Below are 57198 nucleotides of genomic sequence, written 5' to 3'. Positions count from 1 at the left end.
GCCGCTCCAGGACCGGCTTTGCGGGGAACGAAAATAGCTCGCCTCAATGCCGTGTCGAATTTCTGGCCCCGCTCACGCGCCGCGGGCCGCGGTCCAGGCATGGGGGAGTGGCGTACGCCACACTCCCTGGTCGTGAGGGTGAGAGATGCACCACGCGTCACATGGGTGCACTCGCGTACGCTGACGGCTCACTCGCCGGTCGATGCCGGGCCGCCCAGCGGGACCCCCGGTCCCTCACGGTCCGCCGCGTGCGAGGGACGCATCAGGAGGTTACGCGGATGTCCGGGATCAGCACGGCCGGAGCACGGCCGCGTGCCGCCGACGGCGCTGCCAACCGCTGGGTCGTCCTGGTCGTCCTCTGTACGAGTCTGCTGCTGGTCGCGCTCGACGCGACCGTGCTGCATGTCGCCGTCCCGGCCGTCACCGCGGACCTCCGTCCCAGCGGCGTCGAGCTGCTGTGGATCGTGGACGCGTATCCACTGGTCTGCGCCTCCTTGCTGATCCTCTTCGGCACGCTCGGTGACCGGGTCGGCCGCCGCCGGGTGCTGCTGATCGGGTACGCCCTCTTCGGCGCCGCCTCGGCGCTCGCGGCCTTCGCCGGCTCGCCGATGGTGCTGATCGGCGCGCGCGCCCTGCTCGGCGTCGGCGGCGCGATGATCATGCCCGCGACGCTCTGCATCCTGCGCCATGTCTTTCCGGACCGGCGGGAGCGGGCCGTCGCCATCGGGGCCTGGACGGCGGTCGCCGCCGTCGGGGCCGCCGTCGGCCCGGTCCTCGGCGGCTTTCTCGTCGAGCACTTCTGGTGGGGCTCGGTCTTCCTGATCAATATCCCGCTGCTGGCGGTCATCCTGCCGCTCGGCCGCTTCCTCCTGCCCGAGTCGAAGGGCCCGGGTGACGGCCCCTGGGACGTGCTCGGCGCGCTGATGGCGGCGGTCGGGGTACTGGGCCTGGTCTTCGGTGTGAAGCGGCTCGGCGCCGGCGAGACCCCGCTCGGCCCCGCCACGCTGGTCCCGGTCTGTCTCGGCGCGGCTCTGCTGATCCTCTTCGTCCGCAGACAGCGACGGCGGGCGTACCCGCTGATCGACATGCGGATGTTCGCCAGGCCCACCTTCTCCACCTCCGTCGGCTGCATCGTCATCGCCATGCTGGCGCTGGTCGGCCTGGAGCTGATCGCCGTCCAGTACCTCCAGCTGGTGCTGGGACTGAGCCCGCTGGCGACCGGGCTGCGGCTGCTGCCGCTCACTTTCGCCGCGATCGCCGCCGGTGCCACCGGGTCGGCCACGCTGCGGCGGGTGGGTCCGCGCCGGATGGTGGCCTGGGGCTTCGTTCTCACCGCCGCCGCCGTCCTGCTGCTGACCCTGATGGGCCAGTACGACCGGCCCGGGCTGCTGACCGTGGCGTTCGTCCTGCTCGGCTTCGGGCTCCAGACCACCCTCTTCGGCGCTTACGAATCGATGCTCAACGATGCCCCCGCCGACCAGGCGGGCGGGGCGGCGGCCATAGGCGAGACGTCCTACCAGCTCGGCGCGGGGCTGGGAATCGCCCTGCTCGGCAGTGTGATGAACGCGGCGTACGCGCCCGCGATGGCGTCGGTGAAGGGCGTCCCCGCCTCGGCCGGTTCGGCGGCGGGCGATTCGCTCGGCGAGGCCTACCAGGTGGCGGCCCGGCTCGGCGGGAGCGCGGGCGAGTCCCTGCGGATCGCCGCGCGTCACTCCTTCGTGCAAGGCCTGCATGTGACGTTGCTTGTCAGCGCGGGTCTGCTGCTGCTCGGTGCGCTGGCCGCGCTACGGCTGCCGAAGATCATGGAGTGCTGCCCGGCGCCGGGCGCCGACGAGCGGGAAGAGGCGCAGCCGCGGGGAGAAGTACGGCAGGAGCCGCCGCCGCGGGTACAGGAGGCGCGGCCACCACGGCAGCGCTTCGGTGAACAGCGCTCCGGTGAGCAGCGCTCCGGCGAACAGCGCTCCGGCGAACAGCGGCCGGTCGGTCCGGGCAGTCGGCTGTGCGAGTCGTCCGAGCAGTCCGGCGCGGCCCTCCCGCTGAGCCGTGGCCGCGCCTGACCTGGCGGTTGACCGCGCCGGGGCCCGTACGTCCCGCGTGCCGGGTCTGGACGGGCGGTGCACCGACCCGTAACGTCGGGGCCGATCCGTAACCGGCGTCGCTCGTTTCCGGTCGCCCGATTCCCCGCCCGCGTGAGCCGCCGGAGGCGCCCCCGTGCCCGCACCGTCCGCCCCCAAGCCGCCGCCCTTCGACCCCGGCGACCCGATCGGCATCGACGATCTGCTCGACCCGGAGGACCTGGCGATCCGGGACACCGTGCGCGGCTGGGCCGCCGACCGTGTCCTGCCGTACATCGCCGAGTGGTTCGAGCGCGGCGAGCTGCCCGGGATCCGTGAGCTGGCCCGCGAACTCGGTTCCCTCGGTGCGCTCGGCATGTCCCTCACGGGGTACGGCTGCGCGGGTGCCACCGCCGTGCAGTACGGGCTCGCCTGCCTGGAGCTGGAGGCCGCCGACTCCGGCATCCGCTCCCTCGTCTCCGTACAGGGCTCGCTCGCCATGTACGCGATCCACCGCTTCGGCTCGGAGGAGCAGAAGCGGCAGTGGCTGCCGGGCATGGCGGCCGGCGAGATCATCGGCTGCTTCGGCCTCACCGAACCCGATCACGGCTCCGACCCGTCCGGCATGCGCACGCACGCCAGGCGCGACGGCGGCGACTGGGTGCTCACCGGCCGCAAGATGTGGATCACCAATGGCTCGGTAGCCGGGGTGGCTGTCGTCTGGGCGCAGACCGACGAGGGCATTCGCGGCTTCCTCGTTCCGGCCGGCACCCCCGGTTTCTCGGCACCGGAAATCACCCATAAGTGGTCACTGCGTGCCTCGGTCACCAGTGAACTGGTCCTCGACGACGTACGGCTGCCGGCCGACGCCGTCCTTCCCGAGGCCACCGGGCTGCGCGGGCCGCTCAGCTGTCTGAGTCACGCCCGCTACGGAATCGTCTGGGGCGCGATGGGGGCGGCACGCGCCGCCTTCGAGTCGGCGCTCCAGTACGCCAGGACCCGTGAGCAGTTCGGCCGGCCGATCGGCGGCTTCCAGCTCACCCAGGCCAAGCTGGCCGACATGGCCCTCGAACTGCACAAGGGCATCCTGCTCGCCCACCATCTGGGGCGGCGGACGGACGCCGGCCGGATCCGCGCCGAGCAGATCAGCTTCGGCAAGCTCAACAACGTGCGGGAGGCGATCGAGATCTGCCGCACCTCGCGGACCATTCTCGGCGCCAATGGGATCTCGCTGGAGTATCCGGTGATGCGGCATGCGGCGAACTTGGAGTCGGTGCTCACCTATGAGGGCACCGTGGAGATGCATCAGCTTGTGCTGGGCAAGGCGCTCACCGGCCTTGACGCCTTCCGGTGAAGGTGGACCGATGAGCCGGTCGAACCGGTGAGCGCCCCGCTCAGCTCTGGTTGAAGAAGCCGTCCTGGCGGCCGGTGCCGGTGCCGCCGGTGACGACCTCGGTGTCGGCCGGGCTCAGCAGGAAGACCCGGGTGGCGATCCGTTCGATCGAGCCGCGCAGCCCGAAGATCAGTCCGGCGGCGAAGTCGACGACGCGCTTGGCGTCGGCGGGCTCCATGGCGGTGAGATTGATGATCACCGGAATGCCGGAGCGGAAGAGCTCGCCGATGCCCCGGGCGTCCCGGAAACTGTCCGGGGAGACGGTGGCGATCCTGCGGTCCTGCTCGTGGGTGGCCTCGGAGGCGACCCGTACGCGCGGGTCGGTCTTCCAGGTGTCGCCACTCTCCGCACCCTCGGCGTACTCGTCGTCGTAGTAACGCTCGTCGTTGTCCTCGACGAGACCCAGCCAGGCGCTCGCCTTGCGCACCGATCCCATGGACGCCTCCTTTCACCGCGATCACATGTCGTTCCCTATCCCTATCGTCGTCCATGATGCGGATTGCGCGCCAAGGGGATAGTCGGCGCGCAGGCGATTCGTGACGGTACTGGTGCAGAAAGATGTGGCGGTTCGTCAAGGTTATTCCGGGGTACGGGGCCTTATTCGGCGCAAAATATGAACTTCCGGCCAGATGGGTGAGGATGGGGACATCCGGGTGAGGGTTTCACTCGATACGATGCGTCTCTGTACAGGTGAACGACTCTCGGGGGACCGTCGTGTTCGGAATCGTCAGCCCCTGTGCCCACCGGCTCACGGACAGCCTCCGAACCGAGTGGACGGCCCACCTCTGCGGGCTCTGCCCGGCACTTCGTGCAGACCACGGCCAGTCCTCACGGGTCGTCACCCATGACGACGGGCTGATCGTCCCGGTCCTGACGGAGGCTCAGGCCGAACGCGCCCCCGGGCAGCGCCGCACCCCCGCACCCCCGCACCACCGGTCCGTGTCCGCCGCGCGGCATGCGGACCGCCCCGGTCGCCCGGGGTGAGGGCGTACGCCTCGCGGCCGCCGCCGACCCCCCGGGCAGGAGTCACTGGGGCCGGGCAGGCGCGGCTTCCTGGCCGGCTGCGCCGCCTTCGTCGGGCTGCGCCGCACCTGCCGACTGTGCCGCGCGGACCATTACGTGGACCGTTACGAGGGTCCGTGGCCGGGCAGGAAGGGGCAGGGCTGCCTCCGCCACACCGACTGCTGCGATTGCTGTGACGGCGATTGTTCCGACGGTGGTGACTGCTGCGACTGCGGGTGTGATTGCGGCTGACCGGTCAGGACCGCCGGAGGCCGGGAACGGGCTGGGTGCGAGGGGAGGAAAGCGTGACGCGCTGCGTGTGAAGGCTCGGGGGAACGGCGCGCGGGCGCCGGGTGGGACGGAGGCGAGTGCAGGGCGTCAGCTCAACAGGAAGAGGACCACACGCGACCGAAGTCGATGTGGGAGCGCGTGACCAGCCACTGCTGCGCATACATGAGCCCAGTGGAACAGGCATCCGTTTCCGCGTCAACCAGCCCGGGGCGGCCCGCTCACAGTGTGGACAAGCTTGACAGTCCGCCGTGCACGCGCCGTAGCCTCTGTGCAGCGGATCGTGCTGAGGGGCTCGGTCCGCCCGCGTTTCGTTCTCCGTGAAGGCACTTCCCGTGTTCGATCACCGCATCCACGGAGCCCTCGCATGTCTGTGTCCCCGGAGTCCTCGGACCCTGCCCCTCAGCCGCTTGTCACCCCGTCTCTCGTCATCATCGGGGCAGGTCCGCGCGGTACGGGTTTCCTGGAGCGACTCGCCGCCAACGTGCCCTCCCTCTTCGACGGCCGCCCGCTCGACATCCACCTGGTGGACCCGCATCCGCCCGGCGGCGGCCGGATCTGGCGCCGGGACCAGTCACCGCTGCTCTGGATGAACTCCATGGCGCAGGACGTCACCATGTTCACCGACGACTCGGTGTCCCTGGCCGGGCCGGTACGCGAGGGACCCGCGCTGCACGAATGGGCACGCGACATCCGAGAGGGCCGGGCACAGCTCTCCGCCGAGTCCGAACGCGCCGAGTCCGAACGCGCCGCGTTCACAGGCCCCGCGACCGGGACCGCGAGCCCGAGCCCGAGCGCCGTTCCCGGGCTCCGCGCCGAGATCGCCGCTCTGACCGGTCAGGCCTTCCCCAGCCGGCGGGTGCAGAGCGCCTATCTCAGCTGGGTCCACGAGCGGGCGGCGGCCGCTCTGCCGCCCCACATCACCATCCACCGGCACCCCACCCGCGCCCTGCGCGTCAGCGGTCCGCGCGACGGACGGCAGCACGTCCGGCTGGAGGGCCGTGCCGAACCGCTGCCCGCCGACGCCGTCGTCCTGACCCTCGGACACCTCGACGGCGAACCGGACGCGGAACAACGGGAGCTGGCCGCCTTCGCGCGGCGGCACCGGCTGGTGCATCTGCCGCCCGACTTCACCGCCGACAGCGATCTGTCCGCCCTGCCGGCCGGCGAACCCGTCCTCGTGCGCGGCCTCGGACTCGCCTTCGTCGACCTGATGGTGCTGCTCACCGAAGGGCGCGGCGGCCACTACACCGGGCGCCCCGAGGACGGCGGGGAACTGGTCTACCACCCCTCGGGACGCGAACCGGTCCTGTTCGTCGGCTCACGGCGCGGTGTCCCGTACCACTCCAAGATCGGTTACGGGCTCGACGGCGAGCGGCCCCCGCTGCCCCGGTTCCTCGGCCCCGCCCAGATCGACGAGCTGCTGGGCCGGCCGGACCCGCTCGACTTCCGGCGGGACCTCTGGCCCCTGGTCGTCAAGGAGCTGGGCTTCGCCCACTACCACCGGCTCTTCACCGCGCACCCCGGGCGCACGCGCGTCGACCGGCTCGCCTTCGAGGAGAAGTACGCGGCCGCCGACCCCGGCAGCCCCGAACTGGAGACCCTGGTCGAGGAAGCCGTCCCGGACCCCGCCGACCGGCTCGACCTCGGCGCGCTCGACCGCCCGCTGGACGGGCTGGGCTTCCCCTCGTACGACGCACTCCAGGACGGCCTGCGCGACTACATCGGCGCCGACCTCGCCCGCCGGCACGACGCGTCCCACAGCGCGGACCTCGGCGTCTTCTTCGGACTGCTCTCGGTCTACGGCCAGCTGATCCGCCTCGGTGACATCGGCGACCCGCGCGGGCACTGGCACGGCTTCTTCAGCCATCTCGCCTCCGGGCCGCCGGGCCCCCGGCTGCGCCAGCTGCTCGCGCTCTCGCGGGCCGGGGTCGTACGGTTCCTGGGTGCGGGGATGACGGTCGAGGCCGACGAGCGGCGCGGCGTCTTCCGGGCCCGGGGCGGCGGAGTGCCGGGGGACGACGTCGAGGCGCGCGCCCTCGTCGAGGCGCGGCTCCCCGACCCCGCGCCGGAGCGCACCCGCAGTCCGCTGCTGCGCGCGCTGTACGAGGAGGGCGCCGCCACGGCCTCGGCGGGCCTGGTCCGGGTGGACCCGGACGACGCGCGGCTGCTGGAGAGCGACGGCCGGCCGCACCCCCGCCGCTTCGCGCTCGGTCCGTACACCACCGCCCGCTCCAGCGGGGCGTTCACCCGGCCTCGTACGGGCGGTCCGGCGTTCGGGCAGAACGACGCGGCGGCGCGCGCCGCGCTCACCCTGCTCGCCGCTCTCCCGCAGCCTTCGAACCGCAGCTGAAAGGCACGCCATGCCCGCCACCCGCCCCCTGTACCTGGCCGCCGAGATCGGCGGTCCGCCGCGTTTCGACGCCACGGGGTACGTCGAACTCGCCCGGCTCGCCGAGCGCGGTGCCCTCGACTTCGTCACCCTCCAGGACTCCTTCGGCCGCCCCGGGCCCGACGCGCTCGCCGTCATGTCCCGGGTCGCTCCCGCCACCGAGCGCATCGGTCTGGTCCCGGCGGTCACCACCACCCACACGGAGCCCTTCCATGTCTCCTCGGCGGTGGCCACCCTGGACTGGGTCAGCCGGGGCCGGGCCGGCTGGCTCGTCGACGTGTCGGACACCCCGGCGCAGGCCCGGCTCTTCGGCCGCCGTCCGGCCGCACCCGCCGCTGCCCTGTGGCAGGAGGCGGGGGAGGTGGCGGACGTCTCGGCGCGGCTGTGGGACAGCTGGGAGGACGACGCGGAGATCCGCGATACGGCGACCGGGCGCTTCATCGACCGCGACAAGCTGCACTACGTCGACTTCGCGGGCACCGGCTTCACGGTCCGCGGCCCGGCCATCGTGCCCCGGCCGCCCCAGGGCCACCCCGTCACCGTGATCGAGGCGAAGGACGACCACAGCGGCGAGACGGCCGCGCGATACGCGGATGTCGTCCTGGTCAGGGCCGGCTGGCCCGAGGAGGCCGGCGCGGTCCGGGAGAGGCTCCGTTCCCGGGCCGCCGGACATGGCCGTGATCCGGACTCGCTGCGGGTGCTGGCCGCGCTCACCGTCGATCTCGGCGGCGGCGAACGCTCCACGCGGCCGGGCCTGGAGAACGCGTCGCGCACCACCGAAGCCGGCGCCGGTGGCCCGCGTTACAGCGGGGGCCCGGTGGATCTCGCCGAACTGATCATCAGCTGGCACGGGACGGGCGCCGTGGACGGCTTCCATCTCACGCCCGCCGAGCCGGTACGCGATCTCGAACGGCTGGTCAACGGCACGGTGGCGCTGCTCCAGCACCGCAGCCGGTTCCGCACCTTCCATCCGGGTGGCACGCTCCGTGAACATCTGGGCCTCGCCCGCCCGGTCAACCAGTACACGCCCGCCGGGGGAGCCTCATGAGCACCGACCTGCCGACCGATCCGCCGACCCACGCGCCCGCCGGCCCGCCCGCCGGCCCGGCTGCCGGCCCGGCTGCCGAGGCGCCCGCCGACGTGCCCACCGACCTGCCGACCGGCCGCAAGCGGATGCATCTCGCCGCCCACTTCCCCGGCGTCAACAGCACCACCGTCTGGACCGACCCCCGCTCCAGGTCCCAGATCGACTTCTCCTCCTTCGAGCACCTGGCCCGGACCGCCGAGCGCGGAAAATTCGACTTCTTCTTCCTCGCCGAGGGCCTGCGGCTGCGCGAGCACAACGGCCGCATCCATGACCTGGACGTGGTCGGCCGCCCCGAGTCGATCACGGTGCTGAACGCGCTGGCCGCCGTCACCCACCGGCTCGGCCTCGCCGCCACGGTGAACGCCACCTTCAACGAGCCGTACGAGCTGGCCCGCAGGCTCGCCACCCTCGACCACCTCAGCGACGGCCGCGCCGCCTGGAACGTCGTCACCTCCTCCGACGCCTTCACCGGCGAGAACTTCCGGCGCGGCGGCTACCTCGACCGCGCCGACCGCTACACGCGGGCCGCCGAATTCGTCGCGACCGCCCGTGAGCTGTGGGACTCGTGGACCCCGGCGGGGCCCGGCGCCCCGCACGGCGCTCCGCGCCCCGTCGCCCACGCGGGGCGGCACTTCTCGGTCGAAGGGGAGTTCACCGTCCCCCGCTCCCCGCAGGGCCACCCCGTCGTCATCCAGGCGGGCGACTCCGAGGAGGGCAGGGAGTTCGCCGCCTCCGCCGCCGATGTGGTCTTCACCCGCCACGGCACGCTGGAGGCGGGCCGGGCCTTCTACGCGGACACCAAGGCCCGGCTCGCGAAGTACGGCAGGGAACCCGCCGACCTCAAGATCATGCCGGGGGTCACCTTCGTCCTCGGCGACACCGGGGCGGAGGCCCGGGAGCGGGCCGCCGTGATCCGTGAGCAGCAGGTCTCCCCGCAGAACGCGATCCTGGCCGCCGAGCAGATCTGGGGGCGCGACCTCTCGGCGTACGACCCGGACGGTCCGCTGCCCGAGATCGACCCGGACCCGGACTCCGGGCTGGTCCAGGGCCGGGTGCGGGTCGGCGATCCGCTCGCGGTCGCGGCCAGGTGGCGCGCGCTCTCCGAGGCCAAGGGCCTGTCGATCCGTCAGACGGTCATCGAGACCACCGCGCGGCAGTCCTTCATCGGTACCCCGGAGAGCGTCGCGGAGGAGCTCGACGCCTTCGTCCAGGCGGACGCGGCCGACGGTTTCATCCTCGTCCCGCATCTCACCCCGGGCGGACTCGACGACTTCGTCGACCGGGTCGTCCCCCTCCTCCAGGAGCGCGGGGCCTTCCGTACGGAATACACCGGGTCCACGCTGCGCTCCCATCTGGGGCTGGCCGAGCCCGTAAGGAAAGGTTGACCGACATGACCACCGAAGCATCCGACGCCACGGATCCCGCCGAGGACTGGAGGAGCTGGCACGAACACCGCGTCCTGACGGTCTCGGCACCGTACGGGCCGCTCTCGCTGACCGGCACCCACTGGCTCGCCGATCATCCGGAGGGGCGTCTTCCGGCAGTGCCGGGGGTGTGGCGCGAGGACGGTGACGAGGTGGTGCTGACGGCGGTGGACGGGGACCGGCTGACGGCCGACGGAGAGCCGCTGACCGGCGAGATCCGGCTGACCGCCGACGTCGGCCCGTTCGACGCGTCGCGCATCGCGACCGGTGAGCGCAGGCTGGTCGTCCTGCGCCGGGAAGGGCTCTGGGCGGTCCGCGACATCGATCCGAAGTCCGACGCGCGGCGCGCGTTCCAGGGCATCGAGGCCACCCCGTACGACCGTGACTGGGCGCTGCCCGGCCGCTTCCGGCCGTACGAGGAGAGCCGTACCGTCCAGGTCGAGAACGCCGACGGGCGCGAACGGGGGCTCGGCCTCGGCGGGGAGGTCTCCTTCACCGTCGGCGGTACGGTCCACACCCTCCAGGTCGCCGTGGAGCCCGACGGCTCGCTCTGGGCGGTCTTCGCCGACACCACCAGCGGCAAGGACAGCTACCGCTTCCGCTTCCTGCGGCCCTCGGCCCCGGCCCCGGACGGGACGGTGACCGTGGACTTCAACCGGTCGCTGCTGCCGCCGTGCGCCTTCGCGGACCACTTCATCTGCCCCTTCCCGCCGCCCGGCAACACCCTCCCGATCGCGGTCCCGGCGGGTGAGCTCACTCTCCACGCCGGCTGACGCCCCCTCGGCCGACGCCCGTTCCTCGTCGAGCGGCCACCTGGGTGCCCGGATCTCCTCACCCAGGACGGCCGTACGCGAAGGAGCGCCCGGCCGCGCCGTGATCCCGCTCCTGTGGGGGCGAATTCAGGACAGGTCTGGTCCTCACCCCCCGATGGCACCGCGTCGCACGGGGTGTTCGCATATGGAACCGACCCTGGCCGACCTAGGGTGGCGACAGCCCTGAAGTACGGCAGCAAGGTCGTACGCGCGTCCGGAAGTCGACCTTGTGTGTTACTGGCCGGTCTCGGAATAGTGGGCGTCTCCACCTCCGTGACAGCGCACCCCACATGCTCTGTCACGGCCCCCACAGGAGGTTCGTGTTGCAGCATCGGCGTATTTCGAAGAAGCGGGCGACGATGGCAGGCAGTGCCGTCGTCGCCCTTGTCGTAGCGGGCGTCACCTTCCAGACTGCGAACGCCAGTGAGGTGTCGCCCTCGCCCACGGTGAAGTCGCTGACCGCGACGGCGGCCGGAAACCTCGCATCCACCCTCGGCAAGAGCCTGGGCGCGGACGCGGCGGGCTCGTACTACGACGCCACCTCCAAGGCGCTTGTGGTGAACGTCGTCAGTGAACGGGCGGCCGAGACCGTCCGTCAGGCGGGCGGCGAGGCCAGACTGGTCGCGAACTCCCTCGGCGAGCTCACGAGTGCCCGGCGGACCCTCACCGACAAGGCGACCATCCCGGGCACCTCCTGGGCCGTCGACCCGGTGACCGACAAGGTGGTCGTCACGGCCGACCGTACGGTCAAGGGCGAGGCGCTGAGCAAACTCGACAGCGTGGTGAAGGGGCTCGGCGCCAAGGCCGAACTGAAGAGGACGGCAGGGGAGTTCAAGCTCCTCATCGCCGGCGGTGACGCGATCTGGGGCTCCGGTGCGCGCTGCTCGCTCGGCTTCAACGTGGTCAAGGGCGGCGAGCCGTACTTCCTGACCGCCGGTCACTGCACGGAGGCCGTCCGGAGCTGGTCCGACTCGCAGACCGGCGCGGAGATCGGGGCGAACGCGGCGTCCGCCTTCCCGGGCACCGACTACGGCCTCGTCAAGTACACCTCGTCGGTGGCCCACCCGAGCGAGGTCGACCTCTACAACGGCGGCACGCAGCCGATCACCGGGGCGGGCGAGGCGACCGTCGGGCAGACGGTGTCCCGCAGCGGCTCCACCACCCAGGTGCACAGCGGCCAGGTCACCGGGCTCGACGCCACCGTGAACTACGGCAGCGGCGAGATCGTCAACGGGCTCATCCGGACCACGGTCTGCGCCGAGCCGGGCGACAGCGGCGGCGCGCTCTTCGCGGGCAGCACCGCGCTCGGGCTGACCTCGGGCGGCAGCGGTGACTGCTCCTCGGGCGGTGAGACGTTCTTCCAGCCGGTGCCCGACGCGCTCGCCGCGGTGGGTGCCCAGATCGGCTGACCCTCAGGCCTGTCCGAAGGACGGAGGAGCCCGGCCCGCCAGTGATGGCGGGCCGGGCTCCTCGGCGTACAGGTCCGGCCACGGACCGTATCGACGCAGGTGGGAGGGGGTGAAATGGCCGACTCGCTCGCTATCGTACGAATGTTCGATACTTGGTTTATGGTGGAAAGCGGGGGAGGTGAGAACGGCTAGGTCCAGGAGGCGCGGATGTCCGGGTTCACACATCTGCGCACCGTCTCCGGATTCTCCCTGCGCTACGGAGCGTCCCACCCGGAGCGGCTGGCCGAGCGCGCGGCCGAGCGGGGCATGGACGCCCTCGCCCTGACCGACCGCGACACCCTCGCGGGCGCGGTCCGCTTCGCCAAGGCCTGCGCCGGAGAGGGCGTGCGGCCGATCTTCGGGGTGGACCTCGCGGTCGGCGAACGGGCACGCGAAGAGGGCCCCACCGAGCGCCGGCGCACCCCCGTACGCGGCGGCGCCTTCATCGACGAGTCCGCGCCCCGCGCGGTCTTCCTCGCCCGGGACGGCGCGGCGGGCTGGGCGGAGCTGTGCCGGCTCGTCTCCACCGCGCACGCCGCCGGGGACGGCGCCCCGCTGCTGCCCTGGCAGGACAACCACGGCGCGGGACTGACCGTGCTCCTCGGACCCGACTCCGAGATCGGCCGGGCCCTCGCGGCCGGCCGCCCCGACCGGGCTGCCCGACTGCTCGCGCCCTGGCGCGAGATCTACGGCGACGCGCTGCGTCTGGAGATCGTGTACCACGGAGGCACGGGCCCCGGGCCCGGACAGCACGGGCGTACGGGCACGGGCCCCGGCTCGCTGCGACAGGCCGCCCGTACCCTCGGCTTCGCCACCGAACAGGGCGTACGGGCCGTACTCAGCAACGCCGTGCGCTACGCCGATCCCGGACAGGGCCCGGTCGCCGACGTCCTCGACGCGGCCCGCCTGCTGGTCCCCATCGACCCGCGCCGGGGCCTGGACAGCGGAGAACGCTGGCTCAAGGACCCGGCCGGGATGGCCCGTACCGCCGAGCTGATCGCCGAGGCCGCCGGATTCCGCCGCGAGACCGCGCACCGGCTGCTGGCCCTGACCGAGGAGACCGCCGCCGGCGCTCTCGTCGATCCCGAGGACGATCTGGGGATGGGCACCATCCACTTTCCCGAGTCCCGGCTGGTCGGCGCGGACCGCCGTACCGCCGCCCGCGTGCTGCGCTCGCGCTGCGCCGCCGGGATGGTGCTGCGCGGCTACGACCGGGACCGGGAGTACTGGGCGCGGATGGACGCCGAGCTGAGCACGATCGACCGGCTCGGCTTCGCCTCCTACTTCCTCACCGTCGCCCAGGTCGTCGAAGACGTGAAGGACATGGGTATCCGGGTCGCGGCGCGCGGCTCCGGCGCGGGCTCCCTGGTCAATCACCTGCTGGGGATCGCACACGCCGATCCGGTCGCGCACGGGCTGCTGATGGAACGCTTCCTCTCCACCCGCCGGCCCGGACTGCCGGACATCGACATCGACGTCGAGTCCGCGCGGCGGCTGGAGGTCTACCGCACGATCCTCGACCGCTTCGGCCCCGAGCGGGTCGCGGCCGTCGCCATGACCGAGACCTACCGGGTGCGCCATGCCGTACGGGATGTGGGGGCGGCCCTCTCCATGGACCCGGCCGAGATCGACCGGATCGCCAAGTCCTTCCCGCACATCCGGGCCAGGGACGCCCGCGCCGCGATGGAGGAACTGCCCGAACTGCGCGCGCTGGCGGGGGAGCACCGGCGGGACGGGGCGAGGTACGGCCGGCTGTGGGAACTGGTGGAGGCCCTGGACGCGCTGCCGCGCGGGGTCGCCATGCACCCGTGCGGCGTGCTGCTCTCGGACGCCTCGCTGCTGCGCCGTACCCCGGTGGTGCCGACCAGCGGCGAGAACTTCCCCATGTCCCAGTTCGACAAGGAGGACGTCGAGGACCTGGGGCTGCTCAAGCTCGATGTGCTGGGTGTACGGATGCAGTCGGCGATGGCGTACGCGGTCACGGAGATCGAGCGCGCCACCGGACAGGTGGTGGACATCGACGACCCGGAGCAGGTGCCCGAGGGCGACCCCGAGACCTACCGGCTGATCCGCTCCGCCGAGACCCTGGGCTGCTTCCAGATCGAATCACCGGGCCAGCGCGATCTGGTCGGCAGGCTCCAGCCCGCCACCTTCCACGACCTGGTGGTCGACATCTCGCTCTTCCGGCCGGGACCGGTGGCGGCCGACATGGTGCGGCCGTTCATCGAGGCCAGACACGGCCGGGCACCCGTCCGCTACCCCCACCCCGACCTGGAGGAACCGCTGCGCGGCACCTATGGCGTGGTCGTCTTCCACGAACAGATCATCCAGATGCTCGACATCATGACCGGCTGCGGCCGGGAGGAGGCGGACAAGGTGCGGCGGGGCCTCTCCGACCGCGAGTCCCAGGGCCGGATCCGCGCCTGGTTCGAACAGCGGACACGGCGGAAGGGGTACGCGCCCGAGGTCGTCGCGCGCGCCTGGGAGATCGTCGAGGCGTTCGGCTCGTACGGCTTCTGCAAGGCGCACGCCGTCGCCTTCGCCGTACCGACCTATCAGTCGGCCTGGCTGAAGGCCCACCATCCGGCCGCTTTCTACGCCGGGCTGCTCACCCATGACCCGGGGATGTACCCGAAGCGGCTGCTGTTGGCGGACGCGCGGCGGCGGGGGGTGCCGGTGCTGCCGCTGGATGTGAACCGGTCGGCGGCCACTCATAAAATCGAACTGGTGTCTGATAATGGCCCTGGAGTGTCCCGCGCGGCGTCCGGTGCGCCGTCCGGTGCGCCGTCCGGTGCGGCATCCGGGGCGGCGGTGTCCGGCTCCGGCCCGGCCGGGGTGTGGGGGCTCAGACTGGCGCTCTCCGATGTCCACGGCATCAGCGGGACGGAGACGGCCCGGATCGTGGCGGGACAGCCGTACTCCTCGCTGCTGGACTTCTGGCAGCGCGGCCGCCCGGGCCGCCCGGTCGCCGAACGGCTTGCGCAGGTGGGCGCGTTGGACATGTTCGGCGCCAACCGGCGCGATCTGCTGCTGCACCTGTCCGAACTGCACGGCGCGCGGCGACGGGACTCCGCCGGGGCCCAGGGGGACCAGCTCCCGCTCGGCGGTGGGCGGCGGACCGCCCCCGCCGGGCTGCCGGACCTGAGCGACGCCGAACGGCTCAGCGCCGAGCTGGGCGTGCTCGGTATGGACGCCTCCCGCCACCTGATGGCGGATCACTACGCGTTCCTGGAAGAGCTGGGAGCCATGTCGGCCAAGCGGCTGCGCGAGATGCCGCACGGCCGGACCGTCCTGGTCGCGGGCGCCAAGGCGGCGACCCAGACCCCGCCGATCCGCTCCGGCAAGCGGGTCATCTTCACGACGCTGGACGACGGTACGGGCCTGGTCGACCTCGCTTTCTTCGACGACAGCCACGAGGCGTGCGCGCACACCGTCTTCCACTCCTGGCTGCTGCTGGTGCGCGGGGTGGTGCAGCGGCGCGGTCCGCGGAGCCTGAGTGTGGTGGGGGCGGCGGCCTGGAATCTGGCGGAGCTGGTGGAACTGCGGAAGCGAGGGGGACTGGACGCGGTCGCGGCGGCGCTGGACGCTCCGCCGGCGCCCTCCGCCGCCTCCCCGTCCCCTGACCGGGGCCGGCGGATCCACCTGTCCACGGGCTACGAGATGAACCCCTGGTCGGACCTCCGGCCGCCCGGCGAAGGCATGCCCACCGGACGGAAGCTGTGGCACTCCAGTCCCGGAAGCGCGGGATGAGGCCGATGCGTGTCCTCTACGTCCACTCCGCGGACCGTGCCGGGGAGACCTGGGAAACGCTCCTGCGGCTGCTGGGCGATGTCACCCCGGTGGTTGAGGCGTTGCCCCCGGACGCGGTACTGGCGGACGTGGGGAGGAGTACCCGGTACTTCCGTCGGGACGCGGTCGAGATCGCGAAACTGATACGTGTACGCGCCTTGGCCCTGCACGGCCTCGAATGCACCATCGGTGTGGCGGCCAACCCCCTGCTCGCCAGGATGGCGGCAGCCGACGGAACCCCGGGGGCTGTCCGGTTCGTCGCGGACGATCCGAGAGAGGTCGCGTCCTTCCTGGAGTCCAAGCGGGTGGCGGCGCTTCCCGGAGTGGGGCCGAGGACGGCCCGCACGTTGAGCGGGTACGGGCTGGACTCCGTCGGGAAGGTGGCGGACGCTCCGGCGGCCGTTCTGCAGCGGATACTGGGTGCGAAGAAAGGGCGCCTCATCCATGAACGCGCCCGTGGAATCGACCGGGAGTCCGTGGTGCCGAACTCTCCGGCACGTTCGGCCGGCGCCGACCACCGGTTCAGCCGGTACGAACTCGACGGGACCGAACGCCGCCGAGTCCTGCTCGGGCTCTCGGCCGACATCGGGTGGCGCCTGCGGGACGAGGAGCAGGTGGCTCGTGCTCTCACCCTCACCGTGCGCTACGCGGACGGTTCGACCACCACGCGTACGCGCGCGCTTCCGGAACCGACCGCCCACACACCGGTGCTGGCCGCTCTCGCGTACGCCCTGCACGACGCCCTGGGGCTCCAGCGGGCGCGTGTATCGGCGCTCGCCCTCAGGGCCGAGGACCTGACGGCCGCGGAATCCATCGGCTACCAACTGACTTTCGACCCTCAGGCGGACAAGGCACGTCTTCTGGAGCCCGTTGTCGACCGTATCGCCGCCCGGTGGCCCGGAGTCGTGGGCCCCGCGGCCGTCGTCGGCCTGACGGCCCCGGCTTCCGCGGACAGGGCCGCCCGCCCCCGGCCGGCCGGTCCGGCGCACCGGAGAGCACAGGACGGCAGAGACGTGGCGTGAGCACCCGGCCGAGGCCGGTCCGCCGGTGTTGATGCCGGGATCGCCGGGCGGGTGAGCCTAAGGTGACGACGCGTCGGATTTTTTACCGACGCGTAACTTCCCTTCGCCTTTCTACTCATGCGTAACTTGGCATGAGCACAGTCATAACTTGTGGTCCGGGCCGCAGGGTTGACCGTCATCGCCATTCCCTTGAGCCGCAAGGAGATCGCCTGATGCTGCCCTGGAAACGCGCCCTCGGCCCCCTGGCCGCGCTGCTACTGGCCGCCACCGTCACCGTCACCCCCGCCGTAGCCGCGACGGCCTCCCCTTCCGTTTCCCCCTCCGCCTCCCTCTCTGTCTCCGCGTCAGCGCCGAGCAGCGGCTGGAACGACTACTCCTGCAAGCCCTCCGCCGCGCATCCCCGCCCCGTCGTCCTGGTCCACGGAACCCTGGGCAACGCCGTCGACAACTGGCTCACGCTCGCTCCGTACCTGGTGAACCGCGGCTACTGCGTCTTCTCCCTGGACTACGGACAGCTCCCCGGCGTGCCGGTCTTCTACGGACTCGGCCCCGTCGACGCCTCCGCCGCACAGCTCGCCACGTATGTCGACAGAGTGCTCGCCGCGACCGGCGCCGCGAAGGCCGACATCGTCGGCCACTCCCAGGGCGGCATGATGCCGCGCTACTACCTGAAGTTCCTCGGCGGGGCGGCGAAGGTGAACGCCCTGGTCGGTATCGCGCCCAGCAACCACGGCACCACCCTGCTCGGGCTGACCCAGCTCCTGCCGTACTTCCCCGGGGCGAAGGACCTGCTGAACGCCAAGACCCCCGCGCTCACCGACCAGGTGGCCGGCTCCGCCGTCCTCACCAAGCTCAACGCGGGCGGCGACACGGTGCCCGGCGTGCACTACACCGTCATCGCCACGCGGTACGACGAGGTGGTCACGCCGTACCGCACGCAGTACCTCACCGGTCCCGACGTGCGCAACGTGCTGCTCCAGGACCTGTGTCCGGTCGATCTCTCCGAGCACGTGGCGATCGGCACGATCGACCTCGTGGCCGCGCACGAGGTGGCCAACGCCCTCGACCCGGCGCACACCACCCCGACCACGTGCTTCTCGTGACCGGCTGACGAGCGACCGCCGTCCTCGCGCGCCCGGATCCGGCGGGCGGGGCGGCGGGTCGGACGGCGGGTCGGACGGCTGGTCGGGCGGTGCGCAAGCCCCGCTGTCAGTGGTGGCTGCCATCCTCGGCACATGACGACGACCGACGACTGGGACTCCCTCGCCGACTCCTTCGACCAGGAGCCCGACCACGGGCTGCTGGACCCCGCCGTCCGGGCGGCTTGGGCTGCCCGGATGACCGACTGGCTGCCGGGGGAGCCGTCCCGGGTGCTCGACCTCGGCTGCGGTACGGGCAGCCTCGCCCTGCTCGCGGCCGAGCAGGGCCACCAGGTGACGGCCGTCGATCTCTCCCCGCGCATGGCCGCGCTGGCGAGGACCAAGCTGGCGGACATCGGCGCCGAGGTCCTGATCGGCGACGCGGGCCGGCCGCCGGTGGGGGAACGGACCTTCGACGTGGTCCTGGCCCGCCATCTGCTCTGGACCATGCCGGACCCCGAGGCGGTACTGCGGCACTGGTCGTCGCTGCTGACACCGGGCGGCCGGCTGGTGCTCATCGAGGGCGTCTGGTCGGGCACGGGTCTGCCCGCGACCCGGCTCATCACGGCCCTGGCCCCGCTCACCGAGCGTGTCCACCACGAGCGTCTCTCCGCCGACCCCGCCCTGTGGGGCCGCCCGGTCGACGACGAGCGGTACGCGCTGATCGCCCGGTCGGCGCCCGTCGGGCGCCATACCGAGGTGGTCGACGTCCACCTCATCCTGCGCCGGGGTGATGACGTCCTGCTCGCCCGCCGCTCGGGGACGGGGTACGGCGACGGCCTGCTGAACGGCCCCTCGGGCCACGTGGAGTCCGGCGAGGATGTCCGGACGGCCATGATCCGCGAGGCGTACGAGGAGGTCGGGGTGCGGCTGACCCCCGACGACCTGCGTGTCGCCCTGGTCATGCAGCACCGGGGCCCGGGTGGTGAGCCCCGGATCGGCTGGTTCTTCGAGGCGGCGTACGGAGCGGGCGGCGAGCCGTACAACCGCGAGCCGCACAAGTGCTCCGGGCTCTCCTGGCACCCTCTCGCCGCGCTGCCGGACGAGCTGGTCGCCTACTGCCGCGCGGGACTTGACGCTTACCGCGCCGGCGACCGCTTCGTCATCCACTGGCACGAGGACAGCGACCCGATCGCTCACGACCCGCACGCACCGGGGCGGGCCGTACGGCTTCCCGTGACCACCACCGAGAGTCCCTAGCCGTATTGCACTGAGGTTGGGTCCTGTCCGCCGGCCCGGCGCGCGGACATGGTGTATCCCGCTGCCGTCGCGCGCCGTCGACCGTGCCCGGGTGTGAGGGAGAATCGCCCCGTGACTCTGAAGATCGTGATCGACCCGGCCGCCGTGACCGCTCCGTACGAGCAACTGCGTACCCAGATCTCGGCGAAGGCCCGCTCGGGCGCGCTGCCGGTGGGGTACAGACTCCCGACCGTACGGGGACTCGCCGAGGAACTGGGGCTGGCCGCCAACACCGTCGCCAAGGCCTACCGGGCGCTGGAGAGCGACGGGGTGATCGAGACCCGGGGCCGGAACGGCACGTTCGTCGCCGCCGCCGGTGACGCCGCCGAGCGGGAGGCCGTGACCGCGGCGCAGGCGTACGCGGAGCGCGTGCGGCGTCTCGGGCTCGGAAAGGCCGCCGCGCTGGCGGCTGTCGAGGAGGCGGTGCGGGCCACGTACGCGAAGTGACCCCGGCCGGGGGCCGGATGCTGCCCCGGTCAGAGGCGACAGAGGCGACAGAGGCGCCAGAGGCGAGAGAGGCGACAGAGGCGCCAGAGGCGTCAGAGGTAGAGGCCCGCGTCCGCACCTGATTGCTGCGCCGGGACCGACGCCGGGCCGCTGCCGCGCCGCAGCGCGTACAGCTCCGCCAGCGTCGCGCCCTCGCGGCCGACCGCGCTCTCCCAGTCGCCGTTCTCCCCGCTCAGCCAGGACAGCGCCTCCGCGCGGGTCAGTGAACCCACCTCGATCCTGGCCAGGCAGCGGCCGGGGCGGACCACGGCGGGGTGCAGCCGTTCCAGGTCCTCGTTGGTCGTCACCCCCACCAGGACGTTCCTGCCCTGGCCGAGCAGTCCGTCCGTGAGGTTGAGCAGCCGCGACAGCGCCTGGCCCGCCGTGTGTTTGGCCTCGCCGCGGATCAGCTCGTCGCAGTCCTCCAGGAGCAGCAGCCGCCACCGGCCCTTGGCCGAGCCGTCGTCCTCACCGATCGCGATGTCCATCAGATAGCCGACGTCGTTGAAGAGCCGCTCGGGGTCGAGTACGCAGTCGACCTGGCACCACTCGCGCCAGGAACGGGCCAGGGTCCGCAGCGCCGAGGTCTTGCCGGTGCCCGGCGGGCCGTGCAGCAGGAGCAGCCGGCCCGCGATGTCGTCCGGGGTCACCTTCATCAGCCGGTCCATCGCGCCGGCCACCGGCGCGGAGTAGTTGGTTCTGACCTCGTCCCACGTACCGGCGGCGATCTGCCGGGTGGTGCGGTGCGGGCCGCGTCTCGGCGAGACGTACCAGAAGCCCATCGTCACGTTTTCGGGCTGCGGCTCCGGCTCGTCCTGCGCGCCGTCGGTCACCTGCTGGTGGATCGTCTCGGCGAGTTCGGAACTGACGGCCGTCACCGTCACATCGGCGCCCCGGTTCCAGCGGGAGACCAGGAGCGTCCAGCCCTCGCCCTCCGCGAGGGTGGCGCTGCGGTCGTCGTCACGGGCAGCGCGGAGCACGGTGGCGCCGGGCGGCAGCAGCGTCACTCCCGACTTGACCCGGTCGATCGTGGAGCTGTGGGAGTACGGCTGCTCGCCCGTCGCGAAGCGGCCGAGGAACAGCGCGTCGACCACGTCCGACGGCGAATCGCTGTCATCGACGGTGAGCCGGATCGGCAGTGCGTCCTGAGGCTTGGCAGACATGCCGCCCATGATCCGTCACCGGGCCACCCGATGCACGGTGTTTCGTCCTGTGGCGGCGGTCCGTGACAGCGCGGCGCCGTCGTCCCCGGCGGGGCGCGCACCCGGAACCTCCTTGACGGGATGTGCTCCGTCCGTGGCGAATCACGTCGTCATGACCGCAATCGTGACTGGTCATCAACAAGTTGTCGCCCAACGTTCTTGGCATGCCCACTTCCAGTGAAGTGGACTGACTGGTAACTAAGTTGAGACGGAAATCCTGCTAAGGAGAGGTTCCATGAAACTGTCCCGAATTACGGCGTTCTCATCCGCGCTGCTCCTCGGCGCCGTGCTCGCGCTCACCGGCGCCGCCTCGGCCCAGGCCGCGGGATCCGCTGCCGCGGTCGACTACGTGGCCCTGGGCGACTCGTACTCCTCCGGTGTCGGCTCAGGCAGTTACGACAGCGCCAGTGGCGACTGCCTGCGCAGCTCCAAGGCGTACCCGGCCCTCTGGAAGGCCGCGCACGCGCCCGCGACGTTCGCGTTCACCGCTTGCTCGGGTGCTCGTACGGGTGATGTGACCGCCGGTCAGCTGGGCCCGCTCAACGCGGCGACCGACCTCGTGAGCATCAGCATCGGAGGCAATGACGCCGGGTTCGCGGATGTCATGACCACCTGCGTCCTCCAGTCGGAGGCGACCTGCCTCAGCCGGGTCGCCCAGGCCCGCGGCTTCGTCGACTCCACGCTCCCCGGGAACCTCGACAGCGTCTACAACGCGATCAGAGCCAAGGCTCCGTCGGCCCACGTCGTCGTCCTCGGCTACCCCCGCTTCTACCAGCTCAACGGCACCTGCATCGTGGGGCTCAGCGAGAAGGAGCGCTCCGCGATCAACAGCGCCTCCGACTATCTCAACGCGGCGACCGCCAAGCGCGCGGCCGACCACGGCTTCACCTTCGCCGGTGTCGCCGACGCCTTCTCCGGTCACGAGATCTGCTCGGGGTCGGCCTGGCTGCACAGTGTGAACCTGTTCGACCTCACCGAGTCCTACCACCCCACCGCCGCCGGTCAGTCGGGCGGCTATCTGCCCGCCTTCACCTCGGTCGCGTAAGCGCCGGTAAGACGGCCGGAAACATACGAGGCCGGCGCCGTCCAGTTCGGACGGTGTCGGCCTCAGGTGCGTTTGCCGGGTCCAACACCGGTTTTACGGGGGAGCTTTGGGTAGGGGTTGTTCTCGAACCCCTCGAACAGCATCGGGGTGATCTGTCCAACTCGCCCTGAAATAAGATGGATCGAGAAGTAGCTGTCCATCCCCGTACGGGTGTGGTTGATCCCGCAGACGGGATACACGGGTGTCGTAGGGGAACGATAGGGTTAACCTGCCCGGGTCGGGTGCCCTCGTACGGGTGGGGAGTGACATGGAACAGATAACGGTGCACAGCAGGCCGCGCGCACGCGTCCCTGCCATCACATGCGGAAGCAGTGCGACGAGTTCGCGCCTCGACCGCCATCTCTCGGTGCTCGGCGGTCCCGCCGTGCCTCAGCGCGAGACGGCCGAGGCGACCCTGCTGATGCGCGAGCTGACCTCACGCGACACGTCGCACACGCGCGGCGGCAAGAGCGCGCGGGTCTCGCTGTTCGCACCCCTGCGGCGGCTGCGCCGCTCGCTGTTCGGCAGCCGCGGCTGACTCCTACGGCGTTCCGCGCCGCCCTCGGCAGAGCATGTCCGGCCGGTGGACCTCTCCCCGCCACCGGCCCGGCCGCTCATGCCGTCATCGCCCGACCTCGTCAACGCCGCGCCCTGTTCTCCCCGTATGACGTCCCGTACGACCTGTCGCCCCGTACTTCCGGCACGGACGAACCGCCGCACCGCTGACGGTACGAACAGTATGATCAACATCGAGCACCACCGTATGGATCCGGCCATCCGACCCACCGCTCATCTCCGTTCAGATCGGCGCGAACCGGCCCTCCGGACCCTCCTCGTGATGATTCGGATCCGGCGCCCGGTCGACGGGGTGCGAGGGGTACGAGAGCGGTGAGGGGTGCGGTGCCGCTGCCGCCGGCGCGCCCGGCGGGGTTGCCTGGCGAGCTGTCAGGGAGGGGCGATCCCGCCCGCGAGGTCCGCCTCCACCGTCACCGAGAAGGAGAAGCGGTCCCCCCGGTAGTGGATCCGCGCCACATCGACGACCCGGCCGTCCTCGTCGTACGTCACCCCCGTGTAGTGCAGGATCGGGCTGAGCAGCGGCACCCGCAACAGCTCGGCCGTGGCCGGGTCGGCGAGCCGCGCCTCGACCGTGTCGGTGATGCGGCTGATGCGTACGCCCACCGTGTCCCGCAGCACCTTGGTCATCGGCCAGCGCTCCAGATCGGCGACGTCGAGGCCCGCCGCGAACTCCGGACGCACCGCGTTCTCCGCCCAGTTGACCGGCTCGCCGCTCTCGCCGTCGTAGCGCAGCCGCCGGTACGTGACCACCTCGTCCAGGTCCGGGAAGTACTCCGCGAGCGCACCGGGCACCGGGGCCGGGCCGTGGCCGAGGACCGTGGTCCGCTCGCCGGACTGCTGGGCCACGACGGCGTCGATGGAGCCGAGCAGCCGGCGCGGGGCGCCGCGCCGGGCGCCCGGCTCGATGAAGGTGCCGCGCCGCCGGTGCCGGCTGATCAGGCCCTCCTCCTCCAGCTCCTTGAGGGCCTGGCGCATCGTCAGCACGCTGACCCCGTAGTGCGCCGCGAGCCGCTCCTCGGTGGGCAGCCGCAGCGGATCCTCCGGGCGGCGGCCGAGTATCGAGGCACGCAGCGACTGCGAGACCTGATACCAGAGCGGCAGCTTGCGGTTCAGGACCAGCGAGTCCGGGGCGAAGGCGGTCACCGGTAACTCCCCATGCTCCGAGGGATGTGCGTCATGGCCGGAAGTGGCGCTCCAGACCCTGCCACACCTGGTCGTACCCCTGCTGCAGGTGGGCCGCTCCGGCCGCCCGCGCGGTCGCCGTCACCGGCCAGCGGGTCTCGAACATGAAGGCCAGCCCGTCGTCGATCTTCTGCGGTTTCAGCTCGGCGGCGCTCGCCCGCTCGAAGGTCTCCCGGTCGGGCCCGTGCGCCGACATCATGTTGTGCAGGGAGCCGCCGCCCGGGACGAAGCCTCCCTTGCCGGCCGTCTTCGCGTCGTACGCGCCCTCGATCAGGCCCATGTACTCGCTCATCACATTGCGGTGGAAGTACGGCGGCCGGAAGGTGTCCTCGCCGACCAGCCAGCGCGGCGCGAAGACCACGAAGTCGACACCGGCCAGGCCCGGGGTGTCGGAGGGGGAGGTCAGCACGGTGAAGATCGACGGATCCGGGTGGTCGTAGCTGATGGACCCGATGACATTGAAGCGGCGCAGGTCGTACACGTACGGCACGTGGTTGCCGTGCCAGGCGACGACATCGAGCGGCGAGTGGTCGTAGGTGGCGGCCCAGAGATTGCCGCAGAACTTGTTGACGACCCGCGTCGGCCGCTCGACGTCCTCGTACGCGGCGACGGGCGCGAGGAAGTCCCGGGCGTTGGCGAGGCCGTTGGCACCGATCGGGCCGAGATCGGGGAGGACGAACGGCCGGCCGTAGTTCTCGCACACGTATCCGCGTGCCGTCTCGTCCAGCAGCTCGACCCGGAAGCGCACCCCGCGCGGGATCAGCGCGACCTGGCCGGGGCGGGCGGCGAGCAGGCCCAGTTCGGTACGGATCAGCAGACCCCCGAGCTCCGGGACGATCAGCAGCTCGCCATCGGCGTCACTGAACACCACATCGACCATGGGGGCGTTCGCGTGGTAGAGGTGAATCGCCATGCCGGTGCGCTGCGCCGCGTCCCCGTTGCCGCCCAGCGTCCAGAGACCGGCCAGGAAGTCGGTGCCGGGGGCGGGCTCCGGGAGGGGGTTCCAGCGCAGCCGGTTGGGGTCCGCGACCGCCTCGGTGAACGGGGCGCCGCGCACCGCCCCGTTGTCGGTCCGGGCGAAGGGCGGATGCGCGGCGGACGGGCGGATGCGGTAGAGCCAGGAGCGCCGGTTGTGCGCGCGGGGCTCGGTGAAGGCGCTGCCGCTCAGCTGCTCCGCGTAGAGGCCGAGCGGCGCGCGCTGCGGTGCGTTACGGCCGTGCGGCAGCGCGCCCGGCACCGCCTCCGAGCTGTGCTCGTTGCCGAAACCGGGGGAGTGCTCCAGGCCCTCGGCCGTCTTCCGCGCCTGTTCGATGCCGCTCATCGTCCGCTCCCCTGTTCAAGGCATGCCGTGGGTCGTGAATCCTATGATCAACCGTAGGATTGCGCGTGCGGCTCGTCAACGGCGCCACGCCGTCGCATTCCTGACCAGGTGTTTTGCGCTTATTGCTCACGTGTCAACATCTTGTTAACGCCGGAAGGCGCCCCCTAACGTCATCCGGACCGCCGCCCCCGGCGTGAGTTCACGGGTGAACATGAGGTGCTTCCATGCTGACCATCCTCGGCTTCGCCATGATCGCCACCTTCCTGGTGCTGATCATGATGAAGAAGATGTCGCCGATCGCGGCGCTGGTGCTGATCCCAGCACTCTTCTGCGTGTTCGTCGGGCAGGGCGGAAAGCTGGGTGAGTACGTCCTCGACGGCGTCGGCGACCTCGCTCCCACGGCGGCGATGCTGATGTTCGCCATCGTCTACTTCGGTGTGATGATCGACGTCGGGCTCTTCGATCCGATCGTCCGGGGCATCCTGCGCTTCTGCAAGGCCGACCCGCTGCGGATCGTCGTCGGTACGGCCCTGCTCGCCGCGATCGTCTCGCTGGACGGCGACGGCTCCACCACGTTCATGATCACCGTCTCCGCCATGTATCCGCTCTACAAGCGGCTCGGGATGAGCATGGTCGTGATGACCGGCGTCGCCGCGACCGCGAACGGCGTGATGAACACACTGCCCTGGGGCGGCCCGACCGCCCGCGCGGCCACCGCGCTCAAGGTGGACGCCGGAGATGTCTTCGTCCCGATGATCCCGGCGCTCGCCGTCGGACTGGTCTGCGTCCTGATCCTCGCCTACGTGCTCGGCCGCCGGGAGCGCACGCGTCTGGGCACGCTCACCCTCGACAAGGCGCTGGAGAGCGGGAGCGGCAGCGGCGGCACGGGCGAGAGCACGGGCGAGAGTACGGGCGGGGCCACGGGCGGAACGGTGACCGAGCGGGTGCTCGTGGCCGCCGGCGGTTCCACCGCCGCCGCGGCCCCCGTGAAGAACCCCACGGGGGCGGGCGGCGGCAGCGGTACGGCCACCGGGGAGGAGCCAGCCCAGGAAGACGACGGCTTCCGGGGCCTCGCCCCGGACCGGCCCACCCTGCGCCCCCGCCTCTACTGGTTCAACGTCGGCCTCACCGTGGCCCTGCTCGCCTCGATGATCCTGGAACTGCTGCCGATCCCGGTCCTCTTCCTGATCGGCGCGGCCCTCGCCCTCACCGTCAACTACCCGAACATGGCCGACCAGAAGGCCCGCGTCGCGGCCCACGCCGACAACGTCCTCAACGTCTCCGGGATGGTCTTCGCCGCCGCCGTCTTCACCGGCGTGCTCACCGGCACCGGCATGGTCGAGCACATGGCCGACTGGCTCGTCGGCGCCGTCCCCGAGGGGATGGGCCCGCACATGGGCCTGGTCACCGGGGTGCTCAGCCTGCCCCTCACGTACTTCATGTCCAACGACGGCTTCTACTTCGGAGTGCTGCCGGTGCTGGCCGAGGCCGGCGCCGCCCACGGCGTCACCCCCCTGGAGATCGCCCGCGCCTCGCTCGCCGGCCAGCCGCTGCACATGTCGAGCCCGCTCGTCCCCGCCGTCTACGTCCTGGTCGGCATGGCGAAGGTCGAGTTCGGCGATCACACCAGGTTCACCGTCACCTGGGCCGCCCTCACCGCGCTGGTGGTGCTGGCCGCCGGAATCCTCTTCGGCACCATCTGATGGTTCCGAGCGGAACGGGCCGAACGCCCGGCGGGCGGGGCTGGCTCCTCCGTCTCGTCATCGCCTTCTGCTTCGCGCAGGGGGCGGTGTCGATGGCGCGGCCCGCCGTCTCCTACCGGGCGCTCTCCCTGGGCGCCGACGAGCGCGCGATCGGGATCATCACCGCGGTGTACGCGCTGCTGCCGCTCTTCGTCGCCGTTCCGCTGGGACGCAGGACCGACCACGGGCGGTGCGTCCCCCTGCTGGCCGCCGGAGTCGTCCTCATCTCCGGCGGCTGCGCCCTCAGCGGTACGGCGGGCTCCCTCACCGCCCTGGCCGCCTGGAGCGGAGTGATGGGCCTCGGGCATCTCTGCTTCGTCATCGGTGCCCAGTCGATCGTGGCCCGCCGCAGCGCCCCGGCCGAACAGGACCGCGACTTCGGCCACTTCACCATCGGGGCCTCCCTCGGGCAGCTCGCGGGACCTGTCGCGGCCGGCCTGCTGGTCTCGGGACAGGCCGGCCAGGCGGGACAGGGCGGCGAGATGGCCCGTACGAGCGCCCTCGCCCTGCTCGTCGCGGCGGGCGCGGCGGCCGTCTCCTTCACCTCCCTCCGGCGGATCGAGCCGCGTACGGCCCCGGCCCCGGCCCCGAAACGATCCGCCAGGGTCCCCGTCCGCACCATCCTGCGCACCCGGGGCGTGCCCGCGGGCATCTTCGTCAGCCTGGCCGTCCTCTCCGCGACGGACGTCCTCACCGCCTACCTCCCGGTGATCGGCGAGCAGCGCGGGATCGCCCCCGCCACGATCGGCCTGCTGCTCAGCCTGCGCGCCGCCGCCACCATCGCCTGCCGGCTGGTGATGACCCCGATGATCCGGCTGCTCGGCCGTACGGTCCTGCTCACCGTCACCTGCCTGCTCGGCGGGTTCCTGTGCGCGGGCATCGCCCTGCCCGTGCCGGTGGCGGTACTCGCCGGGATGCTCGCCGCGCTCGGCTTCTGTCTGGGCGTCGGCCAGCCGCTGTCGATGACGACAGTCGTACGCGCCGCTCCCGACGGGGCCCGCTCCACCGCCCTCGCGCTGCGGCTCACCGGCAACCGGCTCGGGCAGGTCGCCGCGCCGGCCTCCGCGGGTCTGGTCGCGGGGGTCGCCGGCGCGGCCGCGCCGTTCCTGATGCTCGGCGCGCTGCTGGTGGCCGCGGCCGGCCTCGGCCTGCGGAAGGCGGGCGGCGCGTCGGCGGGGGCACCGGTGGGGGCACCGGCCCCGGCCGCCTCACGGACCTCTCGCGACACCCCGGCCCGCGAACGCTCCTGAGTCCGGCTCCCCGGACGCCGCTGCCCGGACGCCTCTGCCCGGACACCGATTCCTGACGCGACCCCCGACTCGGCCCTGATTCCGCCCTGATCGACTACGACTCCCGGCCGGATCGCGTCCACCACATCCGCCGTAGAGGGCCCGGGCGGTGTCTCCGCCGGTGCCGGGGCCGCCGCACCGTCCCGGTAAGGATCACCGGCCACGCCACCACCCGCCACGGACGCCCCGGCTGACACCGCCCGGCCCAACCCTTGCGCGAGTCATTCCCTGACCGCCCGTATTCGGCTAGTTTCAGGCGTCGCAGCCGCTCCACCTCTTCTCCCGGGCGGAACAACACCATGACTCGCGCCATCTCCCTGCACAGCGTCAGCAAGACGTACGGACGTGCCACCCGCGCCGTCGACCGCTTCTCCCTCGACATCTCGCCCGGTGAGTTCGTGGTGCTCCTCGGCCCCTCCGGCTGCGGCAAATCGACCGTGCTCCGGATGATCGCCGGCCTGGAGGACATCAGCGACGGCGAACTGCTGCTCGACGGCGAGTACGCCAACCTCGTGCCGCCACGGGAACGCGGCATGGCGATGGTCTTCCAGAACTTCGCGCTCTATCCGAGCATGACCAACCGGGACAACATCGGTTTCCCGCTCCGTCTGGAGAACCCGCGCGAGGACAGCACCCGGCGCGTCGAGGCCACCGCCCGGATGCTCGGCATCGAGAACGTGCTGGACCGCTATCCCAGCCAGCTCTCCGGCGGCGAACGCCAGCGGGTCGCCATGGGCCGGGCCATCTCCCGGCGGCCCTCGGCCTTCCTGATGGACGAGCCGCTCTCCAACCTCGACGCCAAGCTGCGTAACCATCTGCGCGCCGAGATAGCCCAGCTCACCGCCGAACTGGGCGTCACCACGGTCTATGTGACGCACGATCAGTCGGAGGCGATGTCCCTGGGCGACCGGGTCGCGGTGATGCGCGGCGGGGTGCTCCAGCAGGTCAGCGCGCCGCGTGACGTGTACGCCCTGCCGGAGAACGTGTTCGTCGCCGCCTTCATCGGCACGCCGCGCATCAATCTGCTCCAGGCCGTGGTGTACGCGCCGCTGGAGGGGCGGATGTCGATCGACCTCGGCCGGCAGCGCCTGCCGCTGCCCGAACCCCTCAGCACCGACCACCAGTTGCTCCGGATCCAGCAGGGCCGGCAGATCATCGTCGGGCTGCGCTCGGAGGCGGCCCGGATCGCGCCACCGAGCCAGGCGCGGACCGGCGAGGTCGCCCTGAGCGGCATCGTCGAGCATGTGGAGTATCAGGGGCATGAGGCGCTGGTACACCTCAACACCGGCTCCCGGCCCGCCGCGGTGACCGATCTCGAATCGCCCCGGCCCCGGCCGGCGCCGCGCCGCAGGCGCAGCGGACCCGGCGTGCTGGAGCGGCTGCGGGAGCGTGCGGCCGGGCATGTCTCGGGGCCGGTCGTGGTGCTCGACGAACCGCAGGAGGAGGGCCCGGCCACGTACGCCCCGGACCGCCCGGCCATCGCGGCGAGCGATCTGGTCGTCCGTACGGGCCCGGACATGAAGCTGCGGACGGGCGCGCAGGTGCCGCTCCTCGTCGATCTCGCGCATCTGTACGTCTTCGACCACTACGGCCGCCGGATCTGCCCCGCCCCCCGGGACCTGCCGGGTCTGGACGGCTGACCTCGGGGCGGTCGCCCGGGCGCCCCGGCGGGTGAGCGGGAAGCCTGAGTGCGGGACCTGAGCACCGGACCTGAGTACGGCGGCGGATGTGCCCCGGACCCCGCCCGCCGATGCCGGCCCGTACGACTGACCATTCCGTCAACAATCCCGTCGGACACCGGAACACGGCGGCGTTCTCCCGGCGACCTCGGCCTTCACCCTGGCCAAGGTCGTCAGGAACCGGCAGGAGGCCGGGCAGACCGCCGGCCGGGTCGATCAGGCCCGGCCGGAGAAGATCCTCGCGGACCACGACCCCTTCCGGGAAATCTGATCCCTAAGCGCTTGCTCAGCTTCGGGGTATGGTGTTCGTCCTGGTGAAGGGGACCGATGGGCGCGCGGAAGGGGCGAGCGATGCGTACGACGGAGCGGATGGCGGACGGCGAGAACGCGCCGTGGAGCGAGGTCACCCCGGAGGCGGCCCGGAGGCTGCTGGTCGCCGCCGTCGAGGCGTTCGCCGAACGCGGATACCACGCCACCACCACCCGCGACATCGCCGGACGCGCGGGGATGAGCCCGGCGGCGCTCTACATCCACTACAAGACCAAGGAAGAGCTGCTCCACCGGATCAGCAGACTCGGCCACGACCGGGCCCTGGAGCTCCTGACCGCCGCCGCCGACGGCCCGGGCACGGCGGCGGAGCGGCTCGCCGACGCCGTACGCTCCTTCGTCCGCTGGCACGCCGAGCGCCACACCACGGCACGCGTTGTCCAGTACGAGCTGGACGCGCTCGCCGAGGAGCACCGGGCGGAGATCGTCGGGCTGCGGCGGCGCAGCGGCGCGGTGGTGCGGGGAATCCTGAGCGACGGCGTACGGGACGGGGAGTTCGACGTCCCCGACGTGCCCGGCACCACGCTCGCGGTGCTGTCGCTCTGCATCGATGTGGCGCGCTGGTTCAACGCGGCGGGGAGCCGGACACCCGATGAGGTCGGCGCGCTCTACGCCGACCTCGTCCTGCGGATGGTCGCGGCGCCACCGGAGTAGCCCGCCCCGGGCCGGCTCGGCGCGGGTGGCCGGGCCGGATCCGCTCGGAAGCAGGAGTCAGAAGTAGTAGCGGGACACGGACTCGGCCACGCAGACCGGCTTGTCGCCGCCTTCGCGTTCCACCGTGACGAGCACGGTGACCTGGACGCCTCCGCCCGCCTCCGTGACCTCCTTCAGCACGGCCGACGCGCGCAGCCGGGAGCCGACGGGGACCGGGGCGGGAAAACGGACCTTGTTGGTCCCGTAGTTGACGCCCATCTTCAGATTCTCGACCTGGATGACCTGCGGTACGAACACCGGCAGCAGCGACAGCGTCAGATAGCCGTGCGCGATCGTCGTGCCGAACGGCCCCTCCGCTGCCCGCTCCGGATCCACATGGATCCACTGGTGGTCGCCGGTGGCCTCGGCGAAGAGGTCGATCCGCTTCTGGTCGATCTCCAGCCAGTCGCTGTGACCGAGCGGCTCGCCGACCCCGGCGCGCAGTTCATCGGCGGAGGTGAAGATCCTCGGCTCAGCCATGTCCCTGTTCCCTGCCTCTCAAGCCCGTCGAGCACGTCGAGCACGTCACGCCCGTCACGTACGGAGAGCGCTGTCCAAGCGCTTGCTCAGAATGGTGGGCGGCTCCGCGCCTGTCAACGCGCCACTACTCTTCGAGGAGTGCCGCAGATCCCCGAGAAGATTCATGAACTCACCGTCGGCCAGCTGTCGGCGCGCAGCGGCGTCGCCGTGTCCGCCCTGCGCTTCTACGAGTCCAGGGGGCTCATCAGCAGCCGCCGGACGAGTGGCAATCAGCGCCGCTTCGGGCGGGACGCACTGCGCCGCGTGGCCTTCGTCCGCGCCGCCCAGCGGGTGGGTATCCCGCTCGCCACGATCAGGGTCGCCCTGGCGGAACTCCCCGAGGGACGGACACCGAACCGCGACGACTGGGCCCGGCTCTCGCGGACCTGGCGCTCGGAACTCGACGAGCGCATCAAGCAGCTGGGCCGGCTCCGGGACCACCTGACGGACTGCATCGGCTGCGGCTGCCTCTCCCTGGAGAACTGCGTGCTCTCCAACCCGGACGACGTCTTCGGTGACCGTATGACAGGTTCCAGCCTTCTCCCTGAGCACCACGCCCGTACGGCGCCGGAGGACTCCTGACCCCGGCCGACGCACCGCGCGTCACCGACACCGGCATTCGGCACCACAGGGTCACGGGCATCACCGACACCGCGGGGGCGCACCGTCTCCGGAGGCCGCCCCCGCAGGTCTCACGCCACCGACGCCAGCTCCCGCAGCCGCGCCCGCTTCGCCCGGTCCAGCGCCTCCGACGTCAGTACGGGCTGCGGTACGACGATGCCGCAGCCCCGGCAGACCGGGCCCGACCACGGCTCGTTGGACAGATCGGGCCGCCAGACGATGCCGCGCTCCGCACACACCGGGCAGGCCGCTCCGGGGCCCGTCTCCAGACCGGCGATCAGCCGGCGCAGCACCTCGGCGAGCGATTCCGACGGGTGGACCGCCGGGTCGTCGCACCGTACGACGCCGTTCCCGCCCCAGGTCCGCCGGTGCCAGTCGTCGAAGCTCCCGGGCCGCCTCAGCCCGTCGTGCTTCTCCCGCTTGCGCCGCTGCGCGAATTCCACCTCGTACGCGAGCCATACGGCCCGCGCCTCTTCCAACTCGTCCAGCGCGGCTGTCAGCCGCGCCGGGTCGGGCGCCCTGTCCTCGGGTTCGATGCTGTGCCTCGCGCACAGATGATCCCAGGTCGCCCTGTGCCCGTAGGGGGCGAACCGCTCAAGGCACTTGCGCAGTGAATACCGTCGCAAGGCCAGATCGCAGCGTGGATCGCGCACCTGTCTCGCAAGACTCCGGAATCCGGCCACCGCCTGCCACCTCCGTCGCTCGTACTTCGGCGTTGTGGAATGGACGTACGCCTGCCCCATTCGGCTCCATCAAAAAACAGATGCCGGCGATGAGCCGGACATCTCGGGTGATAGCGACCAGGATTCGAGGTTGATTCACAGAAACCTCGCACAGTGATGCGGAAAACATGACGTGTGTTCACCCTCCTCGCGGAGTTCGCTCCCCTCGCGGAGCCCTGCCACCGGTAACGTCCGGCGCGCCGGGCCCCGGTCGGCGGCGGTGGCCGTCAGCGGTAGTACAGGTAGGTCCGCCGCACGGCGTCGAACGCGGCGAGTTCGTCCTGCCAGGCGCCGGTCACCTCGTCCGTCCCGGCCCCCGCGTCGATCATCGTGCGGACCGTGGCCGACCCGGTCAGTGAGTCGATCCAGTGGTCCGCGCGCCAGGCGAAACCGCTCCACGACCGCTTCGCCGTCACCAGCAGCGCGATCCCGGTGCGTACCGGATCGAACGACGTCCGGTCGTGGACGTGCAGCTGCACCCCGCCGACCGTCTTCCCCGCGAACGTGGAGAAGGCGGGCGTGAAGTACGCCTCACGCAGGCGCACCCCGGAAAGCCCCGCCGCGTTGGCGGCCTCTGCCCAGGACCGGTCGACGCCGTCGGCGCCGAGCAGTTCGAACGGCCGGGTCGTACCGCGCCCCTCCGACAGATTCGTCCCCTCGAAGAGACAGGTCCCCGCGTACGCCAGCGCCGTGTCGGGCGTCGGCATGTTGGGGCTCGGCGGCACCCAGGGCAGTCCGGTCGCGTCGAAGAAGTCCGCGCGCCGCCACCCCGACATCCGTACGATCTCCAGCTCCACCGGCTTCGTCAGGAACACGCCGTTGAAGAGCAGCGCCAGCTCGGTGACCGTCATGCCGTGCGCCTGGGAGATCGACCGGCGCCCCACGAACGTCGCGAATTCCGGATGGAGCACGGGCCCGAGGGCGGCCCGCCCGGTGACCGGATTGGGCCGGTCCAGCACGACGAACCGTCTGCCCGCGAGGGCCGCCGCCTCCATGCAGTCGTACAGCGTCCAGATGTAGGTGTAGAAGCGGGCGCCGGCGTCCTGGATGTCGTACACGACGGTGTCGACGCCGGACGCGGTGAAGATGTCGGCGAGCGGCCGCCCGCTGCGCAGATACGTGTCGTACACGGGCAGCCCGGTGGCCGGATCGACATGACGTCCCTCGGAACCGCCCGCCTGGGCCGTGCCGCGGAAGCCGTGCTCGGGCCCGAAGACGGCGACCAGATCGACCCGTTCGTCCCCGTGCATCACATCGATGACATGGCGCAGGTCCCGCGTGACCCCGGTCGGATTGGTGACCACCCCGACCCGCTGCCCCTCCAGCGCCCGGTAGCCGTCGGCGGCGAGCCGGTCGAACCCCGTGAGAACGCCCCCGGTGGCGTGTGCGGCCGCCGGTGAGGATCTCCAGGCCGGCGCCGTCACGGCCCCCACCGCCGAGCCGCCGGCCAGCAGCTGTCGTCGGGACAGGCTCATTCCGCACCTCCGTGATCGAGTCCTCCGGCGCGGCCCGTACGCTGGGTCCCCAGCCTGCCGAATTCCTCCGGTGGTACGCCGGTCCGACGTGCGCCGCCACTCTTCCCTCACACATACCGACTGGTTAGTCTGCTGGAGTCGGCGCCGCCGGCGGGGCGGCGGTGTCCGCCGACGAGGTACCGGACGGTCGGAGAGGCGGATCCCATGAGTACGCTGCGGGGCGCGGGAGTTGTGGTCACAGGAGCCGGCGGTGGCATCGGCGCCGCGCTCGCCCGGAGATTCGCCGCCGAGGGCGCCCGCGTGGTCGTCAACGACCTCGACGCCGACAAGGCCGAGGCCGTCGCGGCGGAGATCGACGCCATCGCGCTGCCCGGCGACGCATCCCTGATCGTGGACGCCGCCCGCCGGGCGCTCGACGGCACCGTGGACGTCTACTGCGCCAACGCCGGTCTCGGCGCCCCCGGTGACGCGCTCTCGGACGACGACGTCTGGTCGGCCGCCTGGGACGTCAACGTCATGGCGCACGTCCGGGCGAGCCGGGCGCTGCTGCCCGGCTGGCTGGAGCGCGGCAGCGGCCGCTTCGTCTCCACCGTCTCCGCCGCCGGGCTGCTCACCATGATCGGCGCCGCGCCGTACAGCGTCACCAAGCACGGCGCGCTGGCCTATGCCGAGTGGCTCTCACTGACCTACCGTCACCGTGGCCTCAAGGTGCACGCGATCTGCCCGCAGGGGGTGCGTACGGACATGCTCACCGCCTCGGGCAGCGCCGGCGAGCTGGTGCTCGCCCCTACCGCCATCGAGCCGGAGGCCGTCGCCGACGCCCTCTTCGCGGCCATGGACGAGGACCGCTTCCTGGTGCTGCCGCATCCCGAGGTGGCGGGCTTCCACCAGGCCCGCGCGGGAGACCCGGACCGCTGGCTGGCCACGATGAACCGCGTGCAGCAGAAGTGGGAGAACCCCACGGAATGAACGGAACGAACGGAACGAACGGTATGAGCGCGATGAGCGGACCGGCCGAACCGACCGGACCGCCCGAGTCGGTCTACGCGGCCCGGCCCTGGCTCGCCCAGCTCAGCGACGCCCAGCGGGCCGTCATCGATCCGCCCGCCTCCGTGGTGCACGCCTTCCGCGCCGCCGTGGCCCGCGCCCCCGAGCGCCCGGCGCTCGCCTACTTCGACGGCCGGCTCACCTACCGCGAGACCGACGAGCTGTCCGACTCCCTGGCCGGCCATCTCGCCGCCCGGGGGCTGGAGCGCGGCGACCGGGTCGCGATCATGCTCCAGAACAGCCCGCATTTCGTGCTCGCGCTGCTCGGCGCCTGGAAGGCCGGCGCGACCGTCGTCCCGCTCAACCCCATGTACAAGTCCGCCGAGGTCGCCCACATCCTGGCCGACGCCGAGGTCACCGCGCTGATCTGCGCGGACCGTGGCTGGGAGGCGTATCTGCGGGACACAGCCGCGGGCTCGTCCGTACGGATCGTCCTCACCTGCGGCGAACAGGAGCTGCAGACCCGCGACGACCCGCGCGTCCTCGGCTTCGAGCGCCTCCCGAAGCCCGCCGACACCGACGACCTGCTGACCGTCGCCCGAGGCAACCTGCCCGCGCCCGCCGAACGCGACCCGGCGACCACCGATGTGGCACTGATCAGCTACACCTCCGGTACGAGCGGCACACCCAAGGGCGCCATGAACGCCCACGCCAACATCATGGTCAACGCCGAACGGCAGCGCACCGGCCACCCCATAGCCGAGGGCGCCGTCTACTTCGCGCTCGCGCCCCTCTTCCACATCACCGGCATGGTCTGCGAACTCGCCGCCTGCGTCGCCAACGCGGGCACCCTCGCCCTCGCCTACCGCTTCGAACCCGGCGTGGTCCTCGACGCCTTCGCGGAGCACCGCCCCGCGTACACCGTCGGCCCCTCCACCGCCTTCATGGCGCTCGCCGCCCACCCGGGCGTCACCCGCGAGCACTTCAGCTCCTTCCGGATCATCTCCTCGGGCGGCGCGCCGCTGCCGCCCGCGCTCGTCGAGAAGTTCCGCGAGGGCCTCGGCCCGTACATCCGCAACGGTTACGGGCTCACCGAATGCACCGCCCCCTGCGCCGCCGTGCCGCCCGAGAAGGAGGCCCCGGTCGACCCGGTCTCCGGCACGCTCTCCGTCGGGGTACCGGGGCCCGACACCGTCGTCCGGATCATCGACGAGAGCGGCGCGGACGTGCCCTTCGGTGAGCAGGGCGAGATCGCCGTCCGCGGCCCCCAGGTCGTCTCCGGCTACTGGCGGCTGCCCACGGCGACCGAGGACACCTTCCCCGGCGGCGAACTGCGCACCGGGGACATCGGTTTCATGGACCGCGCCGGCTGGCTCTACGTCGTCGACCGCAAGAAGGACATGATCAACGCGTCCGGCTTCAAGGTCTGGCCGCGCGAGGTCGAGGACGTCCTTTACACGCACCCCGCCGTCCGCGAGGCGGCCGTCGTCGGCATCCCCGACCCGTACCGGGGGGAGAGCGTGAAGGCGTACGTCAGTCTGCGTCCGGGCGCCACGGTGGAGGACGGCGAGCTGGGGGCGTACTGCAAGGAGCGGCTCGCCGTGTACAAGTACCCGCGCGAGGTCGAGATCCTGCCTGAGCTGCCCAAAACCACGAGTGGGAAGATCCTCAGACGGGAACTGCGTTCCCAGCCCTAGGCACTGTTCGCCGGAAGGCGTCAGGACAGCGTCAGGACGGCGCGAGGACAGCGCGTGCGCGGGCACGGCCCCGCGCGCGGACGGTACGGAACGTAAGGCGGGTGACGGCACATGGCCAGAACGACGGACGGCAGCGGTATCCCCGTTCCCCAGCGGCTGCTGGCCGCCGCCACCCGTCTCTTCGCGGAACGCGGCTACGACCGCACCTCCGTCCAGGAGATCGTCGAGGCGGCGGGCGTCACCAAGGGCGCGCTCTACCACTACTTCGGCTCCAAGGAGGACCTCCTCCAGGAGGTCTACGCCCGGGTCCTGCGCCTCCAGCAGGAGCGCCTCGACGCCTTCGCCGGCGCCGACGAACCGGTCGAGCGGCGGCTGCGGGACGCGGCGGCCGATGTCGTCGTGACGACGATCGAGAACCTCGACGACGCCTCGATCTTCTTCCGTTCGATGCACCACCTGAGCCCGGAGAAGAACAAGCAGGTACGCGTGGAACGCCGCCGCTACCACGAGCGGTTCCGCGCGCTGGTCGAGGAGGGGCAGCGGAGCGGGGTCTTCTCCACCGCCACCCCCGCCGACCTGGTCGTCGACTACCACTTCGGCTCGGTCCACCACCTCTCCACGTGGTACCGGCCGGACGGCCCGCTCACCCCCCAGCAGGTGGCGGACCATCTCGCGGACCTGCTGCTGCGGGCTCTGCGCCCGTAGCCGGAGCGCGGCCGCTCAGAGGTACTTCTTCAGCTCGCGTCGCGCCAGTGACCGCTGGTGCACCTCGTCGGGCCCGTCCGCCAGCCGCAGCGTCCGCGCCGACGCCCACAGCTCGGCCAGCGGGAAGTCCTGGCCGACCCCGCCCGCGCCGTGCAGCTGGACGGCCCGGTCGATGATGTCGACGACCGCGCGCGGTGTGGCGATCTTGATGGACTGGATCTCCGTGTGCGCGCCCCGGTTGCCGGCGGTGTCCATCAGCCAGGCAGTCTTGAGCACGAGCAGCCGCAGCTGTTCGACGCTCACCCGGGCGTCCGCGATCCAGTTCCGGACGACCCCCTGATCGGCGATCGGCCGCCCGAAGGCCGTACGGGACACGGCCCGCCGGCACATCAGCTCGATGGCCCGTTCCGCCATGCCGATCAGCCGCATGCAGTGGTGGATCCGGCCGGGGCCGAGCCGGGCCTGGGCGATCGCGAAGCCGCCGCCCTCCTCGCCGACGAGGTTCGCGGCGGGTACCCGGACGTCGTCGAACACGACCTCGGCATGACCGCCGTGGGAGTGGTCCTCGTAGCCGTACACCTGCAGGGCGCGGCGGACTTCGAGGCCCGGGGTGTCGCGCGGGACCAGGATCATCGACTGCTGGCGGCGGAGGTCCTCGCCGTCCGGGTCGGTCTTGCCCATCACGATGAAGACCGCGCAGTCCGGGTTCATCGCCCCGGAGATGTACCACTTGCGGCCGTTGATGACGTAGTCGTCGCCGTCCCGCGTGATCCGGGTCCGGATGTTCGTCGCGTCCGAGGACGCCACCTCCGGCTCGGTCATCGCGAACGCCGACCGGATCTCGCCCGCGAGCAGGGGCTCCAGCCACTGCTTCTTCTGCTCCTCGGAGCCGAACTGGGCCAGCACCTCCATGTTCCCGGTGTCGGGCGCCGCGCAGTTCAGCGCGGTCGGCGCCAACTGCGGGGAGTGGCCGGTGATCTCGGCGAGCGGGGCGTACTGGAGATTGGTCAGCCCGGCGCCGTACTCCGCGTCCGGCAGGAAGAGATTCCACAGGCCCTGCCGGCGTGCCTCGGCCTTCAGCTCTCCCACCACCGCCGGGGTGTCCCAGGGGTCGGCCAGCCGCGCCCGCTGCTCCCGCGCGACGGCCTCGGCCGGACGCACCCGCTCGTCCATGAAGGTGAGCAGCTTGGCGCGCAGCTCTTCGGTGCGGGTGTCGAATGCGAAGTCCATGGGGGTACTCAGCCTTCCTGGAGGGTGGTGAGGCCGTGCTGGATGAAGACGGGGACGAGGGCGCCGATCCGGTCGAAGCCGGGGCCCACCGTCCGGCCGAGGGTGTAGCGGTGGTGGATGCCCTCCAGGATCACGGCGAGTTTGAACCAGGCGAACGCCGTGTACCAGGAGATGGCCGTGGTGTTTCGGCCCGAGCCCGCCGCGTACCGCTCGATCAGTTCGCCGGGCGCGGGGTGTCCCGGGGCGCCCGCCGTCGTACTGACCGGGGAGCCGGTCAGCTCCAGCCGCGCGCTGTACATCACCAGCAGCCCCAGATCGGTGAGCGGATCACCGAGGGTGGACATCTCCCAGTCCAGGACGGCGTTGATCCGGTCGTCCTCGCCGATCAGGACGTTGTCGAGCCGGTAGTCGCCGTGGATCACCGTGGCGGCGGGGGAGACGGGCAGTGCGCGTCCGAGGGCCGCGCGCAGTTCGTCGATCCCGGCCAGCTCGCGGTTGCGGGAGCCCTCCAGCTGCTTGCCCCAGCGGCGCAGCTGCCGGTCGAGAAAGCCGTCCGGCCGCCCGAAGTCCCCGAGCCCGACCGCCTCGGGGTCGACGGCGTGCAGCTCGACGAGCGTGTCGACGAGCGCGAGCACGGCGGCGCGGGTGCGCTCGGGGCCGAGCGGCGCGAGCTGTTCGGCCGTACGGTACGGGGTCCCCGCGACCTGCTCCATGACGTAGAAGGGCGCCCCGAGCACGGAGTCGTCCGCGCAGAGCAGCAGCGCTTCCGGCACCGGCACGGCCGTCGGGTGCAGGGCCTCGATCACCCGGTACTCGCGCCTCATGTCATGGGCGGTGGCCTGGACATGGCCGAGCGGAGGCCGGCGGACCACCCAGCGCCCGGCGCCGTCCGTGACGGTGTACGTCAGGTTCGACCGGCCGCCCTCGATCAGCCGCGCGTCGAGCGGTCCGCCCACCAGGCCGGGGCGCTCGCGGTCGAGATGGGCGCGCAGCCGGTCGGGATCGAGTCCTGGCGGGGGGACGGGGCTCATCGGGCCTTACCTCCATCAGCGGGCATCGGGTCGCTCTCATGATGCCGACCGGTCGGTATGCAGTCCAGTGCCCGGCCCGCTTCGCCTGCGCGTTTCCGCCGCGCGGCACTGGCCTCGGGTCGCATCGCTGAATAGGGTTCATGTATGGATACAGCGCTGCTCATTGACGAGGTCCGGCTCACCCCGATCCTGATAGCCGATCCGCCGCTGCTCAATACCCAGGGCGTCCACCAGCCGTACACGCCCCGCCTCGTGGTGGAGGTCGTCACGCGCGGCGGGGTCACGGGGGTCGGTGAGACGTACGGGGACGGGAAGTATCTGCGGCTCGCCCGCCCGCTCGCCGAAGCGCTCCCGGGCCGGTCGGTCAGCGATGTGAACGGGCTGTTCGCCCTCGCCGACGAGGTGTGCGGCGACGCGCGCGACGCGGACGAGCGGGCCGCGCGCGTGGACGCGGGCGGACTGCGCGGGGTGCAGACCACCGACAAGCTCCGGCTCTCCGTCGTCTCCGGCTTCGAGGTCGCCTGCCTGGACGCGCTCGGCAGGACACTCGGCCTGCCGGTGCATGCCCTGCTCGGCGGCAAGGTCCGCGACCGGGTGGAGTACAGCGCGTACCTTTTCTACCGCTGGGCGGGCCACCCGGACGGCGCCGAGAAGGACGACTGGGGCGCGGCCCTGGACCCGGCCGGGATCGTCGCCCAGGCCCGGCGCTTCGCCCGCGACCACGGCTTCTCCTCCTTCAAGCTCAAGGGCGGGGTCTTCGAACCCGACCAGGAGATCGCCGCGATCCGCGCGCTGGCCGAGGCGTTCCCCGGGCAGCCGCTCCGGCTCGACCCCAACGGGGCCTGGTCCGTGCCGACCTCGCTGTACGTGGCCGGGCAGCTGGCGGACGTCCTCGAATACCTGGAGGACCCGGCGAGCGGCACGGACCTGATGGCCGAGGTGTCGGCGGGCACGTCCGTGCCGCTGGCCACCAACATGTGCGTGACCACCGTCCCCGAGATCGCGGACGCCTTCGCGCGGGACGCCGTGCAGGTCGTGCTCTCCGACCACCACTACTGGGGCGGCCTGCACCGCACCCGGGAACTGGCCGCGGTCTGCCGCGCCTTCGGGGTCGGCCTGTCCATGCACTCCAACACCCATCTCGGCATCAGCCTGGCAGCGATGACCCACGTCGCCGCGACCGTACCGAACCTCGACTACGCCTGCGACAGCCACTACCCCTGGCAGACCGAGGACGTCATCACCGTCCGGCACACCTTCCGGGACGGCCGGCTCGACGTCTCCGACGCCCCGGGGCTCGGTGTCGAACTCGACCGCGAGCGGCTCGCCGTACTGCACCGGCGTTGGCTCGCCGACGACGGCACGATGCGCGAGCGCGACGACGCGGCGGCGATGCGGAAGGCGGACCCGGGGTGGACGACACCCCCGGTCCCCCGCTGGTAGCCGGGAGGGCGGCGCGTCAGGCGTGACAGGCCACGGGCACGCCGCCGTTCATCACCGCCATCTCCATGAAGACGGCGGCGGCGTCCAGCGGTGCGCCCTCCGGCTCCCCGTTCAGTTCGGCGTAGCCCCGGTGCAGATTGGCCACCAGCCGCTCGCTCTCCCGCAGCCCGGCGAACTCCCCGAGATCGGCCTGCTGAGCGGTCTCCAGCGGGGTCAGCCCCTTGGCGTGGCCCTCCCGGGCCACCTCGGTGACCCACCGCAGATAGCTCTCCGTCGCGTCGTACGCCGACGGGTCCGTGATCGGGCCGTGGCCGGGGACGACGGTGTCCGCGTCCAGCGAGCGCAGCAGCTCCAGCGCCCGCAGCGAGCCGCTCAGCGACCCCATCGGCACGAACGGTGTACCGCCCTGGAAGATCAGGTCGCCGGTGAACACGATGCCCTGCTCCGGCAGATGCACGACCGTGTCGCCGAGCGTGTGTGCCACTCCCGGGTGGATCAGCCGCACCTCGATCCCGCCCACATGGACGGTGAGACGGTCGTTGTACGTCACGGTCGGCGCGGTGATCCGGATGTCGCCGAAGTCGGTCCCCGGCCACATCAGATGCAGCTGGTGGCCGGCCGCGAACTGCTCACTGCGGCACGCGTCATGGCCGATCACGGTGGCCTCCGGCACGAACACGGCGTTGCCGTAGGTGTGATCGCCGTGATGGTGCGTATTGACGAGGGTGCGGGGGAGCGGCACGCCGGTCTCCAGTACCGCCTCGCGCAGCAGCTGGGTCCGCCGCTCGGTGGCGGTCGTATCGACGAGAAGCGTCGATTCGCCGTCACTGATGAAACCGGCGTTGTTCAGACACCAGCCGCCGTCCGGCTGGACATGGACGTGCACCTCGGGGGTGAGGCGGACGGTGTACGGATCCGTGGCAGGCATCGGAGATCTCCCAGGTCAGGGCCGAATGATGGCTCCGAGACTGCCAGTTGGAACGGCCCCGGGCAAAGCCGCCCCGACGTCCGGACGTTCACCCCAGCACGGTCACCGCGCACAGGGCCAGCAGGACGCAGCAGGCCGACACGGCGATCGCCGCGCGCGGGGCGAGCCGGGGTGGCCTCGCCACGGCCAGGGCCGACAGGCGGCGGTGGGCCACGGCCAGGAAACCCAGCCAGACGAGCGCGCTCAGGGCCCCCGCCGTCAGTCCGGCGGCGCCGCCGCCGTCGCGGACCGCCTGCCGGACCGCCAGCAGCGCCACGACCGCGCACGAGAGGGTCGTACGCCGCCAGGCCAGCCGGGTCCGCTCGGGCTGCAGCCCCGGGTCCCGCCGCTCGGAATCTCCCGGCCCCGGGTCCGTCCGTGCGGGGTCCGGCCGCGCGGGGTTCGGCGGCTCCTGGTCAGGCGGCTCCGGCTCAGGCCGCTCCGGGTCAGGCCGCCCTGGGCGGACCGCCATCAACCGGCCCGGTCCAGCACCACGATGACCAGCATCGCCACCGCCACCAGCCCCACCAGCAGACTCAGCAGCGTCGGGAAACCGGACAGCGGCAGATCCTCACCCCGCCGCATCGCCCGCTCGCACCGCACCCAGTGACTGACCGCCCGCAGCGCGCACAGCGCCCCGGCCGCGAGCAGCGCCACCGCGAGGCCGACCCGTACCCCCCAGCGCAGGTCCGGCAGGAACTGGTCGACCGCGAAACCGCCGCCGACCAGGGCGAGCGCGGTACGGATCCACGCCAGGAAGGTGCGCTCGTTGGCCAGCGAGAAGCGGTAGTCGGGGGTCTCGCCCTCCTCGCCGAGGTGCTGGGGCGCGAACCACAGCCGCAGGGCCCGGCCCCAGCGGGTCACCGGGCTTTCAGCCGCTCGTACGCCGCGAGACCGTCCGGTACCCACTCCCACGTGGCCAGCCGCCGCTCCACCTCCTCCCGCGGCAGGAAGGCGTGCCAGGCGACCTCCTCCACCTGCGGGTTCACCGGCAGCGTGCAGCGGACCTCGTACACGTACGACCACCAGCGCTGCGCGCCGTCCGCCGACTCGTACAGGAACGGGAACAGAGGCGCGGGCCGGTCCAGCCCCGACACCCCCAGCTCCTCCTCGGCCTCCCGCAGCGCCGCGTCGTCGTAGCTCTCGCCCGCGCCGACCACCCCGCCCACGAACATGTCGTACAGCGACGGGAAGACCAGCTTGACCGGCGTCCTGCGATGCACGAAGATCCGGTCCTCCGCGTCCCGCGCGAGGACGAAGACACAGCGGTGGAGCAGCCCCTTCGCGTAGATCTCGCCACGCGGTGCCTGCCCGATGACGTGGTCGTTCTCGTCGACGACGTCGAGGATCTCGTCTGCTGCGCTCATACCGGCCATCCAACCAGGAGGTCCGGCCGGCGGCACCGTTGACTCGTTGTCCGCCCGTACGGAAGATCGGACCATCCTCTTCCGCGCAAAGGACGGCAGCGATGGCGTACGACGCTGATGTGATCGTGATCGGGGCGGGCCTCGCGGGCCTGGTCGCCACCGCAGAACTCGTCGACGCGGGCCGCTCCGTCATCCTCCTCGACCAGGAGCCCGAGCAGTCCCTCGGCGGCCAGGCGCACTGGTCCTTCGGCGGGCTCTTCCTCGTGGACTCGCCCGAGCAGCGCCGGCTGCGGATCAAGGACAGCCGGGAACTGGCCCTCCAGGACTGGCTCGGCACGGCCGGCTTCGACCGCGGCGAGGACCACTGGCCGCGCCGGTGGGCCGAGGCGTACGTCGACTTCGCGGCGGGCGAGAAGCGCTCCTGGCTGCGCCGGCGGGGCATCCGGTTCTTCCCGGTGGTGGGCTGGGCGGAGCGCGGCGGATACGGCGCCACCGGGCCCGGCAACTCCGTACCGCGCTTCCACATCACCTGGGGCACCGGGCCCGGGATCCTCGCGCCGTTCGAACGGCGGGTGCGCGAAGGCGTCGCCCGGGGACGGGTGACGCTCATGTTCCGGCACCGGGTCACCGGTCTCGGCCGGACCGCAGGCGCCGTGGACACCGTGTCCGGCGAGATCCTGGCGCCGAGCGGTGCCGCGCGCGGCGCCGCGAGCGGCCGCGCCGTCACCGGCGCCTTCGAGCTCCGCGCCCCGGCCGTGATCGTCACCTCCGGCGGCATCGGCGGCAACCACGAACTGGTCCGCGCCCACTGGCCCGAACGCCTCGGCACCCCGCCCCGCACGATGCTCACCGGCGTGCCCGCGCACGTCGACGGTCTGATGCTCGGCGTCACCGAGGCGGCCGGCGCCCACCACATCAACCGCGACCGGATGTGGCACTACACCGAGGGCATCCAGAACTGGGACCCCGTCTGGGCCGGGCACGGCATCCGCATCCTGCCGGGGCCGTCCTCCCTCTGGCTGGACGCGCGCGGCCGCCGGCTGCCGGTGCCGCTCTTCCCCGGCTTCGACACGCTCGGCACGCTGGAGCACATCACGCGCTCCGGCCACGATCACACCTGGTTCGTCCTGGACCGGCGCATCATCGGCAAGGAGTTCGCCCTCTCCGGATCCGAGCAGAACCCGGACCTCACGGGGAAGTCCGTCCGCCAGGTGATCGGCCGGGCCCGCGCCGACGTGCCCGGCCCGGTGCGGGCCTTCATGGACCGTGGCGCCGACTTCGTCGTGGAGAAGGACCTGGGCGCGCTCGTCCGGGGCATGAACGCGCTCACCGGGGAAGCGCTGATCGACGAGGCCGCGCTGCGCCGCGACATCACCGCGCGCGACCGGGCGACCGTCAACCCCTTCAGCAAGGACCTCCAGATCACGGCGGTCCGGGGCGCCCGGAAGTATCTGGGCGACAAGCTGATCCGTACGGCGGCCCCGCACCGCATCCTCGACCCCCAGGCCGGCCCGCTGATCGCCGTGCGGCTGCGCGTCCTCACCCGCAAGTCGCTCGGCGGCCTGGAGACCGACCTCTCCTCCCGGGTGCTCACCGAGGCGGGCGATCCGCTGCCCGGCGTCTACGCGGCAGGGGAGGCGGCCGGATTCGGCGGCGGCGGCATGCACGGCTACCGCTCCCTGGAGGGCACCTTCCTCGGCGGCTGCCTCTTCTCGGGCCGGGCGGCGGGTCGGGCGGCGGCCGAGGCGACCGGCTGAAGCGACCGGCCTGAGCGACCGGCCGATGCGACGGCTGACCGTCCGGAGGCGGCCGGTTGAAGTGACCGGCTGAAGTGACCGGCTGAAGTGACCGGCCGACCGGTCCGGAGGCGACCCGCCCGCCGGACCCGGGCCGCCCGGACCCGGGCCGCCCGGCCGGGCCGGCGGGTCAGCCTCGCTCGACCACCCGGAACCTCTCCGCCACGACCGGCGTCCCGTCGTGGACCGTGAACTCCGGTTCGCCGAGCGCCTCGCGCATCTCCTCGCTGTGCCAGAACCGTTCGTGCGCCGCGCGCCAGGCCGCCACCGAGGTGTGGCCCTCGCCTTCGTCGAGGGCGTGCTGGAGATCGACCTCGCCGAGCGGCAGCACCCGTACCTCCGTCAGTTCGACCACCGCGATCTCGCTGCCCGCCGAGTCGATCAGCGCCGACCGCTGTCCGACCGGGGGCAGTTCCTCCCTCTCCGCCTCGTACTCGGCGAGCAGACCGGTCGTCGAGACCTTCTCGCCGCGCAGCACGGCGGCGACGAGTGCGTCGCGCAGGGGGCCGGGGAAGGCGAGCAGGAACGGCGGGAGCGGTTCGCGGTTCTCCATGACGCCAGCATACGAGCCACGGTGGCCGGAACCGCGTCCAACTGGGGTGAACCAGACGCGAATCGGGCGCCATGAGCCCCCCGGTCGGAGCAACCACACGGGCTCAGGCGACACTTGACCTTCCTGTGCGTCCACTCAGCCCTTGACGTGGAGCCTTTCTACCGATTTGCTGTGCGCGATCATCGCTCATTCACGTGCCCTGGAGGAATCCCGCGGATGTCCCCGCCTCCGCCACCCCTGGGTCGCTCCCGAAGACGGGGCTCGCGCTCCGACCAGTTCTTCGACCCGGCCCTCGATGACGCCGAACTCGGCACCGTAAGAGACCAACTGGCCCAGGGCCGTTGGTCCGAGGCCCGCACCCTGCTCGCCGCCACCGGCGACGACTGGGACCGGCGCGGCCATCGTGTCGTCGTGCTCGCCCAGGCGACCGGCGCCGTCGCCTGGACCCGCGACTGGCTCCTCTTCGAGCCGGAGAGCCCCGACGCGGCCGCCCTGCTCGCCTGCGCCACCGTCATCGGCGCCCTGCGCGGCAAGGAACCGGAACAGCGGGCCCGGGACGCCTGCCGCGACGCGATACGGCGGGCCCCGGCCGACCCCACCCCCTGGCTCGGACTGCTGCTCCTGGCCCGCACGCTCGGCACCGAGGAAGAGACCTCCCAGCTCTTCGACGAGGTCAGGACCCGCCACCCGAATCATCACCACGCCCATCACCTGATGGCCGCGCGGCTCGCGGAGCGGCACGCCGCGGCCGGCCAGGACCCCCTCCACGAGGTCTACGACTTCGCTGCCTGGGCGGCCGAGCACGCCCCCGCCGACTCCCCGCTCGCCGTCCTTCCCGTGGTCGCCCACGCGGAGCGTTACCGCGTCCTCGCCGCCGCCGGTCAGGAGCCCGCCGACCCGGCAGCCTCCGCCCACTGGACCGGACGCCGCGCCCGGCAGGTGCTGAAGGTGGCCTTCGACTGGTGGCTGGAGTGGGAGAGCGCTGAGCACCCGCGCAGCCGCGTCGACCTCAACTTCCTCGCTCACGCCCAGTTCCACGACGGGCGGATCGCCGAGGCAGCCGCGCTGTTCCACCGTATCGGCCCGCACAACACCCCGGCTCCCTGGTCGTATCCCGACCGGGACCCCCAGAAGACCTTCCTGGCCGCGCGGAACACCGCACTCGGCTCCGCCTGAGCGAAGCCCCCGCTGCGCATCATTCGCACGCACCACCGATTCCCGAAAGGAACCCCCTGTCATGTCGACGGGCAGAGCGAGTACGAGCGAGATCAATACCTACAAGGGGCAGGAACGGGCCCTGCGGGCCAACCGGCTCGGCACGGTGGGCCTGCTGCTCTCCGTGCTCGCCGCGAGCGCGCCGATGCTGGTCGTCGCCGGCGTCATGCCGACCGTCTTCGGGGTCATGGGCATCGTCGGCCAGCCCCTGCTCTTCGTCATCCTCGGTGTCGTGCTGACGCTCTTCAGCATCGGTTACGCGGAGATGAGCCGGCACGTCCACAACGCCGGGGCGTTCTACGCGTACATAGCCCGGGGCCTCGGCCCCACCGCCGGCGCCGGTGCCTCGGTGGTCGCCCTCGTCGCGTACAGCGCGATGCAGGTCGGCATCTACGGCATCCTCGGCTTCGAGGTCTCCGGCCTCTTCGCCACCTACCTCGACCTCACCGTCGCCTGGTGGGTCTTCGCCCTCGCCGCCGCCGCCATCGTCGGTCTGCTCGGCTGGCTGAAGATCGACCTCAACGCCAAGGTCCTCGGCGTCCTGCTGCTCGTCGAGTGCGTCCTGGTCGTGATCTTCGACATCGCCGCGATCGCGGACCCGGGCAAGGAGGGCCTGTCGATGGCGGCCTTCAACCCCGACATGCTGACCGGCGCCGGTCTCGGTACCGCCCTCTGCTTCTGCATCGCCGCCTTCGTCGGTTTCGAGCAGGCCCCGGTCTACGCCGAGGAGACCAGCCGCCCGAACATCGTCGTCTCCCGCGTGATGTTCCTCGCCGTCGGCTACGCCGCCCTCTTCCTGGCCTTCAGCGCCTGGGCCGTCACCGTCGCCGCCGGACCCGGTTCGATCGTCGCCGACGCCGGTGAGCAGGGCCCCGGACTGCTCTTCGGACTCACCGAGGCCCGTCTCGGCGCCACCTTCACGGACGTCCTGCACGTCCTGTTCGTGACCGGCATGTTCGCCGCGCTGCTCAGCTTCCACAACGTGGTCGCGCGCTACGCCTTCGCGATGGGCCGTGAGGGCCTGCTGCCCGCGGCTTTCGGCCGTACGAACAAGACCAGCGGGGCGCCCGCCTCCGGCTCCGTCCTCCAGTCCGCGGTCTCCATCGTCGTGATCATCGCCTTCGCCGTGACCGACGACAAGCCGGCCGACGACCCCACGGTGCCGGTGCTGCGGCTCTTCACCTGGATGGGCAACGTCGGCGCGCTCGGCGTGATCGTGCTGATGGCCGCCGCCGCGTTCGCCGTCATCGCCTTCTTCGTCCGGCGTGGGGCGGGGCGCGCGCAGGCGCCGCGCCTGGTCGCCTCCGGCCTGGCCGGTGTCGCACTCCTCGCGATCGCGGTCTACACCGTCAAGGACTTCGACGTCCTGGTCGGCGCCGGCCCCGGCTCCGCGCTGAGCTGGGTCCTGCCCGGGATCATCGTCCTCGCGCTGGTCGGCGGGCTGGTGTACGGAGCGGTCCTGCGCTCGGCCAGGCCTGACGTGCACGCCCGCATCGGGCTCGGCAACGAGGCGTTCCAGCTGGAGAGGGCCGCCGAGTCCGAACCGGCCAGGGTCTGACCGAAGGCCGGTACCGGCGCCGCACCGGCGCGTTGTCCGTATGACGAAAGTCTGACGATCACCCGCGGCCTCCGGTTTCCGGGGGCCGCGGGTGTCGCGTACGCGGATCCGGGGGCGCGGCGCGGGACGCGTACCGCCCCGGTGGAACGCGCGACGGGCGGGGCGGGAGCACTCCGAGTGGACGGAGCGCCGACCCGCCCCGCCCGTCGCGCGGTGGGGCCGGGGGACGCGCGATGACGTCCCGGTGCCTACAGCACCAGGGAGAGCAGCAGGACGAAGCCGAGACCGCAGACGGAGATGATGGTCTCCATCACCGACCACGTCTTGATCGTCTGCCCGACGTTCATGCCGAAGTACTCCTTCACCAGCCAGAATCCGGCGTCGTTCACATGGCTGAAGAAGAGCGAACCCGCACCGATCGCCAGCACCAGCAGCGCGGCGTGCGTGGTGGACATGTCCGCCGCGAGCGGTGCTGCCAGACCGGCCGCCGAGATGGTCGCCACGGTCGCGGAGCCGGTGGCGAGCCGGATCGCGACAGCGATCAGCCAGGCCAGCAGCAGGGCCGGGATCGACCAGTCCTTCGAGATGTCCAGGATCATCTGGCCCACGCCCGAATCGATCAGCGTCTGCTTGAAGCCACCGCCGGCGGCGACGATCAGCAGCACGCCGGCGATCGGGGCGAGGGACTTCTCGACGGTCGTGGAGATCCGGCCCTTGGTGAAGCCGGCCGCGCGGCCCAGCGTGAACATGGCCACGAGCACGGCGGCGAGCAGCGCGATCAGCGGCGAGCCGATGACGTCCGTGACTCGCTGAACGGCGTTCTCCGGGTCGTCGACGACGATGTCCACGAGCGCTTTGGCCAGCATCAGGACGACGGGGAGCAGCACCGTGGAGACGGTGGCGCGGAAGCTCGGCCGGGTCTCCAGGTCCTCGGACGCGCGCTGCGGGATCATCCGGTCGGGGGCCGGGATGTCCACCCAGCGGGCCGCGTACTTGGAGAAGAGCGGACCGGCGATGATCACGGTCGGGATGGCGACGACCACACCGAGCGCCAGCGTGAGGCCGAGGTTGGCGCCGACGGCGTCGATCGCGACCAGCGGGCCGGGGTGCGGCGGGATCAGACCGTGCATCACGGAGAGACCGGCCAGCGCCGGGATGCCGATCCGCATCAGCGAGTAGTTGCCGCGCTTGGCGACCAGCAGCACCACCGGGATCAGCAGCACGATGCCGACCTCGAAGAAGAGGGGCAGACCGATCACCGAGGCGATCAGCACCATCGCCCAGGGCATGGCCCGCCCGGACGCCTTCGCGAGGATGGTGTCGACGATCTGATCGGCGCCGCCGGAGTCGGCGAGCAGTTTGCCCAGGATCGCGCCGAGCGCGATGAGGACACCGACGCTCGCCACGGTGGAGCCGAGACCGGCGGAGAAGCTGGTGATGACCTTGTCCAGCGGGGCACCCGCGAAGGCTCCGAGTGCCAGCGTGCCGATGGTCAGCGACAGAAAGGCGTGGAGCTTGAAGACGGTGATGAGGAGGACGATGACAGCTATGCCGCCCAGGACGGCTATGCCCAGTTGCGCGTTGCCCGCCGAGGTGATCGGTTCGGTGGCGTTCGCGGCCAGCGTCTCGACGCTGAGACTGCTCACGGGTACTTCCTTCAGCTTTCGAGCCGGCGCAGCGCGGCGACGGCCCGTTCGGTGATTTCTTCGGGTGTTCCGGATACGTCGACGGCGACGCCCGCTTCGTCGTCACCCAGCGGCCGCAAGGTGGCGAACTGCGAGTCCAGCAGCGCGGTGGGCATGAAGTGCCCCTTGCGCTCGGCCATCCGCCGCTCGATGAGCGGGCGGTCGCCGGTGAGGTGGAGGAAGACGGCGTCCGGCGCGGCGGCCCGCAGCCGGTCACGGTAGGCGCGCTTGAGCGCGGAACTGCTCACCACCCCGCCGAGCCCGGATCTGCCGTGCGCCCATTCCCCGATCGCGTCGAGCCAGGGCCACCGGTCCGCGTCGTCCAGCGGGGTGCCGGCGGACATCTTGTCGATGTTCTCCCGCGGGTGGAAGTCATCGCCCTCGGCGTACGGAACGCCGAGGGCGGCTGCGACGAGCGGCCCGATCGTGGTCTTGCCGGTGCCTGCTACGCCCATCACCACAACGACGTGGGGGGTGCTCATGGGTGCCTCGCTGTCTCCGTCGACATGGAACGTCGCGTTACTGAAACTCATTAGGTATGACTTATTCAAGCCCTTGTGACATAAACGTCATACTTTTTATTCCCTGAGCCGCCCCGTAGGCTTGGCCCATGACCACAGATGGCCGGGGCCCGCATAGCCGTGTGCTCGACACCCTTGGCCTCGCCATCACCGCGGGCGACTACCCGGCGGGCAGCGTCGTACGCACCGACGAGGTGGCCGAGCGCTTCGACGTCTCCCGCACCGTCGTCCGCGAAGTGGTCCGCGTCCTCGAATCGATGCAGCTGATCGAGTCCCGGCGCCGGGTGGGCGTGACCGTACGCCCCACCGAGGAGTGGAACGTCTACGATCCGCAGGTCATCCGCTGGCGCCTGGCCGGCACCGACCGGCCCCGCCAGCTCCGCTCCCTGACCGTGCTGCGCTCCGCCGTCGAACCGGTCGCCGCGGGTCTCGCCGCCCGCCACGCCACGCCCGACCAGTGCGCCGCCCTCACCGAGCGGGCGCTCGGCATGGTCGCCACCTCACGCGGTCACCGGCTGGAGGAGTACCTCGTCCACGACGTCGCCTTCCACCGGGTGGTGCTGAACGCGTCGGGCAACGAGATGTTCGCCCGCCTCGGCGACGTGGTCGCCGAGATCCTCAGCGGCCGTACGCACCACCAGGTGATGTTCGAGGACCCGGACCCGGCCGCCGTGACCCTGCACGTACGGGTCGCCGAGGCGATCCGGGAGGGCGACGCCGTCCAGGCCGAGGCACTGACCGGACAGATCGTCGCCGGCGCCCTCCGGGAACTGGACGTCCTGGCCCCCTGACGCCCGCGCGAGCCTCCCACGGCCTCTCCGCGACGCTCCCGCCCCTCTGACGAGCCCCGATGTACGTCGTGCGACCGCTCCGGCACGGGATAGTGGGGGAGAACGAACCGTTCAGGTGTGAGGAAAGGCAGGTCCTGGCATGGCGCAGCAGGTGCAAGGGGTCATCGCCCCCGGCAGAGACGAGCCGGTGCGGGTGGAGACCATCGTCGTACCCGACCCCGGCCCCGGCGAGGCCGTGGTGAAGGTGCAGGCGTGCGGCGTCTGCCACACCGATCTGCACTACAAGCAGGGCGGCATCAACGACGACTTCCCCTTCCTCCTCGGCCACGAGGCCGCGGGCGTGGTGGAGTCGGTCGGCGAAGGTGTCACCGAGGTGGCCCCCGGCGACTTCGTCATTCTCAACTGGCGTGCGGTGTGCGGCAGTTGTCGTGCCTGTCGGCGCGGCCGCCCCCAGTACTGCTTCAACACCCACAACGCCCGGCAGAAGATGACCCTGACCGACGGCACGGAGCTCTCCCCGGCCCTCGGCATCGGCGCCTTCGCCGAGAAGACCCTGGTCGCCGCCGGCCAGTGCACCAAGGTCGACCCGAGCGTCTCCCCGGCCGTCGCCGGTCTGCTCGGCTGCGGAGTGATGGCCGGCATCGGTGCCGCGATCAACACCGGACAGGTGGGCCGCGGCGACTCCGTCGCGGTCATCGGCTGCGGCGGCGTCGGTGACGCGGCCGTCGTCGGCGCCCGCCTCGCGGGCGCGGCCCGGATCATCGCCGTCGACATCGACGACCGCAAGCTGGAGACGGCGAAGGCGATGGGGGCCACCCACACCGTCAACTCCCGCTCCACCGACCCCGTCGAGGCGATCCGCGAACTGACCGGCGGCTTCGGCGCGGACGTCGTCATCGAGGCGGTCGGCCGCCCGGAGACGTACCGGCAGGCGTTCTACGCCCGTGACCTGGCCGGGACCGTCGTCCTGGTCGGCGTCCCCACCCCCGAGATGAAGCTCGAACTGCCTCTGCTCGACGTCTTCGGCCGCGGCGGCTCCCTCAAGTCCTCCTGGTACGGCGACTGCCTGCCGTCCCGCGACTTCCCGATGCTGATCGACCTCCACCAGCAGGGCCGGATCGACCTGGCCGCGTTCGTCACCGAGACCATCGGCCTCGGCGACATCGAGAAGGCGTTCACCCGGATGCACGAAGGCGACGTCCTCCGCTCGGTGGTGGTGTTCTGATGACCGCTCGCATCGACCATCTCGTCACCTCCGGCACCTTCTCGCTCGACGGCGGCACCTGGGACGTCGACAACAACGTCTGGATCGTCGGGGACGACTCCGAGGCCATCGTCATCGACGCCGCCCATGACGCCGCCGCGATCGAGGCCGTCCTGAACGGCCGTACGCTGCGCGCCATCGTCTGCACGCACGCGCACAACGACCACATCGACGCCGCCCCGGACCTCGCCGCCGATACCGACGCCCCGGTCTTCCTGCACCCCGACGACCTGCAGCTGTGGAAGCAGACCCACCCCGGCACGGTCCCGGACGAAGAACTGGCCGACGGGGTCGTCCTCACCGTCGCCGGTGTCACACTCCACGTCATCCACACCCCCGGGCACGCGCCCGGGGCGGTCTGCCTGTACTGCCCCGAGCTGTCGACGGTCTTCACCGGCGACACGCTCTTCCAGGGCGGCCCCGGCGCCACCGGCCGGTCGTTCTCGGACTTCCCGACGATCGTCGACTCGATCCGCGACCGGCTGCTCAGCCTCCCGCCGGAGACGGTGGTCCGTACCGGACACGGCGACACGACCACGATCGGCGCCGAGGCGCCGCATCTGGAGGAATGGATTCAGCGCGGCCACTGAGCGAGCCGCAGCCGGCTCTCGAAGCGGTACGGCACGCCCGTCACCGGGTCCGTGAACTCCAGCACCTTCGCGAGGAGCTGAAGGGGCCGGGAGTAATCGCTCCCGCCGTCGCCGGGCTCCTGGACGACCGGATAGAGCGGGTCGTCCAGGAGCGGCAGCCCCAGGCCGCTCATATGGACCCGCAGCTGATGGGTACGGCCGGTGGCCGGCAGCAGCCGGTACCGGCCGAGCCCGCCCCGGTGCTCCAGCAGCTCGATCCGGCTCTCGCTGTTCGGCTCGCCCTCCACCTCCCGGGCGGCCGGCACCCCGCGCTCCTTCTCGATCCGGCTGCGCACCGTGACCGGCAGCGCCACCCCGGGGTCGTACGGCGCCACCGCCTCGTACTCCTTGCGCACCCGCCGGTCCCGGAACAACGTCTGGTACGCCCCCCGGTCCCCGGCCCGTACGACGAAGAGCACGAGCCCCGCCGTCAACCGGTCCAGCCGGTGCGCCGGCTGCAGCGCGGCGAGCCCGAGATCACGGCGCAGCCGGGCCAGCGCGGTCTCGGTGACATGCGACCCGCGCGGTGTGGTGGCCAGGAAATGCGGCTTGTCCGCCACGACGATCCGCTCGTCCTGGTGGACGATCCCGATCTCGAACGGCACCCGCGCCTCGGCGGCGAAGTCCCGGTGGAACCACACGTACCGCCCGGCCTCGTACGACTCCCCGGCACCGACGGGACCGTCCACCCCGACGAAAAGCCCCTCCCGGAACATCGCGTCGACCCGCCCGGCCCCGATGGCGTCGCCGTACCGCGCCACCAGGTGATCGCGCACCGTCGGCCAGGTCCCGTCCGGATCCGGCGGCAACCGCAGCCGCACCGGATCGATCCCGTCCCGCTGGGGGAGAGGTGAGGGCGGCGGGGTGCCGCGTCTGCGTGCCACGGGTCCTGGTGATCCCTCCGGACGTGCCGGCTCCGGCCGGCGCCGCGAACCGCGAGTCTAAGGGCTCGTCGCCCCGCCCGGGTACCTCATTCGGCCCCTGACCGGCAGCGCAGGGCCGTATGAGACCGCTTCCGGTGACAGGCGCCCGCATGATGGCACGGTGATCAGTGTCCTGTTCGCCGTCCTGACCGCGATCAGCAACGGCTCCGCCTCGGTGCTCCAGCGCCGGGCCGCGTCCACCGTTCCCGACACCCAGGCCATGCACCTCTCACTGATCGGACACCTGCTGCGGCAGAAGGTGTGGCTGGCCGGCATCGGCCTGGTGATCGTGGCCGCCGTCTGCCAGGCGGTGGCGCTGGCCACCGGACCGATCGCCGTGGTCCAGCCGATCTTCGTCATCGAGCTGCCCGCGACCCTGCTGATCGCCGGATACGCCTTCCACACCCGGCTGCCCGCCACCGCCTGGTACGGCGTGGCCGCCGTGACCATCGGGCTGGCCATCGGGATGGCCAGCGCCGCGCCGGGCGGCGGCACCGAGACCGTGCACGGGCTGTCCTGGATCCCGGCACTGATCCTCACCGGCATCTTCGAGGCCGTGGTGATCACCTGGGCGGTGCGGCTGCGTGGCAACCTCCGGGCCGCGCTCCTCGGGCTCGCGGCCGCCTGCGGCTACGCCCTGACCGCCGCACTGATGAAGGACGCCGTGGCGCACCTCGACAAGGGGGGTGGCGGGTTCGTCGCGCTGGTCGCGTCCTGGCAGCTCTACGGCACTGCCGTCGCCGGACTCGGGGCACTGTTCCTGCTGCAGAACGCCCTCCAGGCGGGCGCGCTCGTCGCGTCCCAGCCGATGCTGACCCTGGGCGACGCGCTCATCAGCATCGCGTACGGCGTGACGCTGTTCGGCGAGAGCCTGCGGACCGGCTGGTGGCTGCTGCCGGAGTTCGGTGCCATCGCGCTGATCACGGTGGGCTGTGTGGAACTGGCCCGCTCCCCCCTGGCGTCGGGCGGCTCCCCGGCCCCGTCCCGCGTCCGCTGACCACGGCCCGTTCCCGCGGTCATCGCGGGACAGGCGGTCGCCTACAGGACGGGTGACAGACTCCGGGCCACCAGGCCGAGGCCGACGACGAGGACGAGCGCGGCCGTCAGGAGAGCGCTGTACGGCCCGAGGCGCCGCACCAGGGTGAACAGCGGACGGTCCGTGAGCTTGTCCACGCGCCCCCCGAGCCGTACGAGAAGCAGCCCCACGCTGGTCAGCGTGGCCGCCATCCCGAGGCCGTAGGCGAGGACGAGACCGGCCCCGAAGACGGTCCGGCCCAGGGCCACGGCGCCGAGGAGGACGACCAGGGCGGACGGACTCGGCACCAGACCGCCGGCGATACCGAGGCCGACCAGGCCACGGGTGGTGAACGGCCGGGCGTCGGCACCGGCCGGCGCGTGGGTGTGGCGGTGTCCGAGCAGGCCGTGCCGGTGCGGCTTCCCGTGCGCGTGGTCCCGTGCGTGGTCGTGATCGTGCGCCTGTCCGTGGCCATCGCTGTCGCCGCGACCGTGGTGGTGACCGTGGTCCTGACCGGGGGGCTGCGCCGCGACGGTGCTGCCGGTGCCGGTGCCGGTGCCGGTGCCGGTGCCGGGCGCGGCCGCGCCGACCAGGGCGGGCCGCAGCGGGCCGGCCGACAGGGCGTCGGCGGGGGCGGGCCGCGCCCCCCGGCGTGAGCGGCGTACGGCGTCGGTCAGCAGGGCCGCGCCGACCAGGGCCACCAGCGCGCCGCTCGCCACTCCGAGCCAGTTCAGCACGGTGTCGCCCGCGAGCGAGGAGAAAGCGGTGAGGCAGAGACCGATGACGAGCACCCCGGCGGTGTGGGTGAGGGTCACGGTGGCGCCGACGGTGAGGGCGTCGCGGGTGCCGCCGCGCCGGCCGGCGAGGTAGGCGGCCATGACGGTCTTGCCGTGGCCGGGCAGCAGCGCGTGACCGGCGCCCAGCACGACGGACAGGAGGACCGCCAGCAGTCCGACCGGGACGGTGAGGTTCCGGGCGCCTGCGAGTGAGGTCAGGTGCTGGGACAGTGCCTCGACGCGGGCGGTGAGGCCGTTCCCGGGTCCGGACTCGGGCGCACCGCCGTGGGCGCCCGGCGCGTCGTCACCCACGGCGGCGGTGAACTGTGCCCTGGTGTCCCCGCGCGGGGTGGCGAGCAGGTCGCGCGGGTAGGCGCGGAGTTCCCCGGTGGACGACGTCTCCGGCACGGTGGAGTGCCGGAGCCGGGCCCCCACCCCCTTCGCGGTGATCTCGTTCCAGCCGACCCGGGTCGTGTCCACGCCGGTGTCGACCCGCAGGGTGACCGGGCCGCCCGCCAGGTCCAACGGGGCCTGGAGACGGCATTCGAGCCGGCTGGTACGCAGGCCGCCCTGTCCCGGCCGGTAGACGAAGGCGGCGGAGGTGACCGTCCACGCCAGCCGCCGCCGCGGGGTGGTGACGGCGAGTTTCCTGGTGGTCTCGGCGCACCGGGTGGCGGCCCACGCGGCGCGTTCGGCCCCGCTCCGGGTGCCGTCGCCGTCGGTGTCGACGTCCGGTGCGCTCTGCAGGGTGGGGATCTCCGCCGTGTCGGTGACCGCCAGCACGGAGACACGGCCGGGACGGAGGGTGAATCCCGTGTAGTGGTTGACGGAGAAGTTGCCGAGCGGGTGGGCCTGGGCGGCGGGTGCGGCCGCGCCGAGCAGCCACGCCGCGCTCCCGGCCACCGCTGCCGCACGCCGGGCGAGCTGGCGGTATGTCATGGGTCCCTCCGGGGGGGGGGGGGGGGGGGGGGGGGGGGGGGGCGGGCGGGGGGGGGCGGGGGGCGGGCGGGGGGCTGGTGTGTGTCGGGTGGGGCACGC

General features: G+C 72.0%; 48 protein-coding genes. 30 read left to right on the top strand and 18 right to left on the bottom strand.

Annotated features, from left to right (window positions below):
- Positions 1-278 precede the first annotated feature (278 nt).
- Positions 279-2057 (top strand): MFS transporter, encoded by a 1779-nt coding sequence (locus ACIBAE_RS12005; RefSeq protein ID WP_399284222.1) that lies wholly within the window; start codon positions 279-281, stop codon positions 2055-2057.
- 154 nt (positions 2058-2211) lie between these two features.
- Entirely contained in the window at positions 2212-3408 is a 1197-nt protein-coding gene (locus tag ACIBAE_RS12000) for an acyl-CoA dehydrogenase family protein (protein ID WP_399284221.1), read from the top strand.
- Between the two features lie 40 nt (positions 3409-3448).
- Here the strand turns inward: ACIBAE_RS12000 and ACIBAE_RS11995 are convergent, their stop codons facing one another.
- The gene (locus ACIBAE_RS11995; protein WP_399284220.1) at positions 3449-3883 is read right to left on the bottom strand and encodes a cell division protein SepF; all 435 of its coding nucleotides are present in this window, start codon (positions 3881-3883) and stop codon (positions 3449-3451) included.
- Between the two features lie 1221 nt (positions 3884-5104).
- On the opposite strand from ACIBAE_RS11995, the gene ACIBAE_RS11990 reads away from it, so the two are divergent.
- From ACIBAE_RS11990 to ACIBAE_RS11945, 10 genes are all read left to right on the top strand, one after another.
- Positions 5105-7090 (top strand): FAD/NAD(P)-binding protein, encoded by a 1986-nt coding sequence (locus tag ACIBAE_RS11990; protein ID WP_399284219.1) that lies wholly within the window; start codon positions 5105-5107, stop codon positions 7088-7090.
- 10 nt (positions 7091-7100) lie between these two features.
- Positions 7101-8177: an LLM class flavin-dependent oxidoreductase gene (locus ACIBAE_RS11985; RefSeq protein WP_399284218.1), complete on the top strand. Its 1077-nt coding sequence runs from the start codon at positions 7101-7103 to the stop codon at positions 8175-8177.
- A gap of 125 nt (positions 8178-8302) precedes the next feature.
- A complete protein-coding gene (locus ACIBAE_RS11980) occupies positions 8303-9601 on the top strand; it encodes an NtaA/DmoA family FMN-dependent monooxygenase (protein ID WP_399284279.1) in 1299 nt (432 codons plus the stop codon).
- A gap of 5 nt (positions 9602-9606) precedes the next feature.
- Positions 9607-10413: a DUF1684 domain-containing protein gene (locus tag ACIBAE_RS11975; protein WP_399284216.1), complete on the top strand. Its 807-nt coding sequence runs from the start codon at positions 9607-9609 to the stop codon at positions 10411-10413.
- 266 nt (positions 10414-10679) lie between these two features.
- Positions 10680-11861 (top strand): S1 family peptidase, encoded by a 1182-nt coding sequence (locus ACIBAE_RS11970; protein ID WP_399284215.1) that lies wholly within the window; start codon positions 10680-10682, stop codon positions 11859-11861.
- Between the two features lie 207 nt (positions 11862-12068).
- Entirely contained in the window at positions 12069-15650 is a 3582-nt protein-coding gene (locus tag ACIBAE_RS11965) for a DNA polymerase III subunit alpha (protein ID WP_399284213.1), read from the top strand.
- 5 nt (positions 15651-15655) lie between these two features.
- On the top strand, positions 15656-16711 hold the full coding sequence (locus tag ACIBAE_RS11960; RefSeq protein ID WP_399284211.1) for a DNA polymerase thumb domain-containing protein: 1056 nt from the start codon (positions 15656-15658) through the stop codon (positions 16709-16711).
- 212 nt (positions 16712-16923) lie between these two features.
- On the top strand, positions 16924-17814 hold the full coding sequence (locus ACIBAE_RS11955; protein WP_399284210.1) for an esterase/lipase family protein: 891 nt from the start codon (positions 16924-16926) through the stop codon (positions 17812-17814).
- 132 nt (positions 17815-17946) lie between these two features.
- Positions 17947-19050 carry a methyltransferase domain-containing protein gene (locus ACIBAE_RS11950; RefSeq protein WP_399284209.1) on the top strand — a complete coding sequence of 368 codons (1104 nt, stop codon included), beginning with the start codon at positions 17947-17949 and terminating at the stop codon, positions 19048-19050.
- Positions 19051-19161: 111 nt separating this feature from the next.
- Positions 19162-19536 carry a GntR family transcriptional regulator gene (locus ACIBAE_RS11945; protein ID WP_399284208.1) on the top strand — a complete coding sequence of 125 codons (375 nt, stop codon included), beginning with the start codon at positions 19162-19164 and terminating at the stop codon, positions 19534-19536.
- Positions 19537-19628: 92 nt separating this feature from the next.
- Here the strand turns inward: ACIBAE_RS11945 and ACIBAE_RS11940 are convergent, their stop codons facing one another.
- Complete coding sequence (locus ACIBAE_RS11940; protein ID WP_399284206.1) at positions 19629-20738, bottom strand: DUF5925 domain-containing protein; 1110 nt, start codon at positions 20736-20738, stop codon at positions 19629-19631.
- A 274-nt stretch (positions 20739-21012) separates the two neighbouring features.
- On the opposite strand from ACIBAE_RS11940, the gene ACIBAE_RS11935 reads away from it, so the two are divergent.
- Together ACIBAE_RS11935 and ACIBAE_RS11930 are read left to right on the top strand one after the other, a co-directional pair.
- Positions 21013-21822, top strand: a complete 810-nt coding sequence (locus ACIBAE_RS11935; protein ID WP_399284205.1) for an SGNH/GDSL hydrolase family protein — start codon at positions 21013-21015, stop codon at positions 21820-21822.
- Between the two features lie 307 nt (positions 21823-22129).
- Positions 22130-22399: a hypothetical protein gene (locus tag ACIBAE_RS11930; RefSeq protein WP_399284203.1), complete on the top strand. Its 270-nt coding sequence runs from the start codon at positions 22130-22132 to the stop codon at positions 22397-22399.
- A 407-nt stretch (positions 22400-22806) separates the two neighbouring features.
- Here the strand turns inward: ACIBAE_RS11930 and ACIBAE_RS11925 are convergent, their stop codons facing one another.
- Positions 22807-23580, bottom strand: a complete 774-nt coding sequence (locus tag ACIBAE_RS11925; RefSeq protein ID WP_399284202.1) for a GntR family transcriptional regulator — start codon at positions 23578-23580, stop codon at positions 22807-22809.
- A gap of 31 nt (positions 23581-23611) precedes the next feature.
- A complete protein-coding gene (hmgA, locus tag ACIBAE_RS11920) occupies positions 23612-24940 on the bottom strand; it encodes a homogentisate 1,2-dioxygenase (protein WP_399284200.1) in 1329 nt (442 codons plus the stop codon).
- 224 nt (positions 24941-25164) lie between these two features.
- Here hmgA and ACIBAE_RS11915 point away from each other — a divergent pair, with 224 nt between their 5' ends.
- The 4 genes from ACIBAE_RS11915 to ACIBAE_RS11900 all read left to right on the top strand — a co-directional run bounded on the left by ACIBAE_RS11915 (position 25165) and on the right by ACIBAE_RS11900 (position 30631).
- A complete protein-coding gene (locus ACIBAE_RS11915) occupies positions 25165-26643 on the top strand; it encodes a CitMHS family transporter (RefSeq protein ID WP_399284199.1) in 1479 nt (492 codons plus the stop codon).
- Positions 26643-27932, top strand: a complete 1290-nt coding sequence (locus ACIBAE_RS11910; RefSeq protein ID WP_399284197.1) for an MFS transporter — start codon at positions 26643-26645, stop codon at positions 27930-27932. The genes ACIBAE_RS11915 and ACIBAE_RS11910 overlap by 1 nt, the downstream gene beginning before the upstream one ends.
- A 338-nt stretch (positions 27933-28270) precedes the next feature.
- Complete coding sequence (locus ACIBAE_RS11905) at positions 28271-29611, top strand: ABC transporter ATP-binding protein (RefSeq protein WP_399284195.1); 1341 nt, start codon at positions 28271-28273, stop codon at positions 29609-29611.
- Between the two features lie 390 nt (positions 29612-30001).
- Positions 30002-30631 (top strand): TetR/AcrR family transcriptional regulator, encoded by a 630-nt coding sequence (locus ACIBAE_RS11900; RefSeq protein ID WP_399284193.1) that lies wholly within the window; start codon positions 30002-30004, stop codon positions 30629-30631.
- A 57-nt stretch (positions 30632-30688) separates the two neighbouring features.
- On the opposite strand, the gene ACIBAE_RS11895 is transcribed toward ACIBAE_RS11900, so the two are convergent.
- Positions 30689-31150, bottom strand: coding sequence for a MaoC family dehydratase (locus ACIBAE_RS11895; RefSeq protein WP_399284192.1), 462 nt, complete (start codon positions 31148-31150; stop codon positions 30689-30691).
- 138 nt (positions 31151-31288) lie between these two features.
- On the opposite strand from ACIBAE_RS11895, the gene soxR reads away from it, so the two are divergent.
- Positions 31289-31771 (top strand): redox-sensitive transcriptional activator SoxR, encoded by a 483-nt coding sequence (gene soxR, locus ACIBAE_RS11890; protein WP_399284190.1) that lies wholly within the window; start codon positions 31289-31291, stop codon positions 31769-31771.
- Positions 31772-31881: 110 nt separating this feature from the next.
- On the opposite strand, the gene ACIBAE_RS11885 is transcribed toward soxR, so the two are convergent.
- Entirely contained in the window at positions 31882-32493 is a 612-nt protein-coding gene (locus ACIBAE_RS11885; RefSeq protein ID WP_399284188.1) for a hypothetical protein, read from the bottom strand.
- Positions 32494-32759: 266 nt separating this feature from the next.
- On the bottom strand, positions 32760-34007 hold the full coding sequence (locus ACIBAE_RS11880) for an exo-beta-N-acetylmuramidase NamZ domain-containing protein (protein ID WP_399284186.1): 1248 nt from the start codon (positions 34005-34007) through the stop codon (positions 32760-32762).
- Between the two features lie 204 nt (positions 34008-34211).
- On the opposite strand from ACIBAE_RS11880, the gene ACIBAE_RS11875 reads away from it, so the two are divergent.
- From ACIBAE_RS11875 to ACIBAE_RS11865, 3 genes are all read left to right on the top strand, one after another.
- Complete coding sequence (locus ACIBAE_RS11875; RefSeq protein WP_399284185.1) at positions 34212-34976, top strand: SDR family oxidoreductase; 765 nt, start codon at positions 34212-34214, stop codon at positions 34974-34976.
- Between the two features lie 23 nt (positions 34977-34999).
- Positions 35000-36691, top strand: coding sequence for a class I adenylate-forming enzyme family protein (locus tag ACIBAE_RS11870; RefSeq protein WP_399284184.1), 1692 nt, complete (start codon positions 35000-35002; stop codon positions 36689-36691).
- A 111-nt stretch (positions 36692-36802) separates the two neighbouring features.
- A complete protein-coding gene (locus tag ACIBAE_RS11865) occupies positions 36803-37396 on the top strand; it encodes a TetR/AcrR family transcriptional regulator (RefSeq protein WP_399284182.1) in 594 nt (197 codons plus the stop codon).
- 15 nt (positions 37397-37411) lie between these two features.
- Here the strand turns inward: ACIBAE_RS11865 and ACIBAE_RS11860 are convergent, their stop codons facing one another.
- Entirely contained in the window at positions 37412-38626 is a 1215-nt protein-coding gene (locus ACIBAE_RS11860; RefSeq protein WP_399284181.1) for an acyl-CoA dehydrogenase family protein, read from the bottom strand.
- 8 nt (positions 38627-38634) lie between these two features.
- On the bottom strand, positions 38635-39657 hold the full coding sequence (locus ACIBAE_RS11855) for a phosphotransferase family protein (protein WP_399284179.1): 1023 nt from the start codon (positions 39655-39657) through the stop codon (positions 38635-38637).
- A 144-nt stretch (positions 39658-39801) separates the two neighbouring features.
- Here ACIBAE_RS11855 and ACIBAE_RS11850 point away from each other — a divergent pair, with 144 nt between their 5' ends.
- Complete coding sequence (locus ACIBAE_RS11850; protein WP_399284178.1) at positions 39802-41100, top strand: glucarate dehydratase family protein; 1299 nt, start codon at positions 39802-39804, stop codon at positions 41098-41100.
- Between the two features lie 16 nt (positions 41101-41116).
- Here ACIBAE_RS11850 and ACIBAE_RS11845 read toward each other — a convergent pair whose 3' ends face one another.
- The 4 genes from ACIBAE_RS11845 to ACIBAE_RS11830 form a co-directional block, all read right to left on the bottom strand.
- A complete protein-coding gene (locus ACIBAE_RS11845) occupies positions 41117-42028 on the bottom strand; it encodes an MBL fold metallo-hydrolase (RefSeq protein WP_399284176.1) in 912 nt (303 codons plus the stop codon).
- 88 nt (positions 42029-42116) lie between these two features.
- Complete coding sequence (locus tag ACIBAE_RS11840; protein WP_399284277.1) at positions 42117-42401, bottom strand: DUF202 domain-containing protein; 285 nt, start codon at positions 42399-42401, stop codon at positions 42117-42119.
- 137 nt (positions 42402-42538) lie between these two features.
- On the bottom strand, positions 42539-42931 hold the full coding sequence (locus tag ACIBAE_RS11835; protein WP_399284175.1) for a YidH family protein: 393 nt from the start codon (positions 42929-42931) through the stop codon (positions 42539-42541).
- On the bottom strand, positions 42928-43434 hold the full coding sequence (locus ACIBAE_RS11830) for an NUDIX hydrolase (protein WP_399284173.1): 507 nt from the start codon (positions 43432-43434) through the stop codon (positions 42928-42930). The genes ACIBAE_RS11835 and ACIBAE_RS11830 overlap by 4 nt, the downstream gene beginning before the upstream one ends.
- A 101-nt stretch (positions 43435-43535) precedes the next feature.
- Here ACIBAE_RS11830 and ACIBAE_RS11825 point away from each other — a divergent pair, with 101 nt between their 5' ends.
- Positions 43536-45191 carry an FAD-binding dehydrogenase gene (locus tag ACIBAE_RS11825; RefSeq protein WP_399284171.1) on the top strand — a complete coding sequence of 552 codons (1656 nt, stop codon included), beginning with the start codon at positions 43536-43538 and terminating at the stop codon, positions 45189-45191.
- A gap of 169 nt (positions 45192-45360) precedes the next feature.
- Here ACIBAE_RS11825 and ACIBAE_RS11820 read toward each other — a convergent pair whose 3' ends face one another.
- The gene (locus ACIBAE_RS11820) at positions 45361-45783 is read right to left on the bottom strand and encodes an ASCH domain-containing protein (RefSeq protein WP_399284169.1); all 423 of its coding nucleotides are present in this window, start codon (positions 45781-45783) and stop codon (positions 45361-45363) included.
- A gap of 216 nt (positions 45784-45999) precedes the next feature.
- On the opposite strand from ACIBAE_RS11820, the gene ACIBAE_RS11815 reads away from it, so the two are divergent.
- Both ACIBAE_RS11815 and ACIBAE_RS11810 read left to right on the top strand, forming a co-directional pair.
- On the top strand, positions 46000-46959 hold the full coding sequence (locus ACIBAE_RS11815; RefSeq protein ID WP_399284167.1) for a hypothetical protein: 960 nt from the start codon (positions 46000-46002) through the stop codon (positions 46957-46959).
- Positions 46960-47020: 61 nt separating this feature from the next.
- The gene (locus ACIBAE_RS11810) at positions 47021-48556 is read left to right on the top strand and encodes an APC family permease (protein WP_399284166.1); all 1536 of its coding nucleotides are present in this window, start codon (positions 47021-47023) and stop codon (positions 48554-48556) included.
- Positions 48557-48804: 248 nt separating this feature from the next.
- Here ACIBAE_RS11810 and ACIBAE_RS11805 read toward each other — a convergent pair whose 3' ends face one another.
- Together ACIBAE_RS11805 and ACIBAE_RS11800 are read right to left on the bottom strand one after the other, a co-directional pair.
- A complete protein-coding gene (locus ACIBAE_RS11805) occupies positions 48805-50202 on the bottom strand; it encodes a gluconate:H+ symporter (protein ID WP_399284164.1) in 1398 nt (465 codons plus the stop codon).
- A gap of 11 nt (positions 50203-50213) precedes the next feature.
- Entirely contained in the window at positions 50214-50723 is a 510-nt protein-coding gene (locus ACIBAE_RS11800; RefSeq protein WP_399284162.1) for a gluconokinase, read from the bottom strand.
- Between the two features lie 128 nt (positions 50724-50851).
- Here ACIBAE_RS11800 and ACIBAE_RS11795 point away from each other — a divergent pair, with 128 nt between their 5' ends.
- The 3 genes from ACIBAE_RS11795 to ACIBAE_RS11785 all read left to right on the top strand — a co-directional run bounded on the left by ACIBAE_RS11795 (position 50852) and on the right by ACIBAE_RS11785 (position 53407).
- Positions 50852-51553: a FadR/GntR family transcriptional regulator gene (locus ACIBAE_RS11795; RefSeq protein ID WP_399284160.1), complete on the top strand. Its 702-nt coding sequence runs from the start codon at positions 50852-50854 to the stop codon at positions 51551-51553.
- A gap of 139 nt (positions 51554-51692) precedes the next feature.
- Complete coding sequence (locus ACIBAE_RS11790; protein WP_399284158.1) at positions 51693-52778, top strand: S-(hydroxymethyl)mycothiol dehydrogenase; 1086 nt, start codon at positions 51693-51695, stop codon at positions 52776-52778.
- On the top strand, positions 52778-53407 hold the full coding sequence (locus ACIBAE_RS11785) for an MBL fold metallo-hydrolase (RefSeq protein WP_399284156.1): 630 nt from the start codon (positions 52778-52780) through the stop codon (positions 53405-53407). The genes ACIBAE_RS11790 and ACIBAE_RS11785 overlap by 1 nt, the downstream gene beginning before the upstream one ends.
- Here the strand turns inward: ACIBAE_RS11785 and ACIBAE_RS11780 are convergent.
- Positions 53392-54330, bottom strand: a complete 939-nt coding sequence (locus ACIBAE_RS11780; protein WP_399284154.1) for a pseudouridine synthase — start codon at positions 54328-54330, stop codon at positions 53392-53394. The two genes, ACIBAE_RS11785 and ACIBAE_RS11780, sit on opposite strands and share 16 nt — an antisense overlap.
- Before the next feature lie 160 nt (positions 54331-54490).
- On the opposite strand from ACIBAE_RS11780, the gene ACIBAE_RS11775 reads away from it, so the two are divergent.
- The gene (locus ACIBAE_RS11775) at positions 54491-55366 is read left to right on the top strand and encodes a DMT family transporter (RefSeq protein ID WP_399284153.1); all 876 of its coding nucleotides are present in this window, start codon (positions 54491-54493) and stop codon (positions 55364-55366) included.
- 41 nt (positions 55367-55407) lie between these two features.
- On the opposite strand, the gene ACIBAE_RS11770 is transcribed toward ACIBAE_RS11775, so the two are convergent.
- Positions 55408-57099 (bottom strand): nickel/cobalt transporter, encoded by a 1692-nt coding sequence (locus ACIBAE_RS11770; protein ID WP_399284152.1) that lies wholly within the window; start codon positions 57097-57099, stop codon positions 55408-55410.
- Between the last annotated feature and the right edge of the window lie 99 nt (positions 57100-57198).

The sequence above is a fragment of the Streptomyces sp. NPDC051569 genome, assembly GCF_044454085.1.
Lineage (GTDB): Bacteria > Actinomycetota > Actinomycetes > Streptomycetales > Streptomycetaceae > Streptomyces.
Note: the sequence above shows the minus strand (reverse complement) of the source record. Positions and strands in the feature narration are given on the sequence as shown.

Bases quoted from the DNA above. Each gene is read 5' to 3' on its own strand.
- ACIBAE_RS11865 (WP_399284182.1), top strand. From the start codon at position 36,803: ATGGCCAGAACGACGGACGGCAGCGGTATCCCCGTTCCCCAGCGGCTG.
- ACIBAE_RS11895 (WP_399284192.1), bottom strand. From the start codon at position 31,150: ATGGCTGAGCCGAGGATCTTCACCTCCGCCGATGAACTGCGCGCCGGG.
- ACIBAE_RS11915 (WP_399284199.1), top strand. From the start codon at position 25,165: ATGCTGACCATCCTCGGCTTCGCCATGATCGCCACCTTCCTGGTGCTG.
- ACIBAE_RS11910 (WP_399284197.1), top strand. From the start codon at position 26,643: ATGGTTCCGAGCGGAACGGGCCGAACGCCCGGCGGGCGGGGCTGGCTC.
- ACIBAE_RS11955 (WP_399284210.1), top strand. From the start codon at position 16,924: ATGCTGCCCTGGAAACGCGCCCTCGGCCCCCTGGCCGCGCTGCTACTG.
- ACIBAE_RS11820 (WP_399284169.1), bottom strand. From the start codon at position 45,783: ATGGAGAACCGCGAACCGCTCCCGCCGTTCCTGCTCGCCTTCCCCGGC.
- ACIBAE_RS11995 (WP_399284220.1), bottom strand. From the start codon at position 3,883: ATGGGATCGGTGCGCAAGGCGAGCGCCTGGCTGGGTCTCGTCGAGGAC.
- ACIBAE_RS11830 (WP_399284173.1), bottom strand. From the start codon at position 43,434: ATGAGCGCAGCAGACGAGATCCTCGACGTCGTCGACGAGAACGACCAC.
- ACIBAE_RS11845 (WP_399284176.1), bottom strand. From the start codon at position 42,028: ATGCCTGCCACGGATCCGTACACCGTCCGCCTCACCCCCGAGGTGCAC.
- ACIBAE_RS11870 (WP_399284184.1), top strand. From the start codon at position 35,000: ATGAGCGCGATGAGCGGACCGGCCGAACCGACCGGACCGCCCGAGTCG.
- ACIBAE_RS11980 (WP_399284279.1), top strand. From the start codon at position 8,303: ATGCATCTCGCCGCCCACTTCCCCGGCGTCAACAGCACCACCGTCTGG.
- ACIBAE_RS11935 (WP_399284205.1), top strand. From the start codon at position 21,013: ATGAAACTGTCCCGAATTACGGCGTTCTCATCCGCGCTGCTCCTCGGC.
- ACIBAE_RS11790 (WP_399284158.1), top strand. From the start codon at position 51,693: ATGGCGCAGCAGGTGCAAGGGGTCATCGCCCCCGGCAGAGACGAGCCG.
- ACIBAE_RS11795 (WP_399284160.1), top strand. From the start codon at position 50,852: ATGACCACAGATGGCCGGGGCCCGCATAGCCGTGTGCTCGACACCCTT.
- ACIBAE_RS11950 (WP_399284209.1), top strand. From the start codon at position 17,947: ATGACGACGACCGACGACTGGGACTCCCTCGCCGACTCCTTCGACCAG.
- ACIBAE_RS11930 (WP_399284203.1), top strand. From the start codon at position 22,130: ATGGAACAGATAACGGTGCACAGCAGGCCGCGCGCACGCGTCCCTGCC.
- ACIBAE_RS11900 (WP_399284193.1), top strand. From the start codon at position 30,002: ATGCGTACGACGGAGCGGATGGCGGACGGCGAGAACGCGCCGTGGAGC.
- ACIBAE_RS11770 (WP_399284152.1), bottom strand. From the start codon at position 57,099: ATGACATACCGCCAGCTCGCCCGGCGTGCGGCAGCGGTGGCCGGGAGC.
- ACIBAE_RS11940 (WP_399284206.1), bottom strand. From the start codon at position 20,738: ATGTCTGCCAAGCCTCAGGACGCACTGCCGATCCGGCTCACCGTCGAT.
- ACIBAE_RS11855 (WP_399284179.1), bottom strand. From the start codon at position 39,657: ATGAGCCCCGTCCCCCCGCCAGGACTCGATCCCGACCGGCTGCGCGCC.
- ACIBAE_RS11965 (WP_399284213.1), top strand. From the start codon at position 12,069: ATGTCCGGGTTCACACATCTGCGCACCGTCTCCGGATTCTCCCTGCGC.
- ACIBAE_RS11825 (WP_399284171.1), top strand. From the start codon at position 43,536: ATGGCGTACGACGCTGATGTGATCGTGATCGGGGCGGGCCTCGCGGGC.
- ACIBAE_RS11860 (WP_399284181.1), bottom strand. From the start codon at position 38,626: ATGGACTTCGCATTCGACACCCGCACCGAAGAGCTGCGCGCCAAGCTG.
- ACIBAE_RS11880 (WP_399284186.1), bottom strand. From the start codon at position 34,007: ATGAGCCTGTCCCGACGACAGCTGCTGGCCGGCGGCTCGGCGGTGGGG.
- ACIBAE_RS11905 (WP_399284195.1), top strand. From the start codon at position 28,271: ATGACTCGCGCCATCTCCCTGCACAGCGTCAGCAAGACGTACGGACGT.
- ACIBAE_RS11800 (WP_399284162.1), bottom strand. From the start codon at position 50,723: ATGAGCACCCCCCACGTCGTTGTGGTGATGGGCGTAGCAGGCACCGGC.
- ACIBAE_RS11990 (WP_399284219.1), top strand. From the start codon at position 5,105: ATGTCTGTGTCCCCGGAGTCCTCGGACCCTGCCCCTCAGCCGCTTGTC.
- hmgA (WP_399284200.1), bottom strand. From the start codon at position 24,940: ATGAGCGGCATCGAACAGGCGCGGAAGACGGCCGAGGGCCTGGAGCAC.
- ACIBAE_RS11975 (WP_399284216.1), top strand. From the start codon at position 9,607: ATGACCACCGAAGCATCCGACGCCACGGATCCCGCCGAGGACTGGAGG.
- ACIBAE_RS11985 (WP_399284218.1), top strand. From the start codon at position 7,101: ATGCCCGCCACCCGCCCCCTGTACCTGGCCGCCGAGATCGGCGGTCCG.
- ACIBAE_RS11875 (WP_399284185.1), top strand. From the start codon at position 34,212: ATGAGTACGCTGCGGGGCGCGGGAGTTGTGGTCACAGGAGCCGGCGGT.
- ACIBAE_RS11810 (WP_399284166.1), top strand. From the start codon at position 47,021: ATGTCGACGGGCAGAGCGAGTACGAGCGAGATCAATACCTACAAGGGG.
- ACIBAE_RS11850 (WP_399284178.1), top strand. From the start codon at position 39,802: ATGGATACAGCGCTGCTCATTGACGAGGTCCGGCTCACCCCGATCCTG.
- ACIBAE_RS11960 (WP_399284211.1), top strand. From the start codon at position 15,656: ATGCGTGTCCTCTACGTCCACTCCGCGGACCGTGCCGGGGAGACCTGG.
- ACIBAE_RS12005 (WP_399284222.1), top strand. From the start codon at position 279: ATGTCCGGGATCAGCACGGCCGGAGCACGGCCGCGTGCCGCCGACGGC.
- ACIBAE_RS11785 (WP_399284156.1), top strand. From the start codon at position 52,778: ATGACCGCTCGCATCGACCATCTCGTCACCTCCGGCACCTTCTCGCTC.
- ACIBAE_RS11815 (WP_399284167.1), top strand. From the start codon at position 46,000: ATGTCCCCGCCTCCGCCACCCCTGGGTCGCTCCCGAAGACGGGGCTCG.